This window comes from Acidovorax sp. GW821-FHT10E04, assembly GCF_059415185.1.
Genome location: NZ_JBWKMT010000003.1, coordinates 504,215 through 558,797, shown reverse-complemented (window position 1 = coordinate 558,797; position 54,583 = coordinate 504,215). Strand labels below are relative to the sequence as shown.

The 54,583-nt window shown below is 69.3% G+C and carries 53 protein-coding genes (2 of these 53 cut by a window edge); 26 read left to right on the top strand and 27 right to left on the bottom strand.

All coding sequences use genetic code 11. The features are described from left to right. Positions 1 to 1,203, top strand: the 3' portion of a protein-coding gene (locus tag AC07OC_RS11905) for a M81 family metallopeptidase (RefSeq protein ID WP_218339249.1). The gene continues 267 nt to the left of window position 1, outside the view; only the last 1,203 of its 1,470 coding nucleotides appear in the window; its start codon lies off the left edge, out of view; it ends in the stop codon at positions 1,201 to 1,203. 162 nt (positions 1,204 to 1,365) lie between these two features. On the opposite strand, the gene AC07OC_RS11900 is transcribed toward AC07OC_RS11905, so the two are convergent. Both AC07OC_RS11900 and AC07OC_RS11895 read right to left on the bottom strand, forming a co-directional pair. Beyond that, a complete protein-coding gene (locus tag AC07OC_RS11900; protein WP_218339491.1) occupies positions 1,366 to 2,919 on the bottom strand; it encodes an ABC transporter substrate-binding protein in 1,554 nt (517 codons plus the stop codon). A 216-nt stretch (positions 2,920 to 3,135) separates the two neighbouring features. Next, positions 3,136 to 4,047, bottom strand: coding sequence for a helix-turn-helix transcriptional regulator (locus tag AC07OC_RS11895; protein ID WP_218339250.1), 912 nt, complete (start codon positions 4,045 to 4,047; stop codon positions 3,136 to 3,138). Between the two features lie 75 nt (positions 4,048 to 4,122). On the opposite strand from AC07OC_RS11895, the gene AC07OC_RS11890 reads away from it, so the two are divergent. Continuing rightward, entirely contained in the window at positions 4,123 to 5,580 is a 1,458-nt protein-coding gene (locus tag AC07OC_RS11890; protein ID WP_218339251.1) for an amidase family protein, read from the top strand. 11 nt (positions 5,581 to 5,591) lie between these two features. On the opposite strand, the gene AC07OC_RS11885 is transcribed toward AC07OC_RS11890, so the two are convergent. After that, on the bottom strand, positions 5,592 to 6,110 hold the full coding sequence (locus AC07OC_RS11885) for a BON domain-containing protein (RefSeq protein WP_218296458.1): 519 nt from the start codon (positions 6,108 to 6,110) through the stop codon (positions 5,592 to 5,594). 37 nt (positions 6,111 to 6,147) lie between these two features. Continuing rightward, on the bottom strand, positions 6,148 to 6,630 hold the full coding sequence (locus AC07OC_RS11880) for a GNAT family N-acetyltransferase (protein WP_218296457.1): 483 nt from the start codon (positions 6,628 to 6,630) through the stop codon (positions 6,148 to 6,150). Positions 6,631 to 6,835: 205 nt separating this feature from the next. Between AC07OC_RS11880 and AC07OC_RS11875 the strand changes: the two genes are divergently transcribed. The 5 genes from AC07OC_RS11875 to AC07OC_RS11855 all read left to right on the top strand — a co-directional run bounded on the left by AC07OC_RS11875 (position 6,836) and on the right by AC07OC_RS11855 (position 15,545). Then, entirely contained in the window at positions 6,836 to 7,936 is a 1,101-nt protein-coding gene (locus AC07OC_RS11875) for a ligase-associated DNA damage response exonuclease (protein ID WP_218339252.1), read from the top strand. Then, positions 7,933 to 9,642, top strand: a complete 1,710-nt coding sequence (locus AC07OC_RS11870) for an ATP-dependent DNA ligase (RefSeq protein WP_218339253.1) — start codon at positions 7,933 to 7,935, stop codon at positions 9,640 to 9,642. The genes AC07OC_RS11875 and AC07OC_RS11870 overlap by 4 nt, the downstream gene beginning before the upstream one ends. Then, a complete protein-coding gene (locus AC07OC_RS11865) occupies positions 9,639 to 12,353 on the top strand; it encodes a ligase-associated DNA damage response DEXH box helicase (RefSeq protein WP_494601246.1) in 2,715 nt (904 codons plus the stop codon). The genes AC07OC_RS11870 and AC07OC_RS11865 overlap by 4 nt, the downstream gene beginning before the upstream one ends. A gap of 18 nt (positions 12,354 to 12,371) precedes the next feature. Further along, entirely contained in the window at positions 12,372 to 13,106 is a 735-nt protein-coding gene (gene pdeM, locus AC07OC_RS11860) for a ligase-associated DNA damage response endonuclease PdeM (RefSeq protein ID WP_218296453.1), read from the top strand. Positions 13,107 to 13,307: 201 nt separating this feature from the next. Continuing rightward, complete coding sequence (locus AC07OC_RS11855) at positions 13,308 to 15,545, top strand: NADP-dependent isocitrate dehydrogenase (RefSeq protein ID WP_218339255.1); 2,238 nt, start codon at positions 13,308 to 13,310, stop codon at positions 15,543 to 15,545. A gap of 158 nt (positions 15,546 to 15,703) precedes the next feature. On the opposite strand, the gene AC07OC_RS11850 is transcribed toward AC07OC_RS11855, so the two are convergent. Beyond that, positions 15,704 to 17,089 carry a hypothetical protein gene (locus AC07OC_RS11850; protein ID WP_218339256.1) on the bottom strand — a complete coding sequence of 462 codons (1,386 nt, stop codon included), beginning with the start codon at positions 17,087 to 17,089 and terminating at the stop codon, positions 15,704 to 15,706. A 145-nt stretch (positions 17,090 to 17,234) separates the two neighbouring features. Between AC07OC_RS11850 and AC07OC_RS11845 the strand changes: the two genes are divergently transcribed. Together AC07OC_RS11845 and AC07OC_RS11840 are read left to right on the top strand one after the other, a co-directional pair. Then, complete coding sequence (locus tag AC07OC_RS11845; RefSeq protein ID WP_218339257.1) at positions 17,235 to 18,155, top strand: LysR family transcriptional regulator; 921 nt, start codon at positions 17,235 to 17,237, stop codon at positions 18,153 to 18,155. Between the two features lie 265 nt (positions 18,156 to 18,420). Next, positions 18,421 to 19,452, top strand: a complete 1,032-nt coding sequence (locus AC07OC_RS11840) for an SEL1-like repeat protein (protein WP_218339258.1) — start codon at positions 18,421 to 18,423, stop codon at positions 19,450 to 19,452. A gap of 177 nt (positions 19,453 to 19,629) precedes the next feature. Here AC07OC_RS11840 and ggt read toward each other — a convergent pair whose 3' ends face one another. Next, on the bottom strand, positions 19,630 to 21,507 hold the full coding sequence (gene ggt / locus AC07OC_RS11835; RefSeq protein WP_218339259.1) for a gamma-glutamyltransferase: 1,878 nt from the start codon (positions 21,505 to 21,507) through the stop codon (positions 19,630 to 19,632). 181 nt (positions 21,508 to 21,688) lie between these two features. Here ggt and AC07OC_RS11830 point away from each other — a divergent pair, with 181 nt between their 5' ends. Both AC07OC_RS11830 and AC07OC_RS11825 read left to right on the top strand, forming a co-directional pair. After that, positions 21,689 to 22,150, top strand: a complete 462-nt coding sequence (locus AC07OC_RS11830) for an Lrp/AsnC family transcriptional regulator (RefSeq protein WP_218296717.1) — start codon at positions 21,689 to 21,691, stop codon at positions 22,148 to 22,150. A 162-nt stretch (positions 22,151 to 22,312) separates the two neighbouring features. Continuing rightward, positions 22,313 to 22,963, top strand: coding sequence for a TetR/AcrR family transcriptional regulator (locus AC07OC_RS11825; RefSeq protein WP_218339260.1), 651 nt, complete (start codon positions 22,313 to 22,315; stop codon positions 22,961 to 22,963). Positions 22,964 to 22,991: 28 nt separating this feature from the next. Here the strand turns inward: AC07OC_RS11825 and AC07OC_RS11820 are convergent, their stop codons facing one another. Next, positions 22,992 to 23,420 (bottom strand): GNAT family N-acetyltransferase, encoded by a 429-nt coding sequence (locus tag AC07OC_RS11820; protein WP_218339261.1) that lies wholly within the window; start codon positions 23,418 to 23,420, stop codon positions 22,992 to 22,994. Between the two features lie 232 nt (positions 23,421 to 23,652). On the opposite strand from AC07OC_RS11820, the gene AC07OC_RS11815 reads away from it, so the two are divergent. The 7 genes from AC07OC_RS11815 (at position 23,653) to AC07OC_RS11785 (ending at position 30,705) form a co-directional block, all read left to right on the top strand. Then, positions 23,653 to 24,645, top strand: a complete 993-nt coding sequence (locus AC07OC_RS11815; RefSeq protein WP_218296445.1) for a tripartite tricarboxylate transporter substrate binding protein — start codon at positions 23,653 to 23,655, stop codon at positions 24,643 to 24,645. Between the two features lie 105 nt (positions 24,646 to 24,750). Continuing rightward, positions 24,751 to 25,914: a Gfo/Idh/MocA family protein gene (locus AC07OC_RS11810; RefSeq protein ID WP_494601244.1), complete on the top strand. Its 1,164-nt coding sequence runs from the start codon at positions 24,751 to 24,753 to the stop codon at positions 25,912 to 25,914. Between the two features lie 84 nt (positions 25,915 to 25,998). Further along, entirely contained in the window at positions 25,999 to 27,210 is a 1,212-nt protein-coding gene (locus AC07OC_RS11805; RefSeq protein ID WP_218339263.1) for a dihydrodipicolinate synthase family protein, read from the top strand. A gap of 5 nt (positions 27,211 to 27,215) precedes the next feature. Beyond that, positions 27,216 to 28,094 carry a sugar phosphate isomerase/epimerase family protein gene (locus AC07OC_RS11800; protein ID WP_218339264.1) on the top strand — a complete coding sequence of 293 codons (879 nt, stop codon included), beginning with the start codon at positions 27,216 to 27,218 and terminating at the stop codon, positions 28,092 to 28,094. Between the two features lie 259 nt (positions 28,095 to 28,353). Then, complete coding sequence (locus tag AC07OC_RS11795) at positions 28,354 to 28,650, top strand: iron uptake protein (RefSeq protein WP_218339265.1); 297 nt, start codon at positions 28,354 to 28,356, stop codon at positions 28,648 to 28,650. 35 nt (positions 28,651 to 28,685) lie between these two features. After that, a complete protein-coding gene (locus AC07OC_RS11790) occupies positions 28,686 to 30,374 on the top strand; it encodes a PepSY-associated TM helix domain-containing protein (protein WP_494601241.1) in 1,689 nt (562 codons plus the stop codon). Further along, entirely contained in the window at positions 30,367 to 30,705 is a 339-nt protein-coding gene (locus AC07OC_RS11785; protein ID WP_218339267.1) for a DUF3325 domain-containing protein, read from the top strand. The genes AC07OC_RS11790 and AC07OC_RS11785 overlap by 8 nt, the downstream gene beginning before the upstream one ends. A gap of 238 nt (positions 30,706 to 30,943) precedes the next feature. Here AC07OC_RS11785 and AC07OC_RS11780 read toward each other — a convergent pair whose 3' ends face one another. The 3 genes from AC07OC_RS11780 to AC07OC_RS11770 form a co-directional block, all read right to left on the bottom strand. Further along, positions 30,944 to 31,456, bottom strand: coding sequence for a DUF1993 domain-containing protein (locus tag AC07OC_RS11780; RefSeq protein ID WP_218296439.1), 513 nt, complete (start codon positions 31,454 to 31,456; stop codon positions 30,944 to 30,946). Positions 31,457 to 31,603: 147 nt separating this feature from the next. Then, positions 31,604 to 31,987: a VOC family protein gene (locus AC07OC_RS11775; RefSeq protein ID WP_255591003.1), complete on the bottom strand. Its 384-nt coding sequence runs from the start codon at positions 31,985 to 31,987 to the stop codon at positions 31,604 to 31,606. A gap of 116 nt (positions 31,988 to 32,103) precedes the next feature. Beyond that, positions 32,104 to 33,366: an MFS transporter gene (locus AC07OC_RS11770; RefSeq protein WP_218296437.1), complete on the bottom strand. Its 1,263-nt coding sequence runs from the start codon at positions 33,364 to 33,366 to the stop codon at positions 32,104 to 32,106. Between the two features lie 128 nt (positions 33,367 to 33,494). Between AC07OC_RS11770 and AC07OC_RS11765 the strand changes: the two genes are divergently transcribed. Further along, complete coding sequence (locus tag AC07OC_RS11765) at positions 33,495 to 34,316, top strand: AraC family transcriptional regulator (protein ID WP_218339269.1); 822 nt, start codon at positions 33,495 to 33,497, stop codon at positions 34,314 to 34,316. Between the two features lie 71 nt (positions 34,317 to 34,387). Here AC07OC_RS11765 and AC07OC_RS11760 read toward each other — a convergent pair whose 3' ends face one another. Then, complete coding sequence (locus AC07OC_RS11760; protein ID WP_218296435.1) at positions 34,388 to 34,795, bottom strand: tautomerase family protein; 408 nt, start codon at positions 34,793 to 34,795, stop codon at positions 34,388 to 34,390. 168 nt (positions 34,796 to 34,963) lie between these two features. On the opposite strand from AC07OC_RS11760, the gene AC07OC_RS11755 reads away from it, so the two are divergent. Then, a complete protein-coding gene (locus AC07OC_RS11755) occupies positions 34,964 to 35,908 on the top strand; it encodes a LysR substrate-binding domain-containing protein (protein ID WP_494601238.1) in 945 nt (314 codons plus the stop codon). Positions 35,909 to 35,920: 12 nt separating this feature from the next. Then, complete coding sequence (locus AC07OC_RS11750; protein WP_370627745.1) at positions 35,921 to 36,577, top strand: flavin reductase family protein; 657 nt, start codon at positions 35,921 to 35,923, stop codon at positions 36,575 to 36,577. A gap of 15 nt (positions 36,578 to 36,592) precedes the next feature. Here AC07OC_RS11750 and AC07OC_RS11745 read toward each other — a convergent pair whose 3' ends face one another. From AC07OC_RS11745 to mnmG, 15 genes are all read right to left on the bottom strand, one after another. Further along, the gene (locus tag AC07OC_RS11745) at positions 36,593 to 37,117 is read right to left on the bottom strand and encodes a DUF4952 domain-containing protein (protein ID WP_494601236.1); all 525 of its coding nucleotides are present in this window, start codon (positions 37,115 to 37,117) and stop codon (positions 36,593 to 36,595) included. A gap of 6 nt (positions 37,118 to 37,123) precedes the next feature. Then, on the bottom strand, positions 37,124 to 38,239 hold the full coding sequence (locus tag AC07OC_RS11740; protein WP_494601234.1) for an alpha/beta fold hydrolase: 1,116 nt from the start codon (positions 38,237 to 38,239) through the stop codon (positions 37,124 to 37,126). A 171-nt stretch (positions 38,240 to 38,410) separates the two neighbouring features. Further along, the gene (locus AC07OC_RS11735) at positions 38,411 to 39,373 is read right to left on the bottom strand and encodes a hypothetical protein (protein ID WP_218296431.1); all 963 of its coding nucleotides are present in this window, start codon (positions 39,371 to 39,373) and stop codon (positions 38,411 to 38,413) included. A gap of 204 nt (positions 39,374 to 39,577) precedes the next feature. Next, a complete protein-coding gene (lpoB, locus tag AC07OC_RS11730; RefSeq protein WP_218296430.1) occupies positions 39,578 to 40,192 on the bottom strand; it encodes a penicillin-binding protein activator LpoB in 615 nt (204 codons plus the stop codon). Positions 40,193 to 40,221: 29 nt separating this feature from the next. Continuing rightward, positions 40,222 to 40,635 carry a YcfL family putative periplasmic lipoprotein gene (locus AC07OC_RS11725; RefSeq protein WP_218296429.1) on the bottom strand — a complete coding sequence of 138 codons (414 nt, stop codon included), beginning with the start codon at positions 40,633 to 40,635 and terminating at the stop codon, positions 40,222 to 40,224. Positions 40,636 to 40,670: 35 nt separating this feature from the next. After that, entirely contained in the window at positions 40,671 to 42,206 is a 1,536-nt protein-coding gene (locus AC07OC_RS11720; protein WP_218296428.1) for a COG3014 family protein, read from the bottom strand. A 327-nt stretch (positions 42,207 to 42,533) separates the two neighbouring features. Further along, positions 42,534 to 43,277 carry a class I SAM-dependent methyltransferase gene (locus tag AC07OC_RS11715; protein ID WP_218296427.1) on the bottom strand — a complete coding sequence of 248 codons (744 nt, stop codon included), beginning with the start codon at positions 43,275 to 43,277 and terminating at the stop codon, positions 42,534 to 42,536. A gap of 10 nt (positions 43,278 to 43,287) precedes the next feature. After that, the gene (locus tag AC07OC_RS11710; protein WP_494601231.1) at positions 43,288 to 44,628 is read right to left on the bottom strand and encodes a hypothetical protein; all 1,341 of its coding nucleotides are present in this window, start codon (positions 44,626 to 44,628) and stop codon (positions 43,288 to 43,290) included. A gap of 212 nt (positions 44,629 to 44,840) precedes the next feature. Next, on the bottom strand, positions 44,841 to 45,764 hold the full coding sequence (locus AC07OC_RS11705; RefSeq protein ID WP_218296425.1) for a ParB/RepB/Spo0J family partition protein: 924 nt from the start codon (positions 45,762 to 45,764) through the stop codon (positions 44,841 to 44,843). A gap of 37 nt (positions 45,765 to 45,801) precedes the next feature. Continuing rightward, on the bottom strand, positions 45,802 to 46,098 hold the full coding sequence (locus tag AC07OC_RS11700; RefSeq protein WP_369640974.1) for a cupin domain-containing protein: 297 nt from the start codon (positions 46,096 to 46,098) through the stop codon (positions 45,802 to 45,804). Between the two features lie 70 nt (positions 46,099 to 46,168). After that, complete coding sequence (locus tag AC07OC_RS11695; RefSeq protein ID WP_494601228.1) at positions 46,169 to 46,711, bottom strand: RBBP9/YdeN family alpha/beta hydrolase; 543 nt, start codon at positions 46,709 to 46,711, stop codon at positions 46,169 to 46,171. Positions 46,712 to 46,745: 34 nt separating this feature from the next. After that, on the bottom strand, positions 46,746 to 47,558 hold the full coding sequence (locus AC07OC_RS11690) for a ParA family protein (protein WP_369640972.1): 813 nt from the start codon (positions 47,556 to 47,558) through the stop codon (positions 46,746 to 46,748). Positions 47,559 to 47,591: 33 nt separating this feature from the next. After that, on the bottom strand, positions 47,592 to 48,206 hold the full coding sequence (locus AC07OC_RS11685; RefSeq protein ID WP_218339279.1) for a LysE family transporter: 615 nt from the start codon (positions 48,204 to 48,206) through the stop codon (positions 47,592 to 47,594). A 139-nt stretch (positions 48,207 to 48,345) separates the two neighbouring features. Further along, the gene (gene rsmG, locus AC07OC_RS11680; RefSeq protein ID WP_218296715.1) at positions 48,346 to 49,026 is read right to left on the bottom strand and encodes a 16S rRNA (guanine(527)-N(7))-methyltransferase RsmG; all 681 of its coding nucleotides are present in this window, start codon (positions 49,024 to 49,026) and stop codon (positions 48,346 to 48,348) included. Between the two features lie 2 nt (positions 49,027 to 49,028). Continuing rightward, positions 49,029 to 51,005 carry a tRNA uridine-5-carboxymethylaminomethyl(34) synthesis enzyme MnmG gene (gene mnmG / locus AC07OC_RS11675; RefSeq protein WP_494601226.1) on the bottom strand — a complete coding sequence of 659 codons (1,977 nt, stop codon included), beginning with the start codon at positions 51,003 to 51,005 and terminating at the stop codon, positions 49,029 to 49,031. A gap of 152 nt (positions 51,006 to 51,157) precedes the next feature. Between mnmG and AC07OC_RS11670 the strand changes: the two genes are divergently transcribed. The 4 genes from AC07OC_RS11670 to AC07OC_RS11655 all read left to right on the top strand — a co-directional run bounded on the left by AC07OC_RS11670 (position 51,158) and on the right by AC07OC_RS11655 (position 53,499). Then, complete coding sequence (locus AC07OC_RS11670) at positions 51,158 to 51,784, top strand: Crp/Fnr family transcriptional regulator (protein ID WP_492806760.1); 627 nt, start codon at positions 51,158 to 51,160, stop codon at positions 51,782 to 51,784. Positions 51,785 to 51,927: 143 nt separating this feature from the next. Continuing rightward, positions 51,928 to 52,557 (top strand): anthrone oxygenase family protein, encoded by a 630-nt coding sequence (locus tag AC07OC_RS11665; RefSeq protein ID WP_494601224.1) that lies wholly within the window; start codon positions 51,928 to 51,930, stop codon positions 52,555 to 52,557. Then, positions 52,533 to 53,141 carry an NADPH-dependent FMN reductase gene (locus AC07OC_RS11660; protein WP_494601222.1) on the top strand — a complete coding sequence of 203 codons (609 nt, stop codon included), beginning with the start codon at positions 52,533 to 52,535 and terminating at the stop codon, positions 53,139 to 53,141. The genes AC07OC_RS11665 and AC07OC_RS11660 overlap by 25 nt, the downstream gene beginning before the upstream one ends. A gap of 79 nt (positions 53,142 to 53,220) precedes the next feature. Beyond that, positions 53,221 to 53,499 carry a YkgJ family cysteine cluster protein gene (locus AC07OC_RS11655; protein ID WP_218296417.1) on the top strand — a complete coding sequence of 93 codons (279 nt, stop codon included), beginning with the start codon at positions 53,221 to 53,223 and terminating at the stop codon, positions 53,497 to 53,499. A 30-nt stretch (positions 53,500 to 53,529) separates the two neighbouring features. On the opposite strand, the gene AC07OC_RS11650 is transcribed toward AC07OC_RS11655, so the two are convergent. Continuing rightward, entirely contained in the window at positions 53,530 to 53,898 is a 369-nt protein-coding gene (locus tag AC07OC_RS11650; protein WP_494601220.1) for a VOC family protein, read from the bottom strand. A gap of 355 nt (positions 53,899 to 54,253) precedes the next feature. Here AC07OC_RS11650 and AC07OC_RS11645 point away from each other — a divergent pair, with 355 nt between their 5' ends. Next, positions 54,254 to 54,583, top strand: partial view of an RNA polymerase sigma-70 factor gene (locus AC07OC_RS11645; RefSeq protein ID WP_492806756.1) — the 5' end (the start) only. It continues 582 nt past the right edge of the window; only the first 330 of its 912 coding nucleotides appear in the window; its start codon is at positions 54,254 to 54,256; its stop codon lies off the right edge, out of view.

Below are 54,583 nucleotides of genomic sequence, written 5' to 3'. Positions count from 1 at the left end.
GGCTGCGACGCCATCCTGCTCGACCTGCACGGCGCCATGGTGGCCGAGAACAGCCCCGACGGCGAAGGCGACCTGCTCGCGCGCGTGCGCGCAGCGGCGCCCGGCGTGCCCATCGGCGTGGCGCTGGACCTGCACGGCAACATCACGCCCAAGATGGTCGCCAACGCGGATGTGATGGTCGGCTTCAAGACCTACCCGCACATCGACATGTACGAGACCGGCGAGCACGCGGGCCGCCTGCTGCTGGCCATGCTGCAGGGCCAGGCGCGCTACAGCGTGCGCTGGCACCAGTTGCCCATGATGGGCCACACCCTGCGCAGCACCACGCTGCAGGGCGCCATGTTGCGTGCGGTGGACGCCGCCCGCGCTGCCGAGGCCGACGGCGTGCCGGCCGTGTCGGTGTTCGCGGGGTTCTCGCTGGCCGACATCGAGGCGCCGTTCATGAGCGTGGTGGTCACCGGCCTTGCCGATGCACCCGAAGCAGCCCAGGCCGTGGTCGACCGCATCGCGGCCACCATCTGGCAGGAGCGCACCGAGTTCGTCTACGACAGCGAGCCCCTGGCCGACTCCCTACAGCGCGCCCAGGCACTCACCGCGGGCGCCAGCCGCCCGGTGCTGCTGCTGGACCACAGCGACAACTGCATGTCCGGCGGCACCTGCGATTCCATGGACGTGCTGCAGGCCGCCCTGGCCGAGGGCCTGGACGACATCGCCGTGGGCCCGCTGTGCGACCCCGAGGCCGTGGCCGAACTCGTGGCGGCCGGTGTGGGCGCGCAGTGCACCGTGCGCCTGGGCAACAAGGTGCCGCTCACGCAACTGGGGGTGTCCAAGGAGCCCGTGGCGCTCAGCGGCACGGTGCGCGCCATCAGCGACGGCGAGTACACCGTGACCGGGCCCATCTACACCGGGCAACGCTGCGCCATGGGCCGCACCGTGCTGTTCGACACCGGCAGCGCCCTCATCGTGGTGACCGAGAAGACGCACGAGCCCTGGGACCTGGGGGTGTTCTCGTGCGTGGGGGTGGACCCCACGGCGCACCGCTTCGTGCTGCTCAAGTCGCGCATGTACTGCCGCCCGGTGTTCGTGCCGCTGTCGCATGCGCTGGTCGAATGCGACAGCCCCACGGGCGTGACCAGTTCCAACTACGCGCTGTTCCCGTTCAGGAACGTGCGCCGGCCGGTGTTCCCGCTCGACGCTGTCTGACCTTCCATTGCGCAGGAGCCCCCAGAACCCGCATCACCAGCAAGCGCAAGCCGACGCCAGTGCCCCCGCGCAAGGGCCGCCCCGCCGCGCTGGGGGCGTCCCCCTTCCCAAATCGAGCAGCGATTTGAGAGAAAGAGGGATGACGCGAAGCGACTCAGGGGGTTAGTTCACCTTGATCAGACGCCAGTCGATGCGGTTGTCGGGGCGTTGCACCAGCTCGACATTTTTCTTCATCGCCCAGGCCAGCATCTGGTTGTGCAGGGGGATGTTGGCCACGGTGTCGTTCTGCAGCTGCAGGCCTTCGGTCAGCAGGCGGTTGCGCACGGGCTGGTCGGTCTCGGTCTTCACGCGGTCCACGATGTAGTCCATGCGTTCGTTGCTGTAGCGGCCCAGGTTGTAGTTGCCATCGCCGCCCGTGGTCTTGGTGCGGGTGAGCGATTGCAGGGTGTACAGCGCGTCGAAGGTCGGCACGCCCCAGCTGAGCAGGGTGATGCTGGCCTCGTGCCGCTGGGCCATGGGGTAGTAGGTGATGGAGGGCATCGTGCGCAGCTTGGCCCTGACGCCCACGCGCGCCCACATCGAGGTGATGGCCTGGCACAGGTTCTCGTCCTGGATGATGGAGTTGTTGCTGCAGGCGAAATCGACCTCGAAGCCGTCCTTGTAGCCCGCATCGGCCAGCAGCGCCCTGGCCGCGTTGGTGTCGTAGGGCAGGCGCTTGTCCACCGCCTCCGTCCAGCCGTTGACCAGGGGCGAGACGATGGCGCCCGTGGGCTTGGACATGCCGCGCATGGTCACGCGCTGCAGCGTGGCCACGTCGATGGCCTGGTACAGCGCCTTGCGCACGCGCAGGTCCTTGAGCGGGTTCTTGCCCTTGACGCTGCTGCCCGGCAGCTCGTCGCGGAACTGGTCCAGGGCCAGGTAGATGGTGCGGTTCTCGACCATCTCCATCACCTTGATGTTCGGGTTGGCCCTGAGGCGCTCCAGGTCCTGCAGGCTGGTGTCGCGCACCATGTCGACCTCGCCCGAGAGCAGGGCCGCGACGCGCGTGGCCTCGGACTTGATGGGTGTGTAGACGATCTCGGTGACGTTGCCCTCGGTCTTGCCGGCGTTCCACCACTGCGGGTTGGCGGCAAAGACCAGCTTCTGGTCGGGCACCCATTCCTTGAGCACGAAGGGCCCGGTGCCCATGGCATTGCGGTGAGAGAAGGTCTCGTCCTTGGACTTGATGTCCTTGGGCTCCACGGCATTGTTCTTCTCTGCCCAGGCCTTGCTCATCACGCGCAGCTCGGTCAGCTGGTTGAGCAGCACCGGGTTGGGGTTCTTCAGGAAGATGTCGATGGTCTCGCCGTCGACCTTGGCGATGCGCTCCATGCCCTGGGTGTAGATGGCGTAGGTGGAGGTCTTGCTCATCGCGCGCTGCAGCGAATACACCACGTCGTCGGCCGTCATGGGCGATCCGTCGCTGAACTTCACGCCCTGGCGCAGCTTCACGCGCAACTGCGTGGGGCTGACCTGCTGCCACGAGGTGGCCAGGAGCGGCTCGACCTTGAGCGTGCGGCTGTTGAACATCACCAGCGACTCGTACACCGCCGCATGGATGCCATTGCCCAGGGCACTGTTCTGCGAGTGGATGTCCATGGACTGGATGTCGGTGGACCCGGCCCAGCGGAACGTCTTGGCGTGCGCGCCCGGCATCGCGGCCACCCACGCCGCCATGGCCAGCGCGGGCACGAGCCAGCGGCGGCCTGGCCTTGCGGTGCCGGCCCCGCGGGGCGCGGCGGGCTGCGGGTGCGCAGGGTGCCGCGCTACTGCGGCAACGCGGGACACAACAGTGCGCGGAGACAGGTGAGGAAGGAAGCTCTGGAACCTACGGGGCATATGTTTTCCTTTGCAGGGATGGAAGCCGCAATATGCCGCAGCGGACCGCCAAACCTATTGCGCGTTTTCCACGACATCCACCCCTCTGCGCACGGTCCCCGGGGCGCAGAGGGAGCCCCGGGCGTCCAGGCGACCGGCCAGCTGCCGGTACTGGCTGGGGCTGACGCCACAGGCACGCTGCCAGCCATGCACGAAGTGCGCGGAGTCGGAGAACCCCGCGGCATGCGCGATGCCCGTCAGGCTGGCCGTGCCGCCAAGCAGGGCCTGCTGCGCGTGCTCGATGCGGGCGGCCTGGCGCAGCGTGGCAAAGCCCAGGCCGTGCCGGGCCAGATCGCGCTGCAGCTGGCGCGCGCTGCGACCCAGGCGGCGGGCGGCGTCGGGCAGGGCCAGGGCAGGCTCCTCGCGCCACCAGGCCAGCAGGTCCAGCACCTCGTTCGCGCACCCCAGCCGCCGCGCCAGGGACTGCAGCGTGCGCAGCGCATCCGCCGGGCTGCCGCTGGTGCCGCCGCGCGCCAGCACGCTCACGCACGAGGCGGCAATGCTCGCGCGGATGTCCGCACTTCGCTGCGCCGCGGCACGCAGGGCGCGGTCCGGCAGCATGGGGGATTCCCGCCGCAGCGCGCCCTGGCCATCGAGCTGCGTGTTGACGCCCAGGGGCGCCATCCGGTTGTAGGCGTTCCAGCGGTCCACGAACGCAGAGGGCCCACGGCCCACGGCGGCCGAGGGCGCCAGGAGCGCCTGCACCGGGTTCAGGTCCAGCGCACACAGCAGCGCAAGGCGCGCCTCCCGCCGGGCCTCTTGCCCGCGCGCCTGCGGGCCGCCGCGCAGCACCTGCGCCACATATGCCTGGTGGGTGACGAAGCCCTGCACCTGCGTGCGCACGGCCCGCGCCAGCAGCGCGTGGGGGCGTTCGTCGATATCGCCCAGGCAGGCGGGCAGCAGGTGGTAGCAAAAAAGCGCGGCCATGGCGCTTTTATACAAGCTGGCGCGGCCCGGCCCAGGGACGATGGCCCTCTCCTTCATTCCCTGTGCAAACACACCATGCAACGACGAGATCTTCTGGGCCTGATGGGCCTGACCGCACTGGGCGCCCCCCTGCGCCCCGCTTTCGCCCGCGGCGCCACCCACGGCCTGCTGGCGCTCGATGCCACGGCCCAGGCAGCGCTGGTGCGGGCGGGCCATCTGCAACCCGCGCAGCTGGTGCAGGCCAGCCTGGCGCGCGTGGCGGACGTCAACCCCAGGCTGCAGGCGCTGGTGGAACTCTGCCCCGACCGGGCCCGCGGCCAGTGGCAGGGGCCGCCCTCCCCCGGGCCCTTCTGGGGCGTGCCGTTTGCCTACAAGGACGCGGTCGACCTGCAAGGCACGCACCGGCGCAGCGGCTCGCGCCTGCAGGCGGACGCGGCACTTTCCAGCGCCTCGTCGCCGCTGGTGGCGCGCTGCGAAGCCAGCGGGCTGATCGCCATCGGCAAGACGGCAACGCCCGAGTTCCAGCTCAGCGCCACCACCGAACCCCTGCTTGGCGGCCCGGTCCGCAATCCCTGGAACCCGCTGCACTCCCCGGGTGGTTCCTCGGGCGGCGCCGCGGCGGCCGTGGCCGCGGGCATGCTGCCCATGGCGCACGCGACGGATGGCGGTGGCTCGATCCGCATCCCCGCCTCGTGCTGCGGGCTGTTCGGGCTCAAGCCCAGCCGCTCGCGCATGCAGGGCTCCGGCCCGCGCGATGCCGGTGTCGACCACGCGGTGAGCCGCACGGTGCGCGACAGCGCCACGCTGTTCTGGTGGAACCAGCGCGGCGATGGCGCCGCGCCGCTGCCGCCCATGCCCGCGGTGCACGGGCCCTCGGCCCGGCGCCTGCGCATTGGCTTCGCGCCGCAGAACCTCTTTGGCGAGATGCCGGACCCCGCGGTGCTGCAGGAAGTCACCCGCGTCGCGCGGCTGTGCGAACGGCTTGGGCACCAGGTGCAGCCCTTTGCGCACGGCATCGACGGCGAGCGGTTCTTCGATGCCTTCATGGTGGCCTGGAGCGGCGGCGCCGAGCGGGCGCTGCAGCAGGCCGAGGGCACGGGCCGCCCGCCCGACACGCTGCTGGAGCCCTGGACCCTGCACCTGGCACGGCACGCGCGCGCGCTCCCCGCCGGCGCGGCGGCACGCGCCGGCGCGCACTTTGCCGCCGTGGGCGCGCAGGTGAATGCCTGGTTCGACGCCGTGGATGTCGTGCTCAGCCCGGTGGCCGCCAGCGAGCCGCCACCGCTGGGGTGGCTTGCCCCCACCGTGCCCGGCGCCACGCTGTGGGCCCGGCTGATGCGCTATGCGTCGTACACGCCGCTGCACAACGTGGCGGGCACGCCGGCGATGTCGGTCCCGCTGGGGCTGAGCGCGCGCGGCCTGCCCATCGGCAGCCATTTCGCGGCGCGGGTCGGCGACGAGCAGACGCTGTTCGCACTGGCCTATGAACTGGAACAGGCCGACCCCTGGTCGCACCGGGTCCCACCGCTGTGAATGAAGCCCCGTCAGGGGCGCGCGGGCGCGAGCGGGTAGCGCGCCCCCGCGCGCGCCGTGCCCACCTGCAGCAGGTTGATGACACCCATCACGTCATCCACCAGCCCCACGGCTTTCTCCAGCGCCTGCGACTGCGCCTCGGACTGCACGCAGCCCATCAGCGTGACCAGCCGCCGCTCGCCCAGCACCCAGACGCTGGTGTCGTCAAAGCGCCCCTCCTCGCGGATATAGCGCTGCACGCGCGGGATGAGCTCCGCGTCGTACAGGTAGGAGTTGGGCAGCCGGCAGCGCCCCACGCGGTGGCAGCTGCCGCCATGCTGCGAGCGCGTGTGCGCCAGCTCGCGCACCTCGGCGTCGGTGTAGAGCGGGCCCTCGGGCACGGGGCATTGCGGGATGGCGCTGGTGACCTGGACGAAGGGGTCGTTGAAGGCATTGGTGCGGGGGGCTGGGCTGCCGTCCTGCGCAACGGCCAGGGCAGCCACCCCCAACCACAGCAGGAAGAACTGGAAGAACACACAAACACGGCGCATGCATTGCTCCTTGGTGGACGGCAGGCACCCACGCTGCCTACAACGCGATCTGGTATCGCGCAAATTCCCTGCGGCCTTTCAGCACACAGTCGTACAGGGTAAAACCAAAGCCCTCATAGAGTGCGCGCAGCGGCTGCCGATCGGCCACGCAGTCCAGCCGCAGGTAACGCACACCCAGGCTGCGGGCGTGCTCGCGCCCGAACGCCAGCAGCGCGGCAGACACCCCCTGCCCCGCCCATGCCCGCCGCACGGCCAGCTTGTGCAGGAACGCGGAGGTGCCTGGTTCCGCATCCGGCCAGAAAGTGGGGTCTTCGCGCTGCCAGCGCACCACGCCCGCCACGTCATCGCCCACCCTGGCCACCAGGAAGTGGCCGGTATCCACATCCTGCTGCACACGTTCCTCGCTGAAATCGGACACGGCCCACAGCGGCATCTGGCGGTCTACCAGCCACTGCGCGGCCTCGCGCAGCACCGCCGCGATGGCGGCGGCGTCTGACGGGCGGGCGATTTCTGTGTGCATACGAAAGCGGTATTGGCCTGCAGACAGGGGAGGTCCACGCAGGATGATGGGATGGCGCAACGAACTATCCGCCTGCACAGCAGGCAGATTGCGGTTTACTCATTTTTTGATAGCTATTGGCGCTTGATGGATAAGCGCTGGAAGTCATTTTTATCTAAATTCTAGGGACAAAACCTCTTTCTGCAATCCCCAGCCCGCCCCCCGGATGGGGCGTGCCCCCTACGATGCCCTGACCGTGCCCCCCAGCGACCTCATCGTCCACCGCCCCGAAGGCCTGTACTGCCCGGCCGGGGATTTCTACATCGACCCCTGGCGGCCGGTCAGCCGGGCCGTGATCACGCATGCGCATTCGGACCATGCGCGCATGGGCTCGGCCCACTACCTGGCGCACCAGGACAGCGAAGGCACGCTGCGCAACCGACTCGGGGCCGATATCGACCTGCAGACGCTGGCCTACGGCAACACCATCGACCACCACGGCGTGCGCCTGTCGCTGCACCCGGCGGGGCATGTGCTGGGATCGGCCCAGGTGCGGGTCGAGCATGGCGGCCAGGTGTGGGTGGCCTCGGGCGACTACAAGCTCGAGGACGACGGCACCTGCCCGCCCTTCGAGCCGGTGCGCTGCCACACCTTCATCACCGAGTCGACCTTTGGCCTGCCCATCTACCGCTGGCCGGCGCAGCCGGCGCTGTTCGCGGACATCAACGCCTGGTGGGCCGCGAATGCGGCGGCGGGCAAGGCCAGCGTGCTGTATGCGTATGCCTTCGGCAAGGCGCAGCGGCTGCTGCACGGGGTGGATGCGGGCATCGGCCCCATCATCGAGCACGGCGCGGTAGAGCCGCTCAACGCCGTGTACCGCGCGGCGGGCGTGGCGCTGCCGCCCACCCTGCGCGTGACGGACCCGGGCGCCACCAAGGCCGAGCTGCGCCGCGCGCTGGTGCTGGCACCGCCCTCGGCGGCGGGCACGCCCTGGCTCAAGCGCTTTGGCGAGCATTCCGATGCCTTTGCCAGCGGCTGGATGCTGGTGCGCGGCGCGCGCCGGCGCCGTGGCGTGGACCGGGGCTTCGTGATGAGCGACCACGCGGACTGGCCCAGCCTGCAGAAGGCCATAGCCGCCACGGGGGCCGAGCGCATCATCGTGACCCATGGCAGCACCGAGGTCATGGTGCGCTGGCTGTGCGAGCAGGGACTGGATGCGCAGGTGTTCAAGACCGAGTACGGCGCCGACGACAACGAGGACGACGCAGGGGCTGCAGCGCCGCCACCGCAGGCCGATGCACCGGCGCCGGAGGCCGCGGCACCATGAAGGCCTTTGCCACACTGTTCCAGGCTCTGGACTCCACCACCGGGCAGTCGGCCAAGCTGGCCGCGCTGGTGGCCTACCTGCGCGCGGCACCAGCGGCCGATGCGGCCTGGGCCACCTACTTCCTCGCGGGCGGCAAGCCGCGCCAGATGGTGCCCACCAAGCGCCTGAAGGCCCTGGCGCAGGAGGCCGCCGGCCTGCCCGAATGGCTGTTCGAGGAAAGCTACCAGGCCGTGGGCGACCTGGCCGAAACCCTGGCCCTGCTGCTGCCCCCGCCGGTGCAGCCGGTGGACCTGCCGCTGGCCGAGTGGATGGCCCAGCTGCTGCCCCTGCGCGCCCTGCCGCCCGAGGAAGCCGACGCCCGCCTGCGCGCGCAGTGGGACAGGCTGGCGCCGGAGCAGCGCTTCGTGTACTTCAAGCTCATCACCGGCAACTTCCGCGTGGGGGTGTCGCGCCTGCAGGTCACGCAGGCACTCGCCACGGTGAGCGCGCTGGACCCCAAGCGCATCGCGCACCGGCTCATGGGCTACACACAGATCGGCCGGCAGCCGCAGGCGGGCGACTACAGCGCGCTGGTGGCCCCCGTGGACGAGGGTGAAGACGGCGCCGCCAGCACGGGCAGCGACACGGCCATGGCAGGCCAGCCCTACCCCTTCTTCCTGGCCCACCCGTTCAGCCAGCCCGTGGCCGAGATGCCTGCGCTGCTGGGCGCGCCCGGTGACTGGCTGGTGGAGTGGAAGTGGGACGGCATCCGCGCGCAGATCGTGCGCCGGCGCGGCGCGGTGTGGGTCTGGTCGCGCGGCGAGGAGCTGGTGACCGACCGCTTTCCCGAACTGGCCGATGCCGCGATGGCGGCACTGCCCGACGGCACGGTGGTCGATGGCGAAATCCTCGTATGGCTGCCCGGCGAGCCCCAGCCGCGCCCCTTTGCCGACCTGCAAAAGCGCCTCGGCCGCAAGACACTGACGCCCAAGCTGCTGCGCGAACTGCCCGTGGTGCTGGTGACCTATGACCTGCTCGAACATGCGGGCCAGGACCTGCGCCAGCAGCCCCAGCAGGCCCGCCGCGCACTGCTGGAGACAGTGCTGCAGCCACCCGACGCCATCGCAGAGCCCGCAGCCCCACCCGCACTGCGCTTGAGCGCCCTGCTGCACGGCGCCGACTGGCCGGACCTCGCGCGCCAGCGCGAAGCCGCACGCGGCATGGGCACCGAGGGCTTCATGCTCAAGCACCGGCAGGCGCACTACGGCGTGGGGCGCACCAAGGATGTGGGCGTGTGGTGGAAGTGGAAGATCGACCCCATGAGCGTGGACGCGGTGCTCATCTACGCCCAGCGCGGCCACGGCCGGCGCGCGAGCCTGTACACCGACTACACCTTTGCGGTGTGGACGGGCCCGCAGGATGACCCCGAGCGGCAACTGGTACCGTTTGCCAAGGCGTACTCGGGCCTCACGGACGCGGAGATTGCGCAGGTGGACGCCATCGTGCGCAAGACCACGCGCGAGAGTTTTGGGCCCGTGCGCAGCGTGGAGGCCACCATGGTGTTCGAGCTGGGCTTTGAAGGCATCGCGAAGAGCCCGCGCCACAAGAGCGGCATTGCGGTGCGCTTTCCGCGCATGCTGCGCTGGCGCCAGGACAAGACCGTGGCCGAGGCCGACACCCTGCAGACGCTGGCGGCATTGCTTCCGGGCCAGGACACCGGCGCATGAGCACGGCGCGCCGTCCGCGCAAGCCGCTGCCCACCGTGGCCGCGAGCGCGGCCGCAGGCTGGATGGCCACGCGCGGCTGGCAGCCCTTCGGCTTCCAGCAGGAGGTGTGGCGCGCCATGGGCGAGGGCCGCTCGGGCCTGCTGCACGCCACCACCGGCGCGGGCAAGACCTATGCCGTGTGGCTGGGTGCGCTGCAGCACCTGGCGCTGGCAGGCGCGCCCGTGGCACCCACGGCGGACGCCAGTGCGCGCACGGCCCTGCGCACACGCCGCGCGGCGGCGCCGCCGCTCACGGTGCTGTGGATCACGCCCATGCGCGCCCTGGCCGCAGACACGCTGCGCGCACTGCAGGCCCCGCTGCCGGACCTGGCGCCAGACTGGACCAGCGGCCTGCGCACCGGCGACACCGCCAGCGGCGAGCGCGCCGCGCAGGACCGCCGCCTGCCCACGCTGCTGGTCACGACGCCCGAGAGCGTGTCGCTGCTGCTGGCGCGGGCCGATGCCCACGAGCGCCTGCGCCATGTGCAGCTGGTGGTGGTGGATGAATGGCACGAGCTGGTGGGCAACAAGCGCGGCGTGCAGGCCCAGCTGGCACTGGCGCGCCTGTCGGGCTGGAACCCGGCGTTGCAGGTGTGGGGCATGTCCGCCACGTTGGGCAACCTGCCGGAGGCACTGGACACACTGCTGCCAAGGCCCGCGCGGGGAGCCCCTGCAGCACCGCCCGCCGTGCTGGTGCAGGGCCGCATCGACAAGGCGCTGAAAGTGGAGGTGATGCTGCCGGCCAAGGTGGACCGCTTTGCCTGGGCCGGCCACATGGGGCTGGCGCTGCTGCCGCAGGTAGTGGAGTCCATCGAGTCGTGTGCATCGTCTCTTGTTTTCACGAATACACGCTCGCAGGCCGAGCGCTGGTACCAGGCCTTGCTGGAGGCGCGGCCCGACTGGGCAGGCACCATCGCACTGCACCACGGATCACTGAGTCAGGACGTGCGGGCATGGGTGGAGAACGGACTGAAAACCGGCACGCTCAAAGCGGTGGTGTGCACCTCCAGCCTGGACCTGGGCGTGGACTTTTTGCCCGTGGAGCAGGTGCTGCAGATCGGCTCGGCCAAGGGCGTGGGGCGGCTGGTGCAGCGCGCGGGCCGCTCGGGCCACGCGCCGGGGCGCACCTCCAGCATCACCCTGGTGCCCACCCACAGCCTGGAGCTGGTGGAGGCCGCTGCCGCGCGCCACGCGCTCGCGCTGGGCCGCATCGAAGACCGGCACACGCCGCGCGCGCCGCTTGATGTGCTGGTGCAGCACCTGGTCACCGTGGCGCTGGGCGGCGGGTTTGTGCCTGACGAGCTGCTGGCCGAGGTGCGCCGTGCCCCGGCGTATGCCCAGCTTGCCGACAACGACTGGTTGTGGGCACTGCAGTTTGTGCGGCAGGGCGGGGCCTCGCTGGCCATCTACCCTGACTTTCAGCGCGCCGTGCCGGACGAAGAAGGCATCTGGCGTGTGCCTGATGCGCGGCTGGCACGCCGGCACCGTAGCAACATCGGCACCATCGTGAGCGATGCCAGCATGCAGGTGCAGTTTGTCAGCGGCGGCCGGCTGGGCTCGGTGGAAGAGAGTTTCATCGCCCGGCTGCGCAAGGGCGACGTTTTCATGTTCGCCGGGCGCCTGCTGGAGCTGGTGCGCACGCAGCAGATGACCGCCTACGTTCGTCTGGCGCCCAAAGGCAGCGCCGCACTGCCGCGCTGGAACGGCGGGCGCATGCCGCTGTCGAACACGCTCGCCGACGCCATGCTGGAGATGCTGGAGCAAGCCGAGCGCGGCGTGTACTCGTCGCCCGAGATGCAATGCGCTCAGCCCCTGCTGGCGCTGCAGCATGCGTGGTCGGCCCTGCCCACCCCCAGCCGCCTGGTGGCCGAAACGCTCAAGACCCGCGAAGGCTGGCACCTGTACCTGTACCCGCTCGCAGGCCGTCTGGTGCACCTGGGCCTGGCCGGCCTGCTGGCGTGGCGCGCATCCGAGCAGGTGCCCAACACCTTCTCGATCGCGGTGAACGACTATGGGCTGGAGCTGCTCTCTGCCAAGCCGATCGACTGGGCCACGCTGCTGCCGCGCCTGATCGGCGAGGGCACGCCCACCCGCATTGGCGGCGGGCTGGAGGATGAAGTGCTGGCCAGCCTGAACGCGACCGAGATGGCACGCCGGCGCTTTCGCGAGATCGCACGCATCGCCGGCCTCATCTTCCAGAGCCACCCGGGCGAGCAGCGCAGCAGCCGCCAGCTGCAGGCATCGTCCTCGCTGTACTACGACGTGTTCGCCCAGTACGACCCGGACAACTTGCTGCTGGCCCAGGCCCGCGCCGAGCTGCTGGCCAACGAGCTGGACATGGAGCGCCTGGCCCGCACCCTGCGCGGCATGCAGGCGCAGACCCTGTCCGTCCATGCCCTCACGCGCCCCACCCCATTCGCCCTGCCGCTGATGGTGGAGCGCTTTCGCGAGCGCCTGAGCACCGAAACGCTGGCCGACCGCCTGGCGCGCATGGTGCAGGCGCTGGAGAAGGCCGCCGACGACACCACCGGCACCCACCACGCCGACCATCCCGTGGCCCCGGCCGACATGGCCTGGGACGTGCCCGACGGGGCCACCGCGTCGCCCCGGCGCGCGCGCCGAGGCGATGCCGGCGACACGCCCCGCCGACCGAGAAGGCGCCATGGATTCTGAGCACCTCGACGACCGACCTTGCCCGTGAACGCAGACCCTTCTTTCGCCCCTTCACCCACCGCACCTCCCCCAGGCGCCCAGGCCATCACCCTGCCCTGCGGCACTGCCCTGTGGCTGCTGCCCCAGCGGGCCGTGTGGTGGCCCGCCGCGCGCACGGCCTTCGTGGCCGACGTGCACTTCGGCAAGGCCGCCACCTTCCGCCGCGCGGGCCAGCCCGTGCCGCATGGCACCACGGCCGACAACCTGGCCCGGCTCGACGCGGTGCTGGCGGCCACGGGCGCCGGACACCTGGTCTTCCTGGGCGATTTTCTGCACGCGCGCAGCGGCGCCGGCGCGCCGCTGTGGAACCAGTTGCTGCCCTGGCGCGAGCGCCACGCCCGCATCCGCATGACCCTGGTGCGCGGCAACCACGACCTGCATGCGGGCGACCCACCCGCGCCGCTGGGCGTCGATGTGGCCGATGAGCCCTGGCGGCCCGTGGAGGGGGCCGGGGTGCTGGCCTGCCACCATCCGCAGGCGGGGCCGGGCGATACGGTGCTGGCAGGGCATTGGCACCCGGTGGCCACCTTGCAGGGCCCTGCGCGGGACACGGTCCGCCTGCCGTGCTTCGCGTGGCAGCCGGGGCTTCTGGTGCTGCCCGCGTTCGGGGCTTTCACGGGCATGTCCAGCCAGCCGGTGCCCCCGTCCGCGCGGCGGTTCGCGGTGGCTGGAGACCGGGTCCGCGAAGTGCCGCGCCGGCCGGCCAGCGCCTGAGCCCGCGTTTCAGGGGCGCTTCGGCCGGGCCCGCCATGAAAAAAAAGGCTTTACCCGTCGGTAAATTTTGCATTATGGGATTCGATTGCAAAAACAGGGGGCACGGAACGCCGCAAGGAAGGAGAATCAGAGAGCATCCGCGTTTGGCCCCGCTGCGACCCGGCCGGGGACATTTACATACTCTGTTTCGTGAGACAAGCCATGACGACCCAGCAACCGACCATCATCTACACCCTGACCGACGAAGCACCCCGTCTGGCCACGGCTTCCTTCCTGCCCATCATCCGCACCTTTGCGGCGCCTGCGGGCATCAACGTGACCGAGAGCGACATCTCCGTGGCCGCGCGCGTGCTGGGCGAGTTCCCCGAATCGCTGACCGCCGAACAGAAGGTGCCCAACACCCTGGCAGAGCTGGGCAAGAAGACCCTGCAGGCCGATGCCAACATCATCAAGCTGCCCAACATCAGCGCCTCGGTGGGCCAGTTGCAGGCCTGCATCAAGGAGCTGCAGGGCAAGGGCTATGCGATCCCTGACTACCCGGAAGATCCCAAGACCGAAGAAGAAAAGGCGATCCGCGCGCGGTATGCCCGCTGCATCGGCTCGGCCGTGAACCCCGTGCTGCGCGAAGGCAACTCCGACCGCCGCGCCCCCAAGGCCGTGAAGGAATACGCGCGCAAGAACCCGCACAGCATGGCCGACTGGAGCCAGGCCTCGCGTTCGCATGTGTCGCACATGCACGCCGGCGACTTCTACCATGGCGAAAAGTCCATGACGCTGGACCGCGCCCGCGACGTGAAGATGGAGCTGATCACCAAGAGCGGCAAGACCGTGGTGCTCAAACCCAAGGTCTCGCTGCTGGACCGCGAGATCATCGACAGCATGTTCATGAGCAAGAAGGCGCTCGTCGAGTTCTACGAAAAGGAAATCGAAGACGCGCGCAAGACCGGCGTGATGTTCTCGCTGCACGTGAAGGCCACGATGATGAAGGTGTCCCACCCCATCGTGTTCGGCCACTGCGTGAAGATCTTCTACAAGGACGCGTTCGCCAAGCACGGCAAGCTGTTCGAAGAGCTGGGCGTGAACGTGAACAACGGCATGGCCAACCTGTACGAAAAGGTCGCCACGCTGCCCACGGCCCAGCGCGAAGAAGTCCTGAAAGACCTGCATGCCTGCCACGAAGGCCGTCCCGAGCTGGCCATGGTCGATTCGGCCAAGGGCATTACCAATTTCCACTCGCCCAACGACATCATCGTGGACGCGTCCATGCCCGCGATGATTCGCAACGGCGGCAAGATGTGGGGCGCCGACGGCCGCCTGAAAGACGTGAAGGCCGTGATGCCCGAATCGACCTTTGCCCGCATCTACCAGGAGATCATCAACTTCTGCAAATGGCACGGCGCGTTCGACCCCAAGACCATGGGCACGGTGCCCAACGTGGGCCTGATGGCCCAGCAGGCCGAAGAGTACGGCTCGCACGACAAGACGTTTGAGATCACCGAAGACGGCGTGGCCAACATCACCGATCTGGCCACCGGCGAAGTGCTGCTCTCCCAGAACGTGGAAGCCGGCGACATCTGGCGCATGTGCCAGGTCAAGGACGCCGCGATCCGCGACTGGGTCAAGCTGGCCGTGAACCGCGCCCGCAACTCCGGCATGCCCGTGGTGTTCTGGCTCGACTCGTACCGCCCGCACGAGGCGCAGCTGATCACCAAGGTCAAGATGTACCTGCACGAGCACAACACGGCGGGCCTGGACATCCAGATCATGAGCCAGGTGCGTGCGATGCGCTACACGCTGGAGCGCGTGATCCGTGGCCAGGACACCATCAGCGCCACCGGCAACATCCTGCGCGACTACCTGACCGATCTGTTCCCCATCATGGAACTGGGCACCTCGGCCAAGATGCTGTCCATCGTGCCCCTGATGGCCGGTGGCGGCATGTATGAAACCGGCGCGGGCGGCTCGGCCCCCAAGCATGTGCAGCAGCTGGTGGAAGAAAACCACCTGCGCTGGGATTCGCTGGGCGAGTTCCTGGCGCTGGCCGTGTCGCTGGAAGACCTGGGCCTGAAGACCGGCAACGCCAAGGCCAAGGTGCTGGCCAGGACGCTGGACGCCGCCACGGGCAAGCTCCTGGACAACAACAAGAACCCTTCGCCCAAGACCGGCCAGCTCGACAACCGCGGCAGCCAGTTCTACCTGGCCCTGTACTGGGCGCAGGAACTGGCCGCGCAGACCGACGATGCCGACCTGGCCAAGCTGTTCGCGCCGCTGGCCAAGCAACTGGCCGCCGACGAACAGACCATCGTGGCCGAGCTGGCTGCGGTGCAGGGTGCGCCCGCCGACATCGGCGGCTACTACCTGCCCGACACCGCCAAGCTGGACGCCGTGATGCGCCCCAGCAAGACGCTGAACGCGGCGCTGAAGACCGTGGCTGCGTAAACAACCAGCCAAGCCGCCCGCCCCCTAAAAAGGCCCCGCCCGTCGGGGCCTTTTTTCATTGCCCGACCGCACCAGGATGACAAGGCGGCCCGCAGCGGAGCCACCGTTCATGTCGCAGGCGGTGGAGACAAGTAAGTGGCGTGGCTACCGCCCCAGGATCAGGGCCGGTCGCGGTCGGCCACGCGGGTGTTCAGCGCCGCGGGCAGGTAAGCAGGCAGGAACGCACAGCCCTTGCCGAACTGCGCCTCGAAGGCCGGGCACTGCGCAGCGATGCCCTCGGGCGTGGGCTTCACGCCCTCGTCCACCCAGCGCAGCAGGGCGGTCATCAGCGCCGGGTAGGTGGGATCGCTCAGGTAGCTGTGGGTATTGTGCTGGGTGAAGGTCTGCACCAGGCGCGCCGCGCTGCCGCCCTGCTCCATGGTGGCCTTGAAAGCCGCATCCAGCTCGACAAAGGCCGTGGGGTCCTCCACGCCTTTCACGGTGAGCACGGGCACGGGAATGCGGCCACCGAGGTCCGTGTCCTGCGCAAACCGCGCCACGGCGGCCGGGTCCGCGCGGTAGCGCAGCACGGCGGCGTTCAGGGCCGCATCGTCGGGAGAGCCCTTGTACTGCACGCCCCGGTTGCCAAACGGGCTCGCGCCACCGGTGCGGTGCTGCACCACGTCGCGGTAGTGGAACGTGGCCCAGTTCATGTGGCCCTGGATGGAGCTGGCGGGGATGCGGATCACATCCACGATGGTCTTGACCTTGCGCTGCTGCTCGGGCGTGCGCTCTGCAGCGGGCCGGTTCAGCGCCAGGCATTCGTTCACGCGCGCCGCCAGATCCGCCTGCGTCATGGCCGCATCGCGCGGCAGGCCGATGTTGAGCGGGTACGCCGCCTCGGTGGGGCGGGGGTGGTTGTTGCACAGGTACTGGTAGACCACGCGCAGATCGGTGCGGAAGTCGTACGAGCGGGTGCCGCCCGCGAGCACGCCGCTGGTCAGCAGCACGGCATCGTAGGGGCGCTGGCCGCCGGCCGTGGCCTGGAACATCTCGGCCCCCTTGGCCGCCACGCTGGCGCCCCACGACTGGCCGTGCAGGATGGTGCGCTGCGGCCGGGCCACCTGCTGCACGAAGATCTTGCGCAGGCGCTCGGTATCTTCCGCCGCCGCGCGCACCTCCACGCCGCCCTGGCGGAAGGTGCTGCCCGCCCAGGCGTAGCCCGCACGGACCATGATGGACCAGCGCTCCAGGTCCTCCACCGCGCGCTCCATCCTGGGCGCGCCCAGCGCCGGGCCGCCGTGGGCGTGCAGCACCAGGTGGCCGTTCCACTGCTGCGGCATGGCGATGAGGTAGTAAGCCCCTGCGGAATCCTGGCCCGACAGGCAGCGGGCAATGGGCGCCAGGTCCTTGGGGCAGGGCGTGGCGGCGGGCGCGGCCTCCGCCACCGCCTGGGGTTGGGTGGCAACCGGCGCGCAGCCAGCCAAAAAGACGGCGGCTGCCAGGGCGGCCGGTACGGCCACGGTCCGGCGCGGCCAGGCGCGAAGCGGCGGCAAAGCAGTCATGGGAAGGTCTCCGTTGAAATAATGGCGGCGGTGGGTAGCAGCTGCGCATCGTAGAAACGGGTCTCCGATACGTCAAATAGGCAAATCTCCAATCTCCGATACGATTTGCATATGAACTCGCTCCCTGAGCCATTGCACTGCTGACATGGACATCCGCCAGCTCCGCTACTTTCTCGCCGTGGCAGAAGCCGGGCACATGACCCGCGCCGCCGAGCAGCTGGGCATGGCCCAGCCACCGCTGAGCCAGCAGATCAAGGCGCTCGAAAGCACCGTGGGCATGGCCCTGTTCAAACGCCACGCCAAGGGCGTGGCACTGACCGAAGCGGGCCGCGCGCTGCAGGCCGACGCCACGCGCCTGGTGCACGACTTCGATGCGCTGCAAGGCCGCATGCAGTTGCTGGCCGAGGGCAAGACCGGGCGCTTGGCCATCGCCTTCACCAGCTCGGCGGCCGCGCACGAGTTCACGCCATTCGCCCTGCGCGAGTGCCGCGCGCGGCACCCCGGTCTGGTGCTGGAGATCGGCGAGAACAACGCCGCCGAGATCACCGAGGCCGTGGCCGGGGGCCGCCTGCATTGCGGCCTGCTGCGCGTGCCGGTGGCCCGCCCCGAGGGCCTGGCGTTCGACACCCTGCAGCACGAGCCCGCCATGGTGGCCCTGCCCATCGACCACCCGCTGGCGCTGCGCCAGCGGCGCGGCAAGCCGCTGGCCATCCGCATCGCGGACCTGGAGGGCGAGCCCATGATCCTGGTGCGCCGTCCGGGTGCCCCGGGCCTGTACGCCAACCTGCTGGCCCTGTGCGACGAGGAAGGCGTGCGCCCCCGGGTGGTGGCGGAAGTTGCGCGCATGCTGACCAACCTGAACCTCGTGGCGGCGGGCACCGGCATCTCGGTGGTGCCGTCGTCGATGGTGGGCGTGCACCGCCACGCGATCGCGTACCGCCCGCTGGTGGACGGCGGGCGGCTGGACGTGCCGCTCACCCTGGTGTACCGCTCGGCGGACAACATGGGGCCCACGGCTACCTTCACCGCGCTGCTCAACACGCTGGCGCGTCAGGGCACGCCCTGACGCCGGGGGACCGGTTGGCCATGGCGATCTCGCGCTGTGGCGCCCACGTGTAACTGGCAGCAACAAACCCCACACGGCCGATGCGTGCGGGCACACTGGCGCCGCCGCCGGTGCCGCGCGCCGTCCCCGCCGTGCCCTGCCGCGCACCCCGGTGGCAAGTGGGCGGCGCCGAACGGCGGGCCCCTGCTTGTCCGCATCCGCGTTTTTCTGGCCGCCCCCGGGCCCATCGCCCCATTTACTTTTTATGCCACGTCTGCCCCCCTCCTTGTCCTCCCTCGTGTCCGCCGCCTGCCTGGGTGCGCTGCTGTGCGCCGCAGGGCCCGCCGCGGCGGGCCCGAAAGAGGGAGTCCGCGCCTATGAGCGCGGGGAATACGCCACAGCTCTGAAGGAATTGCGTCCCGCCGCGCAGGCCGGCCATGCAGACGCCCAGTACCACCTCGGCCGCATGTACGACGCAGGCCGCGGCGTGGCGCTGAACGAAGCCACGGCGGTGGGCTGGTACCTCAAGGCCGCCCAGCAGGGCCACACGGATGCGATGTACGAGCTGGGCGTGTCCTACGACGAGGGGCTGGGCGTGCCGCAGGACCGGGTGCAGGCCGCCCAGTGGTACCGCAAGGCGGCGGACCTCGGCCACGCCCAGGCGCAATACAACCTGGCGGTGTCCTATGACAAGGCCGAGGGGGTGCCGCAGGACTTCCGCAAGGCGGTGGAGTGGTACCGCAAGGCGGCGGCCCAGGGCCACCTCGATGCGCAGTACAACCTGGGCATTTCGTACGACAAGGGCGAGGGGGTCGACAAAGACCCCCGGCAGGCCGTGCAGTGGTACCGCAAGGCCGCCGAGAAGGACCATCCCGAATCGCAGTTCCAGCTCGGCATGGCGTTCTACCACGGTGACGGGGTGGCCAAGGACCTGGCGCAGGCCGTGCACTGGTACCGGCGCGCGGCGGAGAACGACCTTGCATCCGCGCAGTACCACCTGGGGCTCGCCTACGACGCGGGCGAGGGCATCGCCCAGGACAAGAAGGAGGCCGTGCACTGGTACCGCCAGGCGGCCGGGCAGGACCATGCCAAGGCCCAGTTCAATCTGGCCGTGTCCTATGACGAAGGCGACGGCGTGGCACGGGACAAGAAGCAGGCCGTGCACTGGTACCAGCAGGCGGCCGGGCAGGGACATGCCAAGGCCCAGCGAAACCTGTCGTTGATGTACGCCCGCGGAGAAGGCGTGCCGCGCAACCCGGCCCTGGCGCGCGAATGGGCGCGCAAGGCGGCCGAGCCGCGCGACGGCACACCGGATTGATGCCCTGGCACGCGGTGCCGCCTGGAGCAGCGGCACCGGAGCAGCCCCAGGGTATGGCGGCGGCAGTTGCTATATTTTGAATAGCGAAAACCCACCATCCATCCTGCGCCAGGGGGATTTTCCCAAGGGACACCGCACTGCGGTGCCGCCGTGGCGGCTCAGGCCGCCACGGTGTCCTCAGTTGTTGCCCTGGGCCATGCCCTCACGGCGCGGGTCCGCGCCGCCCGCATACGTGCCCGCGCCGGGGTTGCGCGCCAGCAGGCCCGCATTGCCGTTGGACCGCAGGCCATTGAACACCGCACCATGCAGGCCGCTCGTGAAGGTGTCGGTCTGCGCCACGGTGTGGCCCCGCGCCTTGAGGCCGTCGCGGATGGCGGCCGTGTCGATGACCGAGCCCTTTTCGATGGACGTGGTCGCGTTGGTCTGCGCGCCGAAGTTGGGCAGGTTGATCGCCTGCTGCACGTTCAGCCCCCAGTCCGTCATGCCCAGGATGCTCTTGGCGGTGTACTGGATGATGGCGCTGCCGCCGGGCGAGCCGATGGCGCCTTCCAGGTCTCCGGTGGCCGCGTTGAAGATGATCGTGGGTGCCATCGAGCTGCGCGGGCGCTTGCCGGGCTGAACGCTGTTGGCGATGGGCAAGCCTGCAGCGTCGGTGGCGGTGAACGAGAAGTCGGTGAGCTGGTTGTTCAGCAAAAAGCCCCGCACCATCTGCAGGCTGCCGAAGCCGTTCTCGATGGTGGTCGTCATGGACACCGCGTTGCCCGCGTTGTCGATGATGGACAGGTGGGTGGTCGATGGCAGGGCCAGCGAGTTGTCCTGCCCCTTGGCGCCGCTCACGCCCGGCGGTGTGCCCGCCACGGGGGTGCCGATGCTCTTGCTCAGGCTGATGAGCTTGGCGCGCTCGCGCAGGTAGTCGGCGTTGACCAGGCCGGCCTGCGGCACGTTCACGAAGTCAGGGTCGGCCACATACAGCGCGCGGTCGGCATAGGCCAGGCGGTAGGCCTCGGACACCACGTGCACCGCATCCAGCGTGTTGGGCTTCATGGCCGCCAGGTCGAAGCCCTGCAGCAGGCCCAGCGTCTGCAGCACGGCGATGCCGCCCGAGCTGGGCGCGGGCATGCCGCACACGCGGTACTGGGTGCGGTAGACGCCGCAGACGGGCTCGCGCACCTTGTGGGTGTAGCTGCTCAGATCGTCCAGCGACAGCTTGCCGGGGTTGGTGGGGTGGCTCGCCACCTTGGCCACGATGTCCTTGGCGATGTCGCCCTGGTAGAACGCGTTGGCGCCGCCCGCGGCAATGGCCCTGAGCGTGGCGGCCAGTTCGGGGTTCTTGAGCAGCGTGCCGGCCGCCTTGGCCGTGCCGTCGGCATTGAGGAAGTAGCTGGCGCCGGGCTCGCCCTGCGCCTTGATGCGCGCGGCCGAGCCGGCGATGGACACGCTCATGCGCTGCGAGATCGCAAAGCCGTTTTCACTGAGCTGGATCGCGGGCTCGAACAGGTCCTTCCAGGGCAGCTTGCCGTGCACCTTGTGCGCGGCTTCGAGCATGCGCAGCACGCCGGGCGTGCCCACCGAGAGGCCGCCATCCACCGCCGCCAGAAACGCCAGCGGCTTGCCGTCCGCGCCGATGAAGAGATTGGGCGTGGCCGCCTTGGGCGCGGTTTCGCGGCCGTCATAGGCGAGCAGCTTGTTGGCCCCCTTGTCGAAGTGCAGCATGAACGCGCCCCCGCCGATGCCCGACGACTGCGGCTCCACCAGGTTCAGCACCATCTGCACGGCGATCGCCGCGTCCAGCGCCGTGCCGCCCTTGGCCAGGATGTCGACCCCGGCCTTGGTGGCCAGCGGGTTGGCGGTGGACACCATGTCCTTGTTGGCGTAGCTGATGGCCTTGGGCGTGTAGCCCGAGGGCGGCTCCGGCGGCACGTACTGCTCGACGGGCTCGGGGTTGGCCACCGGCGTGCCGGGGCCGTCATTGCCGCCGCAGGCGGCCAGCAGGGCCAGCGCGGCGATGCCCAGGCCCCAGCGGGTGGGTTGGCGTCGAAAGACAGAAGCCGTCATGGTGAAAGGTCCTTGGAAAGGGAGGGTGGTGAAACCGCCGCCCTGTGGGGCACGGCGGACGGCCCGAGCGCCGGGAACGCCCATCAAGTATGTGACGACTTGATGAAAATCATTTTGCTTTTATGCCCCATTTCACGCCAAATACGAGAAACAGATTTCCTTATTTGCCGTGAAACAGAATCTGGATTCCATCGACCGCCAATTGCTTGCCCTGCTGCAGCACGACGCCGAGACGCCGCTGGCCGAGCTGGCCGATGCCGTGCACCTGTCCAACACGCCCTGCTGGCGGCGCATCCAGTGGCTGCGCGAGAAGGGGTTCATCACACGCCACGTGGCGCTGGTGGACCCGCGCAAGGTCAATGTGGGCGTGACCGTGTTCGTGGCCATCAAGACCAACCAGCACCACCAGCAGTGGTTCGAGACCCTGCGCGACGTGGTGATGGGCATTCCCGAGATCGTGGAGTTCTACCGCATGAGCGGCGACGTGGACTACCTGCTGCGCGTGGTGGTGCCCGACATCCGCGCCTACGATGCGGTCTACAGGCGGCTGACGCAGGCCGTGGCGCTGTCGGACGTGAGCTCGAGCTTCGCGATGGAAGAAATCAAGTTCACCACCGCGCTGCCGCTGGACTACGCGCAATGACGCACTGCCGGGCAGGGGCAGCATTGCGCCCGGCCGGCAGGCCGGCTGCGCGGCACAATCCAGTCCGCGCCACCTGATGCCGCCACACCCGCATCGCCGCCCCTGGCCCCCTGAATCCAGCATGCACTGGATTTTGTTAACCAAATAGTGAACTATTCGGGCATGACCAAAGACACCGAGACCCCCGCCAAGGAGCGCCAGCGGGATGCCGACCGCTCCCAGGGCGTGATCTTCAGCGCCGCGCGCGACGAGTTCGCCGAACACGGCCTGGGCGGCGCGCGCATGGACCGCATCGCCGAGCGGGCGGGCCTGAACAAGCGGCTGATCTACTACTACTTCGAGGACAAGGAAAAGCTCTTCCAGGCCGTGCTGGAGCAGGCCTACCTGCACATCCGCGAGGAAGAGCGCAAGCTCAACCTGCTGGACCTCCCGCCCGCGACCGCCATCCGGCGGCTGGTGGAGTTCACCTGGACCTACTACCTGGAGAACCCCCAGTTCCTCACGCTGCTCAACAGCGCCAACCTGCACAGGGCGCGCCATCTGCAGGAGTCGCAGCGCGCGCGCGAGATGAACTCGCCGTTGATCGCCACGCTGGGCGAGGTGCTGGAGCGTGGGCGGCGCGAGGGCAGCTTCCGCGGCGGGGTGGATCCGCTGCAGCTGTACGTGTCCATCGCCGGGCTGTCGTACTTCTACCTGTCGAACAACCACACGCTGTCGGCGATCTTCGGGCGCGACCTCATGGCCCCGAAGGCGCGCAGCGAGCGGCTTTCGCACATGTGCGATGTGATCCTCGGGTACGTGCTGCTCGGCTGAGCCCGACGGCCCGGTCCCCAAGCTTCGTCTACAGCCCGCCTTCGCGGTCATGACCCGGGGGCGGCGGCCGCTTGAACATCACGGTGACCTGCGCCTGGGGCTCCCGGTAGCCACACGCTGAAAAGAAGTGCCTTGCCCCGCCCATCGCCTTCACGTAGATGGGCACGCCAGGGAACTCCAGCTCGATCCGCTGCATGAGCGCCCGTCCGATGCCCCTGCCCTGTACGGCGGGGTGGACCACCAGTTCACCCAGCATGGTAGAGAACGCCCCGTCGCTGAAGGCGGAGACGTAGCCGACCACCGCGCCGTCGTCCATCCGCGCATGGGCGACCAGGGGGTACGCGCGGCAGGAGCGAAGGAACAAGGCTTCGTCGTGCTCGCCCCAGCCCACCGCCGCCATCAGCGCAGAAAACTCCCGCCACGTCACGGTCTTGTCGGTCGAAATTTGATAGCCCATGGCCTGACTCTACGGGACCAGCCGGGCACCTCGCGGCACGCCTGGCCGCGCGGCGGTTGGCTCCTCCACGGCGACAGGCCCCGGGCCGCGCGCATCCCACGGATGCGGGTAAACCCCTAATTTCAACGTGCGGAACCGCGTTGACGTGCAGGGCGCGTTCCTGAAAAATGCACTCTATTCACCATTCAGTGAATTAAAGAGCAAGTCCAAGCCTGCCCACGGAGACAAATCCATGCCCATCACCCGCACCACCCGCCGCGCTGCGGCCACCGCCCTGGCGGCGGCCGCGCTCACCACCCTGTCCTTCGGCGCCCTGGCGCAAGGCGGCTACCCGACCAAGCCGATCCGCGTGATCGTGCCGTTTGCGGCGGGCAGCACCACCGACATCATTGCGCGCGCCATCGCCGACAAGATGGGCCAGAGCATGGGCCAGACGCTGGTGGTGGACAACCGCGGCGGCGCCAGCGGCACCATCGGCCAGCAGGCCGTGGCCACGGCCGCGCCGGACGGCTACACGGTGATGATCCATTCGTCGTCGCACACGGTGAGCCCCTCGACCTTCGCCAAGCTGCCGTTCGACACGGTGGGCGACTTCGCGGGCGTGACGCCGATCTCGTCGCTGCCCAACGCACTGGTGATCTCGCCCGCCAAGGGCATCAAGACGCTGCAGGACCTGGTGGCCACGGCCAAGGCCAAGCCCGGCACGGTGAACTTCGCCTCGGCCGGCCAGGGCAGCGCCACGCATTTGAACGCCGAGAAGTTCAAGCTGGCCGCCAAGATCGACGCGCAGAACATCCCCTTCAAGGGCTCGGCCGAGGCCGTGACCGAGGTGCTGTCGGGCCGCGTGGACTACTACTTCTCGCCCATCGCGCCCGTCATCGGCCAGATCAAGGACGGCCAGCTGCTGGCGCTGGCCGTGGGCTCGCCCAAGCGCGCCGCCGCCCTGCCCGACGTGCCCACCACGGCCGAGGCCGGCGTGCCCGGCTCGGAGTTCAACTTCTGGATCGGGATGATGGTGCCCGCCAAGACGCCGCGCGACATCGTCAACCGCCTGCACGACGAGGTGGTGAAGGCGCTGGCCACGCCCGAGGTGAAAGAACGTTTCCTGAAACTCGGCGCCGATGCCTGGACGCTCAAGCCCGAGCAGTTCGACGCCTACATCAAGGACGAGATCAAGAGCAACGCCACGCTGGTCAAGGCCGCCGGACTCTCGCCCACACAGTAATTCCCTTCGCGCCGCACCGCACCGCCAGCCCCTGCCGGGGGTGGCCAGGCCGCGCCTTTGCCCAATTTTTCTGCAACCTTTGAACTGAACGAAAGCACCACCGCCATGGCAACCCAACGACTCGGACTCATCATGCACGGCGTCACCGGCCGCATGGGCATGAACCAGCACTTGATCCGCTCCATCTGCGCCATCCGCGCGCAGGGCGGTGTGGTGCTCGGGAACGGCAGCCGCGTGATGCCCGATCCGATCCTCATCGGCCGCAATGCCGAGAAGATGGAGGCCCTGGCCAAGGCCCACGGCATCGCGCGCTGGGGCACGGACCTGGACGCCGCGCTCTCCAACCCGGAGGACACGGTGTTCTTCGACGCCGGCACCACGCAGATGCGCCCCACCCTGCTGGCCAAGGCGATCCGCGCGGGCAAGCACGTGTACTGCGAAAAGCCCATCGCCACCAACCTGAACGAAGCGGTGGAGATCGCGCGCCTGGCGTCGGGCTCGGGCCTCAAGCACGGTGCCGTGCAGGACAAGCTCTTTCTGCCCGGCCTGCGCAAGCTCGACATGCTGCGCCGCGCGGGCTTCTTCGGCCGCATGCTGAGCGTGCGCCTGGAGTTCGGCTACTGGGTGTTCGAGGGCGACCTGCAGCCCATCCAGCGCCCGAGCTGGAACTATCGCAGCGAAGACGGCGGCGGCATGATCCTGGACATGATGTGCCACTGGCGCTACGTGCTGGACAACCTGTTCGGCGAGGTGAAGTCGGTGTCTTGCATCGGCGCCACGCACATCCCCACGCGCTGGGACGAGGCCGGCCAACCGTACCAGGCCACGGCCGACGACGCGGCCTACGCCACCTGCGAACTCACGGGCCACAACGGCGAGCCGGTGATCGCGCAGCTCAACATGAGCTGGGCCACGCGCGTGCGGCGCGACGACCTGGTGACCTTCCACGTGGACGGCACCGACGGCTCGGCCGTCGCGGGCCTGTCGAGCTGCCGCGCGCAAAGCCGCGTGGCCACGCCGCGCCCGGTGTGGAACCCCGACGAGAAGCAGACCATGAACTTCTTCGACCAGTGGCAGGAGATTCCGGACTCGCAGGTCTACGACAACGGCTTCAAGATCCAGTGGGAGCACTTCATCCGCCACGTGGTGGAAGACGCGCCGTACCGCTGGACCCTGCCTGAAGGCGCCAAGGGCGTGCAGCTGGTCGAAGCCGCGCTGGAAAGCTGGAAGGAACGCCGCTGGGTCGATGTGGCCCCCCTGCAAGCTTAACCACCGATTACTGTTTTGATAGCTGCTAGCGCTTGCTGGATAAGCGCTAAAGGCCAATTTCATTCAAATTTCTGCGAGTACACCATGGCCTTCAGCCTCCCCCTGCCCACGGCCGATGGCCGCATCAGCCCCTACACCCTGCAAGGCCGCCCGCCGGTCGTGCCGCCCAAGGGCGCCGCGTTCAGCCGCATCGCCTACTCGGCCGCCCACGTGGTGGCCAACCCGCTGGCCGCGATCGACCCGTGGCTGCAGTGCGCAGTGGACTGGGATGCGACCATTGCCTACCGCCAGCGCCTGTGGTCGCTGGGCCTGGGCGTGGCCGAGGCCATGGACACCGCGCAGCGCGGCATGGGGCTGGACTGGCCGACGTCGCTGGAGCTGATCCGCCGCTCGCTGGACGCGGCGCGTGACTTCGGGCCGGGCGCGCTCGTGGCCTCGGGCTGCGGCACGGACCACCTGGTGCTGGAGGACGTGAAGTCGGTGGACGACGTGATCCGCGGCTACGAGGAGCAGATGGAGGCCATCGAGAAGCTCGGCGGCAAGCTCATCGTGATGGCCAGCCGGGCGCTGGCCCGCGTGGCCAAAAGCCCTGCCGACTACGAACGCGTGTACGACCGCCTCCTCTCGCAGGCGAAGCAGCCCGTGGTGCTGCATTGGCTGGGCGACATGTTCGACCCGGCGCTCGCAGGCTACTGGGGCTCGCGCGACGTGGATGCGGCCATGGACACGGCGCTGGCGGTGATCGCCGCCCACCCGGACAAGGTGGACGGCATCAAGATATCGCTGCTCGACAAAGACAAGGAAGTCGCCATGCGCCGCCGCCTGCCCACCACGGGTGGCACCGACGGCCAGGGGGTGCGCATGTACACCGGCGACGATTTCAACTACGCGGAACTCATCGCCGGCGACGGCGCGGGCGGCACGCCGCGCCAGGGCCAGAGCGATGCGCTGCTGGGCATCTTCGACGCCATCGCACCGGCCGCGAGCGCGGCACTCGCAGCGCTGGCCGCGGGCGACACGGCACGCTTCCATGCCATCCTGGGGCCCACGGTGCCGCTGTCGCGCCACATCTTCGCGGCGCCCACTCGCTTCTACAAGACGGGCGTGGTCTTCATGGCCTGGCTCAACGGCCACCAGTGCCACTTCACCATGGTGGGCGGGCAGCAGAGCACGCGCTCGCTGGTGCACTTCGCCGAGCTCTTCCGGCTGGCCGACCAGGCCGACCTGCTGGAGCAGCCCGAACTGGCCGTGCAGCGCATGGGCCACCTGCTGGCATTGCACGGCGTGAGTGCCTGACCGCCATGCGTGATTTCACCCAAGACCACCGCTGGCTCTCCATCAATACGGCCACTGTGCGCAAGCAGCAGGGGGCCGAGGTGCCGCTGGCGCGCATCATCGACCAGTGCGCCGCACGCGGCATCCGCGCCATCAGCCCCTGGCGCGACCAAGTGGCCGCGGCGGGGCTGGACGCCACCGCGCGCCAGCTGCGCGCCCATGGCATGGAACTGTCGGGCTACTGCCGCGGGGGTTTCTTCCCGGCGGCTGACACGGCGGGCCTGCGCGCCGCGCTCGACGACAACCGCCGCGCCATCGACGAGGCCAAGGCGCTCGACGCCGCCTGCCTGGTGCTGGTGGTGGGCGCCCTGCCCGGTGCGCTCGATGGCACGCCGCACTACACCGACATCGCCCGCGCGCGCGGCGAGGTGGTCGACGGCATCGCCGCGTCGCTGGAATACGCGCGCCAGGTGGGCATGCCGCTGGCCATCGAGCCGCTGCACCCCATGCAGGCGGCCGACCGCGCCTGCATCAACACGCTGGAGCACGCGCTCGACATCTGCGATGCGCTGGACCCCAGCCGCAGTGGCAGCCTGGGCGTGGCGCTGGACGTGTACCACGTGTGGTGGGACCCCAAGCTGCAGCAGCAGATTGCGCGCGCCGGCAAGGAGCGTCTGCTGGCCTACCATGTCTGCGACTGGCGCCTGCCCACGCGCGACCTGCTCAGCGACCGGGGGATGATGGGCGACGGCGTGATCGAGCTCAAGAAGATCCGCCAATGGGTCGAGGCGGCAGGCTTTGCGGGCTATGCCGAGGTGGAGATCTTCTCGGCACTGGACTGGTGGCAGCGCACGGGCGAGGACACGCTGGACACCTGCATCGCGCGGCACCGCAGCGTGGTCTGAGCCCCAGGGCGGCTCCGCGCCCTGCGGACCCCGGCGCCACCGGTGCGCGTGGACCCGTGGACAGCATCGTCCGGGCCCGCGCCACGGCGGGCCGTCACCCGGGGCCCTCGCCTGCCACGGGCCGTGCGAGGGCGCAGCCTGCGACGCGCGGGGCGGGCCGGCCGTTGCCCATCACCCTGGCAGCAATGGGGAAATGGTGCAAAGGGCTGCATAATTACGAATCAATCTCATCACCAATCCCGTTCGCATCCGTTTCGCCATGGCCACCAGCGCAGTTTCCCGCTTGCACATCGTTTCGCGCATCGCCGCGGGCGTCCTGGGCGGCTATGCCTTCACATGGGGCTTCATCGCGCTGGGCATCGGCCTTCTGTTCGCGGCGCAGATGGAGTTCCACGATGCGGAGGCCCTGGGCTACATCGTCGGCTTCATCGTCTTTCTGGTGGCCTTTCTGTGGGCGTTTTCGGCGGCAAGCTTGAAGCGCGTGTGGCTGGTGCTGGCCGGCGGCGGGGCGCTGATGACCGGCGCCGCCTGGCTGGTGCAGCGCGCCATCCTGTAAACCGCGCGCACGAACCCAAGAGGTAGATACCCATCATGTTCCAGAACTTCCGGCTCACCATGGCCTGGCTGCACACCTGGTTCGGCCTGGTGCTGGGCTTCGTGCTGATGGTCGTTTTCTTCTTCGGCTCGCTGTCGGTGTTCGACCGCGAGATCGACCGGTGGGCCATTCCCCAGACCCGCTTCGAGCCGCAGCCCATGCCCTCGTTCGACAAGATCCTGCAGCCGGCCTTCCAGGACATGAGGCCCAGCGCGGAAAACATCGAGGCCGCCAGGGACCGCGTGAACGGGCCTGTGGCGCAAAGCTTCCCCGTCATCAAGACCTGGGGCGCGTACACCACCCACCGCGACCCGGTGCTGGGCCTGTTCGCGGGCTATGAGCTGCCCAATGCCAAGGACCCCGACGACAACACCATCTGGGGCAACCGCACGATCGATCCGCGCTCGGGCGCCTCGCTGCCCGACGACCACCTCAAGATCGGCAGCCAGTTCTTCTACCCGCTGCACTACAGCCTGAACTTCAAATGGAAGGACCTGGGCACCTGGATCGTGGGCTTCGCCGCGCTGATGATGCTGGTGGCGCTGGTCAGCGGCGTGGTGATGCACCGCAAGATCTTCCGCGAGCTGTTCACCTTCCGCCCCCGAAAGCACACGCAGCGCAGCGCGCTCGACCTGCACAACCTCACGGGCGTGGTGGCCCTGCCGTTCCACTTCATCTTCGCGTTCTCGGGGCTGGTGATCTTTGGCGGCATCTACTTCCCCATCACCCACACGCAGCTGCACCCGCTGCACGAGCTGCACGAAAAACACGAGGCCGCAGAAACCGGCCTGCCGCACGAGCGCGCGGGCACCGCCGGCACCCTGGCGTCGGTGGACGCGATGGTGGCGCAGGCCCAGCGCCGCTGGGCCGCGCAGGGCATGGCGGGCGACGTGGGCTTTCTGACCGTGCAGCACGTGGGCGACGCCAATGCATACGTGAGCGTGTACCGCGCGGGCACCGACCGCATCGCGCTCGTGGGCAACGGCATCCACTTCAAGGCCAGCACCGGCGAGGTGCTGCGCGAAGACCCGCCGCTGACCCCGGTGGCCAGCGTCAACACCTTCCTCACCGGGCTGCACCTGCAGCATTTCCGGCACTGGCTGCTGCGCTGGCTGTATGTGCTGGGCGGCCTCTCGGGCTGCGTGTGCATCGCCACGGGCTTCATCTTCTTCGTGGAAAAACGCAAGCGCCAGCACGCCAGGCAGGGCGTGACCGGAGCGCGCTGGGTGGACGCGTTCGCGGTCTCCACCGTGACGGGCATGCTGATCGCCGCGCTGTCCATGCTGATCGGAAACCGCCTGCTGCCCACCGACCTGCCCGCGCGCGGGGACTGGGAGCAATATGTCTTCTGGGGCGCCTGGGCACTGGCCTTCGTGCACGGCATCTGGCGCACCGCGCCCGTGGCCAGCGCGCGCATGGCCCCCGCCTGGGCCGAGCAGTGCTGGGCCATCGCCGTGCTGGGCGTGGCGGCCGTGCTGCTCAACTGGGTGACCACGGGCGACCACCTGCTGCGCACCCTTGGCAACGGCTACTGGCCCGTGGCCGGCGTGGACCTGGCCATCCTGGCGAGCAGCGCCATCGCCGTGCTGGCCGCGCGCAAGCTCAAGCACCGCGCCCAGGGCCAGCTGGGCGCCCCTGCCGTGGACGGCGGCGCGGCCTCCTCGCTGGAGACCGCCCGTGCCTGACGCCTTGCTGCTGGTGGCGGCCCTGGCCGCCAACGTGGTCGGCCTCGGCTGGCTGGCCCTGTCGATGGATGCGCACTGGGAGCAGGTGCGCGGCACCGAGCCCCTGCGGCGCAGCACCGTGCGCACACTGCGCTGGATGGGCGCCGCCGGCCTGCTCGTGGCCCTGGCCCTGTGCCTGGCCGTGGACCACGCATCCATGGCGTCGCTGGTGTGGTTCATGGCGCTCGCGGGTGCCGCGCTCACCATCGCGTTCACACTGTCGTGGCGGCCCCGCGTGCTGGGCGTGCTGATCGCCTGGGTGCGGCGCAGCGGCGCTGGCGTGGTCCGATAAAACCGCCGCACGCAGTTCATGCGGGCCCAGGCTGGGTGGTGCGATGTTTGCGCCCCGGCTTCGACAGGCTCAACCCGAACGGCTTGTGGAATACCGGGGAGGCGACGCTCCCCGAACCCGATTCCGCCACACCCTCAACCACTGGCGCGCCCCCACGCCAGTGCACCCGTGGAACCGGCTTCCCCGGGCCACCGGGTGCTTCCCCCTCGGGGGAAGCCGCGCAGCGGCTCAGGGGGCATCAAATCTTGCCCATGTAGTCCCGCTTGCCCAGCTCCACGCCGTTGTGGCGGGCCAGCGCGTAGGCCGTGGTCACGTGGAAGAAGAACTGCGGCAGGCCGTAGTGCAGCAGGTACTGCTCGCCCGGAAACTGCCGCTCGCGCGCGGTGCCGGGCTGGATGGTGATGGTGCGCGTGGCGGCATCGGCAAACGCCTCCACGGGCAGGCCTTCCACGAACGCCAGCACGGTGTCGATGCGCTCGTTCAGGTCGGCAAAGCCGGGGCGGTCCGCATCCGGATACGAAGGCACCTCCGCCCCCGCCAGCCGCGCCGCCACACCCTTGGCGAAGTCGCAGGCGATCAGCACCTGGCGCGCCATGGGAAACATGTCGGGGAACAGCCGGGCCTGCAGCAGGGCGTCGGGGTCGAGCTTGCGCGCCGTGGCGTGCGCCTCGGTCTTGGCCAGGATGTCTTTGAGCGAGCCCAGCATCTGGCGGAGAACGGGAACGCTGGCGTTGTAGAGGGGAGATGTCATGGCGGGATTCTTGTCTTGGGATGAAGCACAGGGAAGGAAGGGTCGGCGCCCGGCGGCCTTTTTTTGCCCGCCGGGACCGGAGCGCATTGCAGCACATCGGCGCACTCCGTGCTGGCGCCCCGCCTTTTGGGCTCGTGCCCGGCAGTGTCAGGCCAGGTGCTGGCGCAGCTGGATCACATTGCCCTCGGGGTCGTGGCCATCGCAGGCCCGAAAGCCCCGGGCCTCCCATTCCCTGGCCGCGGGCGCGAGCTGCCCGCCCAGCGCCACGGCCCGCAGCCGGGCCTGGGCCAGGTCCGGCACCGCGAAAAAGAGCTTGATGGGGGTCTCCTCGCGCACCACGGGCGGCTGCGTGATGGCGATGGCCCGGGCGATCCGCTGCGGGATGGCGTGGACCACGATCTGCACCGCGCCAGACTCCAGCACGATATGGTCGCTTTCGGCGTGGACCACGTTCAGGCCGCAGAGCCCTTCATAGAACGCGGCGAGCCGCTGCATGTCCTTGGCGAAGACGACGGCGCCGGACGAAGGCATGGTGGACACGGTGAATCTCCCGCAATGGACGGATGGATCGATGAGGGGCAGCCGCCGCCATTCTCACCGAGATTCACGCGGCCACGGGGTCCGGCAGCAGGCCGCCCGGCCCGCGTTCAGGCCGCCACCGGCGCCACCGTCCTGCGCACCCGGCGTACGTTGAAGGCGCTGGCGATCAGCACGCCCTGCACCACGGCCAGCCCCAGCAGCACGGCGGTGAAGCGGCCCTGGTCGAGCAGCACGCCGAACAGCAGCGGCGACAGCGCCTGGCCGATATCGAGGCCCGAATACACGATGCCGTAGACGCGGCCCGTGGAGCCTTCGGGCGTGGAGCGCTTGACCAGCAGGTCGCGCGAGGGGCCGGCGATGCCGGCGCAAAAACCCATCACCCCGAACAGCACGGGCACCAGGGCGCCGGGCGGGTGCGCCAGGGCCAGCGCCACGGCCACGCAGGCCGCCAGGCCGAAACCGATGCCCACGATGCGCTCGCAGCGGCTGGGGTCGGCCGCCAGGAAGCCGCCCAGCACCATGCCGCCCGCGCTGGCCACCATGTAGACCGTGAGGCACATCGCGGCCAGCGCCACGGGCACGGCATGCAGCTGGCGCGCGGCCTCGGGGGCAAAGGCCTGCACCACGTTCAGCGCCACGGCGTAGAAGAAGAAGAACGCAAAGCACATCCACACGGCGGGGATGCGCAGGAACGCGAAGTTGCCTCCCTGCCCGGCCGCGCCGGTGGCGGCGGACCTGGCCGCAGCGGTGGGCGCGGGCATGGGCGGCAGCGCCAGGTGGCGGCGGCTGACCAGCAGCACCAGCAGCACCGAGAACGCCAGCACGCCCGCGCACACCAGCGCCACGCGCCACGATGTCGCGATGGCGATGGGCACCAGCATGGCGGGCGCGAGCGCCCAGCCCAGGCTGCCGGTGATGCCGTGCACGCTGTAGGCGTGGCCCAGGCGCGGCGCGCTCACGCGGCGGTTGAGCAGCGTGTAGTCCACCGGGTGGAACACGCCGTTGCCGATGCCCGCGAGCACCGAGAACGCCGCGAGCATGGCGTAGCTGGTGCTGGCCGCGAAGCCGAAGGCCGCCAGGCCCAGCAGCGCCAGGCCGCCGAACAGGATGGGCCGGGGCCCGAAGCGGTCCACCACGAAGCCCGAGCCCGCCTGCACCGCGCACGAGACCACGAAGAAGATGGTCATCAGGAAACCCAGCTCGGTGTAGCCGACCTGGAACGCGTCCTTGAGCCACGGGAACAGCGGCGCCAGCAGGAGCTGGCTGTAGTGGCTGATGAGGTGGGCGATGCCGACCAGCCCGATGACGCTGGCATCGGCGCGCAGCGGGGTGGAGGCAGGCGGAAGGCCGTGGACATTTGCGGTGGTCATGGCGGCATCGTAGTATTGGCCCCGGGTTTCTGGAATGCGACGGAACGACAGCTTTCGGCGAATTTGCGCCAAACCGTTGATCCGGGGCACGCCGGCCACGCCCCCTTTTCTGCTTTTTTCGACCCCCCATGGCCCGTACCAGCCAAGCCGCTCCCCTGGGCGACACCGACCCGTTCACCCCCACGCCCGCCAGCCCCGTGCGGGTGCGGGCGCGCGATATGCCGGCCGATACGCACTTCGAGCCGCACCGCCACGCCTGGGGCCAGCTGGCCTACTGCGCCAGCGGGGTGGTCCAGGTGAGCGTGCACGCACCGGGCACCGCCACCGCGTACATCGTGCCACCCTCGCGCGCGGTGTGGATCGCCCCCGGCGCGCTGCACGCCGTGGCGGTGCTGGAGGCGGCCGCCTTCCGCACGCTCTACATCGACCCCGGCGTGGTGCCGGCTGGCGGGGCGAACTGCCGCGTGATGGCCGTGACGCCCCTGCTGCGCGAGCTGGTGTCGGCGCTGGACCCCGTGGGCGGCCCGCACCCCGGCCCCGCGCGCGAGGCCGCGCTGACCGCGCTGGTGCTCGATGAGATCGGCCAGGCCGAAAGCCTGGCCCTGGGCGTGCCGCTGCCCGGCCCCCACAGCGACAAGCGCCTGCGCGCGCTGTGCCAGGCCGTGCTGCACGAGCCCGGCCGCTACGCCACGCTGCGGCACTGGGCGGCCGACAGCGGCGCCAGCGAGCGCACGCTGGCCCGCCTGTTCCGCGCGCAGTTCGGCATGGGCTTCGCACAGTGGCGCCGCCAGGCCGTGCTGGCCCATGCCCTGCCCCGCCTGGCGCGCGGCGAGCCCGTGGGCCAGGTGGCGGCGGCCAGCGGCTACGCGAGCGAAAGCGCGTTCTCCGCGATGTTCAAGGCGGCGATGGGGCAGCCGCCCAGCGGGTTCATTGGCAAAAACATGGCCTAGCGCACGGCCGGAAAGCGCCAACAGCTATCAAATTTGCAGCAAACGGATGTCGCTGGATGGGACCACGCCCCTCAGCCCGGCGCGACCCGCTGCTGCACCAGGTCCATCGCAAAGCGGCCGTGGCCCACGGACCAGTCGGAATAGTCGTTCTCGTGCAGGAAGATGAACACATCGGCCGGCGCCACGCCCGCCAGGGTGTGCAGGTTGTGCGCGATGGCGGCGTACAGCGCGCGCTTCATCGCATCGCTGCGCCCGCGCCGCAGCGTGATCTCGAGCACCACCACGCGGTCGGAGCGGGCCACGCCGTTGAAGGTGCGGCTGCAGGCGAACTCCCCGGGCGCGTAGCCGGCCACCAGGTTGAACAGCTCGTCCGGCGGCATGCCGATACTGTCCACCAGCGCCTGGTGGACGCCTTGCACGATGGCCGTGCGCGTGGCGGCGGGGGTGTCTTGCGGAACATGGGTGCGGATGAAAGGCATGGCGGTGTTCTCGTATGTTCCCTGAAGTCAATTAAATAGGCAGAAGCGGGCAGCGCAGCCTTCAGGCGATCCGGGCATTGCCGCTGATAGCATGGGCCATTGTTGCTATCGTTCTGCCGCCTGCAAAGCGATGATTTCTCCGCAGCCTTGTGCACTAAACTCACAAAGATGAGCCCCCGCCTGCCCCCACTGGGCGCCCTGCGCGCCTTCGAGGCCGCCGCCCGCCTGGGCCGCATGACCGCGGCGGCCGACGAACTGTCGGTCACGCCCGGCGCCATCAGCCGGCAGGTGCGCCAGCTCGAGCAGCACCTGGGCGTGCCCCTGTTCGACGGCAGCAAGGCCCGCCCCACGCTCACCCCGGCGGCGCGCGTGCTGCAGCCCGTGCTGACCACCGCGTTCGCGCACATCGCCGAGGCCGTGCGCGAGATCGGCGACGGCAGCCGAGGCCCGCTGGACGTGGCCTGCTTCAGCACCTTCACCGTGAAATGGCTGATCCCCCGGCTGTTCGACTTCCAGGCGCGGCACCCGGGCATCGAGGTGCGCCTGCGCACCACCGCCACCGCCACCGCCACCGCCGACGCAGGCGCCGGGGCCGCCCCCGCGCGCTGCGACGTGTCCATCACCGCCGAGGAGCCCGGCGCGGCGCGGGACACCCCGGCCTGTACGCGGCTGTTCCCCGAACACCTGGGCCCGGTGCTGAGCCCCGCGCTGGCCGGGCGCGTGGCCCTGCGCCAGCCCGCCGACATGGCCGCTCCCGCCCTGCAGCCCCTGATGCTCCACACGCGCACGCGGCGCAACGCCTGGGCCATGTGGGCGGCCGCCACGGGAGCGCCGGTGCCTGCCGCCCCACCCGCGGGCCCCGAGTTCGAACACTATTACTTCACCCTGGAGGCCGCCGTGCGCGGCCTGGGCGTGGCGGTGGCCCCCTGGCACCTCGTGCTGGACGACGTGCGGGCCGGCCGGCTGGTGGCGCCGCTGGGCTTCGCGGCCTCGGGCTACGACTACGTGCTGCGCCGCCGCGCCGGCGCCCACCCCCGGATCGATGTGTTCTGCGCCTGGCTGCAGGCGCAGGCCGAGGCCACCGCAATGCCCCCGGGCCCGCAGGCGCCCTGAGATCGCCCTACGATGGGCATTCCTTGCCTTCGCCGCCCCGCCGCCATGCCCGACTCCGCCATCCACAGCTACCAACCCCGCCAGGGCCACGGCCTGCCGCACGACCCGTTCAATGCCATCGTCGGCCCCCGCCCCATCGGCTGGATCTCCACGCAGAGCGCGGCCGGAGCCACCAACCTCGCGCCCTACAGCTTCTTCAACGCGTTCAACTACGTGCCCCCCATCGTGGGCTTCGCGAGCATCGGCTTCAAGGACACGGTGCGCAACGTGCAGGAGACCGGCGAGTTCGTGTGGAACCTGGCCACGCGCGACCTGGCCGAGGCCATGAACCAGAGCTGCGCCAACGCGCCGCCCGAGGTCAGCGAGTTCACGCTCGCCGGCCTCACGCCCCGACCGTCCACGCAGGTGCGCCCACCCCGCGTGGCCGAAAGCCCCGTCACCTTCGAATGCCGCAGCACGCAGATCCTGCAGCTGCAGGGCGCAGACGGCGTGCAGGTGCCCACCTGGCTGGTGCTGGGCGAGGTGGTGGCCGTGCACATCGACCAGCGGCTGCTCAAGGACGGCGTGTACGACACCGCCAACGCCGGCCACATCCTGCGCGCGGGGGGCCCGGCCGACTACTTCACGGTGGGGCCGGAGCAGTTGTTCAAGATGTACCGGCCACGGTAGGCCGCGCCCCCTGCGCTACGGCGGCTCCAGCGGCAGGACCACGCTCACCTCGAACCACGGGATGGCGCCCCAGCCGCCGCGGCGCGTGACCAGCGTTTCGCCCGAGTGCATGGACACGCGGTAGGCCAAGCCCTGCGGCCCCGGCAGGCTGCCCGCGCCCTCGCGCCCCCGGTGGCGGCTGCGGGGCTCCCAGCCACAGCACACGAAGTGCAGCCGCGCCATGCCGGTGTGGCGTGCCAGGTAGCGCTCCACGGCCGCCGCCTGCGCGCCCGGTACCCGATAGGTCGCGGTCAGCGCGCGCAGCTGGTGCAGATGGCCCTCGGCACAGCCGGTCCATTCAAGCCCCGGCGGCTTGCGCCGCTGCGCGGCCAGGAAGTCAGCGCACGAGGCCGTCTGGCCGAACGCGGCGGGCGCGAGGAGGAGGAGGAAGAGAAGGCTCAGACACGGCACCGCGACGGGCGCGCAGCCCCGGCGCCACCACCACTCCATGCGCCGCGCCCCTGGCTGGCATGCAGGCGGCGGCAGGTGGCGCTGCGCCATGGCCTGTTACCGCGACAAGGGCGCGCACAGGCCTGCGGCCGGGTCCCGCGCCCATTGCTCTGCCCAGGCCCACACCTGCTGCACGCCATCCGCCCCGGCGGCGCGGCGCTGCAGGCCATGGTCCGCGTCGGGCAGGCTGCGCGCGCAATAGGGCTCGGTGCGCAAGGCGGCGAGTTCGGCAAACCGTTCGTATGCGGCGGGGGGCACCAGGGCATCCTCGCCGCCCCACACCTGCACCACGGGCCAGGGGCTTTGCACCAGCGGCAGGGTCAGCGGCCAGCTCCACAGGTCGCGCCAGTAACCCAGGCTGCGGCCCTGCGCCATGGCGGTGTCGGGCCGGCTCCCGGCCACCACGCGGGCCAGTTCCTCCCAGTCTTCCTGCGCACCCAGGCGCTGCGCCTGCAGCCTGCCGGCCTCCTGCGGGTCCAGCCCGCTGGCCGACAGCAGCACCAGGCCCGCCAGCTGCGGCACCTCGGGGGCGAGGGCGGGCAAGAGTTCGGCCCCTTCGGAGATGCCCACCAGCAGCTGCGGCAGCGCGGGCGCGCCGTCGCGCGCGCGCTGCCGCGCATCCGCGACCAGGGCCGCACGCGCGTGGGCCAGCCAGGTGGAGAGGCGGTCCTGCTGCACAAATTCGCGCGCGCAGTCGCCGGGGGCCGTGCGCGCCTGCGGGTCCACGCCGGGCTTGTGCAGCACCAGCACCTGCGCGTGCAGCAGGCCGGCGAAATAGCGGTCTGCAATCGGGCCCATGCCCGCGCAGCCGGAGCCGGGGATGACGATCACGCGGTAGCGCAGCGGTGCCGTGCGCTCGCTGCGCGCGAGGGCCTGGAGCGTCGCGCCATCGGCGCCCGGCAGGGGCCGCGGTGCAAACGGCTCCGACGGCGGCGGGGCCTGGGTCGGCGCCGCCGGGGCCTGCGGGGGCGCCTGGGGCGCGTCCGCGGACGCTTCGGGCCCGTACACATTCACCAGCGATCCGGACACGGCCGCCGCATAGAACGGCGGTGGCGACGCGGCGCAGCCGCCGAGCACCACGGCCCCGGCCGTGGCCACGAAAAAGGCCAGCGCAGGGCTGGCCAGGGACCGCCCAGGTGCGGCACAAGAAAAAAAGCGTTGGACGTTGAGCACAGCCGAAGTCTGGCACGACTGCGGCGACCCGGAACGCTGCGCCTGCCACTGGCGCGCCGCCAGGCGCCTGAGGCCGCAAGATGCTAGCAAATCAATAGCATATCGCGCTTATCCATCAACCGGAACGGGGCAATCCAGTCAAAACCGGCACGCCCCGGCCCAGGGATGCCCTTACTTCAGGATGAGGACCTGCTCGGGCTGCTGGGGCTGCGGCACGGGCATGGGCTGGCCGCCCTGCTGGTACACCGGCGGCGGGCGCACGCCGCGCGCCAGGTGGGCGTCGGTGTAGCCCAGCTGCATGGCCATCTGCTGGTACACGTCCTGCGCGAGCGACAGCGAGGTCTCGCGGATCACCTTGGCGCGGTTGGGCGGGGCGATGTCGCCACGGATCGACAGGATCTTGGTGTCGTTGCCTTCGCCCTGGGCGGAGAACGCGGCCTTGATCTCGTAGGTCTTGGTGTTGATGAGCGAGAAGTCGGCCAGAAGCTGCAGGCCGTACTGGCGCGTGGCGCTGGTGGTGCCCTGCAGGGGCGAGAGCGCATCGGTGAAGTCGATGCTGGAGACCACGCCGAACAGCACGTAGTCGGCGCCGTTGAACTCGCCCTTCTTGATCCGGCTGATCACGTCGTTGACCTGGGGCTGCACCTGGGGCGTGGCCATCTTGCCACCCTGCACCTGGTTGAGCACCTGCTCGGCCTTGGAGGGCTGGGGCTTGCCCGCGTCGAAGCCCTTGCCCTGGATCAGACGGAAGTAGGTGCCCTGCAGGATGGCACCCTTGATGTCGTTGGTGTAGCCGCCGAGCTCGCGCTGCTCGATGTAGCTGTAGCGGCCGGCCACGTAGGTGCCGCTGGCCTGCTCGGACGCCTGCATGTGGTGGCTGCCCGAGTGCGAGCCGCCCCCGCCGTAGGGCCCGGCGCTGTAGCCGCCGCTGTGGCTGCCGCCCGCGCTCATCTGGCTGCTGCGCTGGTAGGTGCCGGCCAGGAAATATTCGGACACGCGCTGGGCGTAGGCCAGGTCCGTCACGGCGATCTTGGGCGCGGCGCCCGGCTGCTGCGCCTGGGCGGCGGTGCCCCACGCCATGGTGGTGGCGGCGATCACGGCCAGGGCCGTGTGGAGGGTGATTCTGCGTTGCATGGTGTGCTCCTTGTGAGCTGACGGAAATTCATGAATGGGTCGAGCGATGCGGGCCGGAGCACCTTCATCCTTCGAAACTGGCGCGGCCCAGGCCAGCAGCCGCCGTGCAAGGGCCGCCCCACCGCACTGGCGGCGTCCCCCTTCCCGCGCGCAGCGCGAGAGAAAGGGGGAAGCGGCGCAGCCGCTCAGGGGGTTGCCTACTTCTTATCGCTTGCTTGTCTTGCGGATCTCTTTTTCATCCTGCCACTCGATCGTGCCTTCCTGCACATCGAACAGCTTGAGCGTGAACTTGTAGTACACGTCCTTGGTCGCGTTGTTCTGCTTGACGATGCTGGTGAGCTCGCCTTCCATGCTGTACTTGGCGGCCGTCATCTGGCCGACCTTGGCGGTGGTGCCCTGCTTGTACAGGCCGCTCTGGTTCTGGCGCTGCAGCTCGTCCACACCGGCCTGCATCTCGTTGATGGAGCGCACGAAGCGCACCTTGCCCGACTTGACCAGCGCCGTCTGGATCGAGTTCATCACGTTGGTGGTGTCGATGTACTCGCTGGTCTTGTTCTTCACGGTGGAGATCGTCACCGTGGGGCGGCCCTGGAAGATGCCGGTTTCGAGCAGGCCGCCGGTCATCTTCTCGGCGATCATCTGCAGGTCGGTGGAGCCGAACTCGTTGGTCACCAGCTCGACGGCCTTGGCGTCGCCGTAGTTGACCTGGCGGTCAAAACGCACGGTGGGCGAGGACAGGTTCTGGCAGGCCGAGAGGGCCAGGGTGCTGGCCGCGAAGGCCAGGATGAGCGTGGTGCGCTGAATGGTGTTGCGTTGCATGTTGTTTTCTCCGGTCGGCACTGTGGTGTTCAGCGCGGTTCTACGTTCATTTCCAGGCGCAGGTCGACGGCGGCGCTGGTCGGCGCCACGCTCTTGACGGTTTGCTGGCCCAGGCCGAGCACGCTCATCTGCTTCCACGATTCGCCGTCGCCCACCTGGTTGCCCACGTTGTCCAGCCACTTGAAGCGATAGAACACGGTGCGGTCGGTGCGGCCCATGTTGGCCATGTCGGCCTGCACGACGAGGATGTCGTTCTTGCGCACGATGCGCATCTCGCGCACGGCGATGCTGTTGGCCTCGCCGCGCAGCGCCACCTTGGAGGCCACGGCCAGCGGCGTGGCCGGGTCGTGCAGCTGGGCGCGGGCCGCGGTGGCCAGGGTCAGGGTGAGGGCCGCGCACGCGATGGCGGGTGCGGCGGCGGCAAGGGCAAAACGGGTTCTCATGCCAGAGGCTCCTTGGAAATGGGACATGTGCGGTTTCAGTTCTTGGCGGCGGGCGCGGGCGTGGCCGAGGTGGACTTGACCACCGACTTGGGCACCGAGCGCGTCCGGCTGGTGGTGGTGGTGGTCGTGCGCACGGTGGTGGCAGGCTCTGCCGCGGCGGGCTGCGGCGCGGCGGCCACGGTGGGCAGCTGGCCCAGCATGGCCACATCGCCGGTCAGCACGCTGTTGTCGTACATGCGCAGGGGCACCAGGGCGTACTGGCCGTCGATCTTGATGGGCTGGGGCAGCTGGCGGCCGTTCACGCTCACCACGTGCTCGCCCGGTGGCAGGTAGCCACGGGCCACGTACACGCGGCCGGGCAGCATGCGCCACATGCGGTCGTCCGCCTGCTCGGTGGCCACCGAGGCCGCCGCGCCGATGATGCCGCCGATCAGGCCGCCACGCTTTTGCAGTTCGTTCTGCAGCACGCCCTTGGCCACGGCGCGGGTGAAGCCGCGCAGCACCATGCCGGGCATTTCGTCCTTGAGCGCACGGCGCGCCATCACGTTCACGTCCACCACCTTTTCGAGCTTGAGGTCGGTGCCCGCGGCGGAGATGGTGGTCAGCAGCGCGTCCTTGGACGGCTCGATCACGGGGTAGGAAATACTGGCCGTGACCATGCCCCGGCCCGTGGGCACCGGAAGCGTGAAGGCCTTGGGCTTGCGCGCGGGGGCGTCACCGGCTTCCACGATGAAGAGCACGTCGGTCATGCGCTGGCGGCGTTTCCAGGTGAAGCCGGTGCGGGTGTCCAGGCCGCGCAGGCCTTCTTCGAGCACGCCGGTTTCGGGCTTGAGCTCGATGGCCTTGCGGTAGCCGGGCGCGGCCAGGCCGGGCTCGTTGAGCATTTCGTACAGGAAGCCGGCGAGGTAGTGCGAAAGGGCGTTCTGGTAGCCGTTCTTGAGGGCCAGCACCTCGGGGTCGTTGAGCGTCTCGACGGGGTAGCCGTTGAGTTCCTTGCCCCCCGAGGTGGCGCCCTTGGACTTGGCTTCTTCTTCCGCCGCCAGGGTTTCCTTGGCACGGAACTCGGCAATGATGGCCTCGCGCTCGTGGGTGCGCTTGATGTCCACGCGGGCGTTCTCGAAGTCGCCCACGGCCATGCGGTTGAGCGCCAGGCGCGTGGTCACCCACACCTTTTCATAGTCCTGGCCTTCATAGACCTTCAGGCGTTCGCTGATCAGCGCGGCGCCCACGGTGCCCATGAGCTTGCTGGGGTTGGTCTTGGCGGTTTCTTCCCATTCCTTGACCTTGATGTCGGCCAGCAGGAAGGCGTTGGTGCTGTCGGGGTAGCGGCGGTCCATGCGCAGCAGCTCGCCGCGTTCCATGTTGAACAGGAGCGCGGTCTTTTCTTCCTCGGTCTTGGCGGTGCTCTCGAGCTGGGCGATGGCCGCGGGAATGCCGCCGCTGCGCCCGGCGTTCTGCATGTCGGTCGCCAGCTTGTCATGGCTCTGCATGGTGGCGCAGCCCGTGAGGGCGGCGCTCAGGGCCAGCACCCACAGAAGGCGCGGGCGGAAACGGGATGGGTGGGCGGTCATGGATGCTCCTTGCAGATCGGTCGGTTGCGCACCAGAAAACCCCGGCACTGCCCACGCGCAAGGCCGCGCCACGCCAGGCGCGCACCGGTCAGGGAGGTGCGCCGCGACGGCGGAAAGCGCCTGCAGGATGGGAGATCCGGACAAGGAAGGTGCTGGCTGCGCGTGCGCCCCCTCCCGGCGCTTTCACGTGCTGCTGGCAGCCCCCTCTGGCTGTGAGTTTCTTGGTAGTTTTGTATGGGGTTGTAGCCAGGGACGCAATGTAGCAAAAGCTTGTATCTTTTCTGTAACCGCGCCGAACGGCTCAAATCGCCATGGAACAGTGGCATCTCATGCCTCCACGCGGTTGAGCGGCATGCGGTAGAGCCACACCACGCGGCCCCCCGGCGCGCGCAGCTGCACGCTGGGCAGCACGCCGGGGATCGCGAATTCCAGGCTCACCAGCCACGCGCCGGGCGCCAGCTCGGCCTGGGCCTTGGCGGCGGCGCGGGCCATGCTCTCGGGCCGCTGGAACAGGTACACCATGCGGTAGGGGCTCCAGTCCTCGGCCCACATGTCGGCGCGCCGCACGCGGGCCCAGGGGCACCGCAGGGCGCACAGCAGGCGCAGGGGCCAGCTCCATTCGATGCCCTCCAGCTGCGCGGCCGGGTAGGCGTGGCGCAGTGCCTTCAGGCCATCGCCCACGCCGCTGCCCGCGTCCAGCACCCGCGCCCCCAGCGGCAGCGGGGCCTGCGAGGCCAGGGACTGCAGCGCATGGTGGGGCGTGGGAAACAGCGGCGCATCGCGCCAGGCGTTGAGCGGGTAGACCAGCAGCAGCAACGCCAGCGGCACCAGCCACGCCCAGGTGGGCAGGCTGGCCGCGCCCAGCAGCGCCAGCGACAGCGGAAAGCCCGCCGCGATCAGCCCGCGCCGCCACCAGCTGCCGCCCAGCACGCTGGCCGCCGTCCCGATCAGGCAGGCGGCCAGCAAGGCCGCCACCGGTGGGACCGCGCGCTGCAGGGCCACAAAAATGAGCCACGCGCACGCCCACGCCAGCAACGCGGGCAGGGGCCAGGGCATGCGCAGGGCCAGCATGGGTTCGTGCTCAGCGGCCAAAAATGCCGCGCAGCAGGTTGACGGGGTTGACCACGTTGCCCGCATCCGTGCCACCCTCGCCCGCTGGCTGCTGGCCTGCCGGCGCGCCGCCCATGCCGCTGGAATAGGCGCCGCCCGAGGGTGCGCCGGGTGCCGTGCCCATGCTGCCGCCGCGCCGCCCCTGCATCTCTTCGCCCAGCATGGCCATGGTGTGCGACTTGACGCGCACGCGCACGGCCCACTCGGGCTCCCAGGCTGCCTTGGGGTCGACCGGGCGCGGGGGGTGCACGATGTGGCTTTCGCCGCCGTAGGCCATCATGCGCAGCATGGGCGTGGCATCGCGCCCGCCGCCCGCGAAGATGCCCTGCGGGATGGCGCACTGCGTGGTTTCGGGCGAGAGCAGCACACGCTCCTTGAGCCAGCGGTCGATGGTGGCGGGCGACAGGTAGTCGAACAGGCCCATGCCCGTGTCGGGCGTTTCGGCGCTGGACCACATCACGAGGTCGTCCCCGTTCTGCGACATGGCGTGCAGGTAGTAGGCGCGCGCATTGCGCACGGGCTGCCAGCTGGTGCCCATGCTGTCCTGCGGCTTGCCGGTGGTGCGCAGGTCGATGGCGGGCATCAGGTCCTGCGCGGCACCGAGCGTGAACTTCATGGATGCGGGCACGCCATCGCCGCGCACCTGGTGTTCGCCCACCAGGGAGCTGCCCGCCGACAGGCTCACCTGGTTGCGTTCGTTGGGGTACAGCGCATAGGAGGGGCCCACGCGCGGCCCCCGGTCGGGCACGGCGCGGCCGGCGAAGGCCTGGGCATAGTCGGACGGCTTGGTGCGCGCCAGGTCGATCACGCGCGGCTGGCCCGCGCGCACCGCGCTCCCGCAGCCCCAGTACAGCAGGATGCGGCCCTTGGGCTGGTGCTGCTGGTATTCCTGGGGCACCTCACCCGGCTCGGTCTGGGTGGGCTGTGCGCGCGGGGGGACCAGCGGCAGGGATTCGCCCATGCGCATGCCCGCCGGAATGGCCTGGCTGGCCTCGACGCCGGGGCGCAGGGTGTTGTGCAAGGCGATGTCGATGACACGCGGCGGCATGATGGACATGGCGCGGGCGTTGCCGTAGGCCGTGTTGCCACCGCCCGCCCTGCCCTGCGCGCCGCCGCCCATGAGGCCGCCGAGCATGCCGCCCCCGCCGGGCAGGCTGTCCATCTCGGGCATGCCCGCCATGGTGCCGGTGGACACGTCCATCCACAGCTGGACCTTGGGGGGTTTGGTGTTTTGGGCCTGGGCGCCCAGGCTGGCGATGCACAGGCCAACGGCCAGGCAGGCGGGGGTCAGGACGAAGCGCAAAGGGGTCATGGGGGTCTGCTCCAGGAGATGCATGGATCACCCGGCAAACCATCGTGGGCCGCAGGGCGGCTGTATCGCCGCCCTGTGAAGAGGCCTTGCGGTCAACCCGGGTGTGTTGAACGCAGCGCAGTGTAGGCCCCGCACAGACGCATTTTGCCTGCGCAAGTTACGTGTGGAAACCGCTTGTGTGCGCTATTTCACACATCCCCGGCACAAGAAGGCTAGGCCTGACCCCGCAGGCGGTCGATCAGCCCGTTCAAGGCCTCCAGCGAGCCGAACTGGATCGCCAGCTCGCCCATGTCCTCCACCCGGCCGTGGCGCTTGACGCGTTTTTTCACGCGCACCTCGACCTCGGCCATGAGCAGGTCCGAGAGTTCTTCCTCCACGCGCTTCAAGTCGCGCGACTTTTCCTTCTGGGGCTTTTGCGGCACCAGGCTGAACTCGGCGCCGATCTTCTTGACCAGCGCCTCGGCCTCGCGCACCGACAGTTTCTTGGCCGCGATCTGGTTGCCCGCCGTGATCTGCGCGGCGCGGTCCAGCGACAGCAGGGCGCGCGCATGGCCCATGTCGATGTCGCCCGCCATCAGCATGGTCTGCACGGGCTCGGCCAGGTTCAACAGGCGCAGCAGGTTGCTGGCGGCGCTGCGCGAGCGGCCCACGGCCTGCGCGGCCAGCTCGTGCGTGAGGCCGAATTCCTTGACCAGGCGCTGCAGCCCGTGGGCTTCTTCCAGCGGGTTGAGGTCCTCGCGCTGGATGTTCTCGATGAGCGCCATGGCGGCCGCCGACTCGTCGGGCACGTCGCGCACCAGCACCGGCACCTCGGCCAGGCCCGCCAGGCGCGAGGCCCGAAAGCGCCGCTCGCCCGCGATGATTTCGTACTTGCCCGCGTGCTCCCCGCCCGTGAGGCGCCGCACCAGGATGGGCTGCATGATGCCCTGGGCCTTGATGGATTCGGCCAGCTCATACAGCGCCCCTTCGTCCATGCGCGTGCGGGGCTGGTACACGCCGGGCACCAGTTCAGACAGCGGCAGGCTGCTGGGCAGCCCGGCTTCAGCCGCCTGGGCCTGTTCCACTTTTTCTTCGACCTTGGGGCCCAGCAGGGCTTCGAGGCCGCGTCCCAGGCCCTTGGGTTTTTTGGTGACCATGAAATGCTTCTCGCGAAAAGGAATGGGGAAAGAGTCTTCAGCGGTCGATGATGACCAGCGTGCCATGGCTGCCGGGCGCGACGGCGTGGGGCACACCTGCTGGCACGATGAACACCTCGCCCGCGTTCACCTCGGTGACCTGCCCCTGCAGGGCGAGGCGCATGCAGCCGTCGAGCACCAGCAGCGCTTCGTCAAAGTCGTGCGACTCGTCGGGGTAGGCGGCGTCGTCCATGCGCAGCACCTTGACGTTGGCGCCGGCGGCCTGGCCCACGACGATGGAGTTCCAGGCGCGGGGCAGTTGGTCGGCGATGGCGGGCAGGTTGATTTTGGTCATGGATCGGATCACTGAGAAATTCGGTAGCTGACGGCTACACGGCGCACCACGCGCCACAAGGCCCAGCGGCTCATGCCGGGTTGGCCAGCTGCAGCAGCCAGCCATGCCCCTCATCCCAATCGCCCAGGCCCGATTCGGCATTGATGTGGCCGCGCTCGCCGTAGTCGATGAAGTGCGCGCCCCAGGCCTGCGCCAAACCTTCGGCGCGCTCCAGGCTGCAATACGGATCGTTGCGGCTGCCCACCAGCACGGCCGGGAACGGCAGGGGTTTGCGTGCAATGGGCGCCCAGCCGTGGATCTGCGCGGCCAGGTCGGGGCGTTCCACATCGCCCGGCGCCACCAGCAGCGCGCCCACCACGCGGTGCGCGTTGGCCGAATGCGCAGCCCACCACGCGGTAAGGATGCAGCCCAGGCTGTGCGCCACCAGCACCACGGGGCCATCGGCATCGACCACGGTGTCCTCCAGCCGCGCCGACCAGTCGCCGCGCAGCGGGCGCATCCAGTCGTGCTGCTCCACGCGGTGGTAGCCGTGGCGGGCCTCCCACAGGCTTTGCCAGTGGCCGGGGCCCGAGTTCTGCCAGCCGGGCAGCAGCAGGATGTTGGAAGCCTTCATTACTATCAATTCAATAGCTATCAGCGCTTGTCTATCAAGCGCTGGGGGCCATTTTTGCCATGGAAGATGCTGCCGCCGGCATGGTGTGCACGCGCTCGACCATCTCCTGCGCAAACTCCACAAAGGCCTGGCTGCCCTTGGCGGCCGGGTCGAACACCACACCGGGCAGTCCGTAGCTGGGCGCCTCGGCCAGGCGCACGTTGCGCGGGATCACGCTGTTGAACACCTTGTCGCCGAAATGGCCCTTGAGCTGGTCGCTCACCTGCTGCTGCAGGGTGATGCGCGGGTCGAACATCACCCGCAGCAGGCCGATGATCTGCAGGTCGGCATTGAGGTTGGCGTGCACCTGCTTGATGGTGTTGACCAGGTCGGTCAGGCCTTCGAGCGCGAAGTATTCGCACTGCATGGGCACGATCACGCCGTGGGCGCTGCACAGGCCGTTGAGCGTGAGCATGGACAGCGACGGCGGGCAGTCGATGAGCACGAAGTCGTAGTCGCCATCGGCCTCTGCCAACGCGGCCTTCAGGCGCTTTTCGCGGTGTTCCAGCGCCACCAGTTCCACCTCGGCGCCCGCCAGCTCGCGGTTGGCGCCCAGCACCCAGTAGCCACATTTTTCCGACAGCACGGCGGCCTCTTTGACCGAGGCGGATTCGAGCAGCACGTCGTACACCGTGAGGTCCAGGCTGCGCTTGTCCACGCCCGAGCCCATGGTGGCATTGCCCTGCGGGTCCAGGTCCACCATCAGCACGCGCTGGCCGATCTTGGCCAGCCCGGCAGCAAGGTTCACGGTGGTGGTGGTCTTGCCAACACCACCCTTCTGATTGGCAACGCAGAAAATTTTGGCCATGTGGGTGTTGCAGTCCGTGTTGTTGTCGTTGTTTTATTTGGAGATGGCCAGCTTGATGCCAAAGCCGATCAAAAAGACGCCCGCCACTTTTTCCAGCACGCGGCCGATGCGCGGGTTGGCGCGCATGCGCGCGGCCAGGTGGTGCGTGAGCAGCACGGCGACCAGCCCGTAGAGGAACGTCAGCACCGCCACGGTAGCCGCCATCACGCCGAAGGTCAGAAAACCCTGGTGGCGCGCGGGATCGACGAACAGCGGGAAGAACGCCATGTAGAACACGATGGCCTTGGGGTTGAGCAGGGTGATGAGCCCCGCCTGCTTGAAATAGTGGCGCGGCTGGATGTTGAGGATGGGTTGCGCCCCCGGCTTGGCCGTGAGCATCTTGAAGCCCAGCCAGGCCAGGTAGGCGGCCCCCAGCCACTGCACCGCATGGAACGCCGTCGGGTACGTGGCCAGCAAGGCCGCCACCCCGGCCACCGCCGCCCACATCAGCACCTGGTCGCCCGCGATCACGCCCATGGTGGCGGCCATGCCGCCGCGCACGCCGCCCTTGCTGGTGGAGGTGATGAGCGCCAGATTCCCGGGGCCCGGAATGAGCAGGAACAACACGATGGCGGCGACAAAGGCGCCGTAGTCTGCGATGCCGAACATGATCTCTCCCGGTGTGCTGGATCTGGAGGGGGTGCCGCGACATGCGGCGCACCCACGATGAGCAGCCGAGTTTAAGCGACCACCCCGCCCTGCTCCCTCATCCGCATGCCAGCGGCTGGCAAACCCGTCCCAAAAAACCTCAGGCGGGCTTCAACCAGATGATGCAGCGCTCGGCCTCCAGGCCCGGGACAGTCAGTGGTTCCACGTGAAACACCGACGCACCCGCGGGCAGGGCTGCGATCTCGTCCTCTGGGTGCTTGCCCTTCATGGCCAGCCACACGCCGTGGGGCGCGGCCAGCGCACCCTGCGACCAGGTCACGAAGTCGGGCAGCGAAGCAAACGCACGGCAGCTGATGATGTCGAACGGCGTCGTCAATGTCTCCACGCGCGCATGCACCCCATGCAGGTTGCGCAGCTTCAAGGACACCGCCGCTTGCTGGATGAATGCCGCCTTCTTGCCCACCGTGTCCACGCAGCTCACATCCACCGCCGGGCAGCAGATGGCGAACACCACACCGGGCAGCCCGCCGCCCGAGCCGACATCCAGCAGGCGCACCGAGCCCGCTGCCAGGCCCTGTTGCTCCAGGGTGGCGACCTGCCGGCGCAGCGGTGCCACCGCCGCCAGGCTGTCGAGCAAATGGTGCGTCATCATCTCCTGCGGGTCGCGCACCGAGGTCAGGTTGTAGACCTTGTTCCACTTCTGCAGCAGGGCCAAAAACTCCATCAGCTGGCTGACCTGGTCATCGCCCAGGCCCAGGCCCAGAGCATCTGCACCCGCCTGCAACTGGCTGCGCAATGCGTCGTTGTGGGGTACGGTCATCGTCATGCCGCGACTTCGCCTTCAGCCTTGGACGGGGCGACGGCAAATTCCTTGAAGCCACCCTTCTTCAGATGCACCATCAACAGCGAGATCGCCGCCGGCGTGATGCCCGTGATGCGCGATGCGTGGCCCAGGGTCTCGGGCCGGTGGCGGCTGAGCACCTGGCGCGCCTCGATGCTCAGGGCCGTGACCTGCATGTAGTCCAGGTCGGGCGGCAGGCGCAGTTTCTCGAAGTGCGCGGCGCGTTCCACCTCGCCCTTCTGGCGGTCGATGTAGCCCGAATACTTGGCCGCAATCTCCACCTGCTCCATCACGGGCTCGCTCAAGGGCCCCAGCGTTTCACGTGAAACCTCGCTGGAGGCGTACTTGCCGCCGTCCATGGACACCAGGCTGGCGTAGTTCACATCCGGGCGGCGCAGCAGCTCGAACAGGTTGTATTCGTGCTCGATGCTCTTGCCCAGCACGCGCTCCGACTCGGCCGCGGGCAGGTTGCGCGGGTTCACCCAGGTGGCTTTCAGACGCTCTGTTTCACGTGAAACCGCATCGCGCTTGCGGCTGAAGGCATCCCAGCGCGCGTCGTCCACCAGGCCCATGCGGCGCCCTGCTTCGGTCAGGCGCATGTCGGCGTTGTCCTCGCGCAGCTGCAGGCGGAACTCGGCCCGGCTGGTGAACATGCGGTAGGGCTCTGTCACCCCCTTGGTGATGAGGTCGTCCACCAGCACGCCCAGGTAGGCCTCGTCGCGGCCGGGCAGCCAGGCGGCTTCGCCCCGGCACTGCAGCGCGGCATTGATGCCGGCGAACAGGCCCTGCGCCGCCGCCTCTTCGTAGCCCGTGGTGCCGTTGATCTGCCCGGCGAAGAACAGGCCCTGGATCTGCCGCGTCTCGAAGCTGCTCTTGAGCGAGCGCGGGTCGAAGTAGTCGTATTCGATGGCGTAGCCAGGGCGCAGGATGTGCGCGTTCTCCAGCCCTGGCATGCTGCGCACCAGGTCGTACTGGATGTCGAACGGCAGGCTGGTGCTGATGCCGTTGGGGTAGTACTCGTGCGTGGTCAGGCCTTCGGGTTCCAGGAAGATCTGGTGGCTGTCCTTGTCGGCAAAGCGGTTGATCTTGTCCTCCACGCTCGGGCAGTAGCGCGGGCCCACGCCCTCGATCTTGCCGGTGAACATGGGGCTGCGGTCAAAGCCGCTGCGGATGATCTCGTGCGTGCGCTCGTTGGTGTGGGTGATCCAGCAGGGCACTTGCTGGGGATGCATCTGCGCGTTGCCCATGAAGCTGAACACGGGCACGGTGCCCTCGTTCACGCCACCGGGCATGCCGTCGCCGGGCTGCTCGGTGCACTTCGAAAAGTCAATGCTGCGCCCGTCGATGCGCGGTGGCGTACCGGTCTTCAGGCGCCCCTGGGGCAGCTCCAGCTCCTTGAGGCGCGCCGACAGCGACACCGCAGGCGGGTCCCCGGCCCGGCCGGCCGCGTAGTTGTTCAGCCCCACATGGATCTTGCCGTCCAGGAACGTCCCGGCCGTGAGCACCACCGTACGGCTGCGAAAGCGGATGCCCACCTGCGTGACGGCGCCCACCACCCGGTCGCCCTCCACCATCAGATCGTCCACCGCCTGCTGGAACAGCCACAGATTGGGCTGGTTCTCCAGCATGCGGCGGATGGCGGCCTTGTACAGAATACGGTCCGCCTGGGCGCGCGTGGCACGCACGGCGGGGCCCTTGCTGCTGTTGAGAATGCGGAACTGGATGCCGCCCTCGTCCGTGGCCAGCGCCATGGCGCCGCCCAGCGCGTCCACCTCCTTCACCAGGTGGCCCTTGCCGATGCCGCCGATGCTGGGGTTGCAGCTCATCTGCCCCAGCGTCTCGATGTTGTGCGTGAGCAGCAGCGTCTTGCTGCCCATGCGCGCGGCGGCCAGCGCGGCCTCGGTGCCCGCATGGCCACCGCCGACAACGATCACATCAAATTCCTGGGGATACAACATGGGGGACACTCCGGGGCCTGGCGGGCCCGATAATCAAAACACCCGGTAGCACAGGGGCACCCTACCCAAGGCGCCGCACACCGGCCCTGCTGGTGGTGGGCGCGCCCGGCGCCCCAGCAGGCAACCCGCGATTTTCCCACTTTGCGCAGGCCGTGTCTGTTTCCAACCCCCTCACCCTCTTCCTGACCGAGTTGCTTGGCGCCCCGCCCCCGGCCGTGGAAGCCTGGTGGGCCCGCGCCGAACGGCGCGTGCTGGAGCGTGGCCAGCCATTGCTGCGGGCAGGCGAATACTGGCGGCACCTGTGGTGGGTGGAGCGCGGCGCCCTGCGGCTGTTTTACCTGGACCGCGACGGAGCAGAGTCCAACAAGAACTTCTTTCTGGACGGCGCCCTGTGCTGGCCCATCACCCCCACACTGCGCCAGCAGCCGGTGATGTTTCACGTGGAACCATTGGAAGACAGCGTGGTGTGGGCGCTGCCCTTGCCCACCGATTCCAGTCGCCCCCTGCCCGGCGCGGGCTGGGCACCGTGGGCCGCGCTGGAGCACCGGGTGCTCTGCGCCCTGCTCGACGGCAAGATGCAGCGCGAGCAGGAATTTCTGCAGCTCAGCGCCCGCCAGCGCTACGCCCGTTTGCTGGAGCAGCATCCGCAATGGGCCGAGCGCATCGCCCTCAAGCACCTGGCGTCGTACCTGGGCGTGACCGATGTCTCGCTGTCGCGCCTGCGCAGCGAGATGGGGCTTAGAGCGGCTAACAAAACTCAGCGTAGCGGCCCTGGCTAGGCGTTCCGTCGCAGGCAGTACAAGCGGTACGACAAGACGGAACAACGACGCCAGGGGAGTTTTGTGAGCCGCTCTTATCAAAGGATAAGGCACTGGGGGCGGCTTACCGGCAGAGTGCGGGCACCACCCCCACCAGCCCGCCCATGACCACCGCCCAGCACCCCAGCAACGCACCGCCCCCGCTCTCCCTCATCCCCCACGCCCTCGCCGTGGTGTGGCTCGGCCTCATGGCCGGGTTCTTCGGCACCTACAGCGCCAACATCAACCTGGCCCTGCTGCAGATGGACGGCGCCATCTACGCCACCGTGCAATCGGCTTTCAATCGCAACGTGCGGCACGCGCTGTTCTTTGTGCTGTTCTTTGGCCCGCCGCTGTGGTGCGCGCTGGCCCTGGCCACGGCCTGGCGTGAACACCGCGCGCCATGGTGGCGCCTGCTGGCCGGGGTGGGCGTGGTCTACCTGCTGGGCATCGTGTTCTTCACCCAGCAGGTCAACCTGCCGCTCAACCACACCACCGAAGCCTGGAACCCCCAGGCCCTGCCCGCCGGCTGGGCCCAGGTGCGCGACCGGTGGAACGCCGCCAACCTGTGGCGCGCGCTGCTCAGCCTGGGTTGTTTCATGGCGGCGCTGGGGTCGCTGGTGGGGCGGCTTGCGGGTCGCCGCACGCAGCCGCGCTGGTGCAGCGCCACGCACCGGCCTCCCGGCTTGCAGGAATCCTGCCACGCGCCTGTGCTCCAATCGCAGGCACCATGCCCCACACACCTTCCCTCCTGATCTTCGCCGGCAGCACGCGCCAGCAGTCCTTCAACCGCAAGCTGGCCCACGCCACCGCCGCCATCGCACGCGACGCGGGCGCCACGGTCACGCTGCTGGAGCTGTCGGACTTCGACATCCCGCTGTACAACGCCGACCTCGAAGCCCAGGGCACACCGGCCGACGTGATCCGGCTCAAGGAGATCCTGTGGCAGCACCCCGCCTGGGTCATCTGCTCGCCCGAGTACAACGGCAGCTACACCGCCCTGCTCAAGAACACCATCGACTGGGCCTCCAGCCCGGTCAAGGGCCACCCGGACTGGCAAGACGGCGGCAAGAGTTTTCGCGGCAAGGTCGTGGGCATGCTCAGCGCCTCGCCCGGCGCCCTGGGCGGCCTGCGCTCGCAAAGCCACCTGGCGCCCCTGCTCATCAACGCCGAATGCTGGCTGGCACCCAAGGCGTTTGCGCTGGGCTCGGCCGGCAGCGCATTCGACGACGGCGGCGCTCTCATCCAGCAAGCCCACCGCGACCGCGTGCGCGCCGTGGTCGACCAGGTGCTGTGGGCATCCAGCTGCCTGCACGGCGATGCTGCCGCTGGCCAGTGAACGCCAAAATTTGAATCAAATTGGCCTCTAGCGCTTTATTCATAAGCGCTAGCAGCTATATAAATAATAGCATCCACCCATGAACTGCCGCCCCGGCTGCGGCGCCTGCTGCACCGCCCCCTCCATCAGCTCGCCCATCCCGGGCATGCCCCAGGGCAAACCGGCGGGGGTGCGGTGCATTCAGCTGGGGGACGGTGCGCGCTGCCTCATTTTTGGGCAACCCGAGCGGCCGGCGGTGTGCGGGGGGCTGATGCCGTCGGCCGAGATGTGTGGCACCAGCACGGAGCAGGCCATGGGTTTCCTGGCGCGGCTGGAGCGGCTGACGGAGCCCGGGAGCGTGGGCGAACCGGCGGGGTGACCGGCGGTCCTCCCGATGGGTCCGCGCCCGCTACTTCATCGAGTGCAGCCCGACCTTGTTGCCCTCGGTGTCCATGAAGTGGGCAAAGAAGCCGAAGTCGTTGCCAATCTCCGTCTTCGGCACCACCACCGCCCCGCCCGCCGGCTCCACGCGCGCCAGCATGGGGGCCAGGTCCTCGCCGCCATTGAGGTACACCATCGTCCCGTTCTGCGAGGGTACGCTGCCCTCCGCCTGCACGAGGGCACCGCCCACGGCGGAGGGGTCGGAGGACAACATCCCCATTTTGGTCGGGCCCATTTCCATGGGCGCGATGGTGATGCCCAGCACCGTCTCGTAGAAAGTCCTGGCGCGGGTGAAGTCGGTCACGGGGATCTCGAACCAGTTCAATGCATGGGCCATGCTGCGCTCCTTGGGTTGCGGGATGAAAACCCGCACTGTGAACCATCGCGCAGCCCGGCGCAATGACGGCCCGGCCAGGCCGCCGCAGGCCTTTCCGCGGGCCGTCCCTTCCCTGTCACGGGCTCCGCGCGAGGGTTGCCTGCGCACGCCCGGTTGCGTACAACACGGTCATTCCTCCCAGCCTTCGGCTCTGCTCAAAAATGCCTCCAGCGCTTTACCGACAAGCGCCAATAGCTATCAAAATAAAAGCAACCAGGGCCGCCCTGTCACACCACCGCTGCCTCCAACGTCTGTGCAGGACCACGGAACAGTCTTCCCACACGCTCCTGCCTGCCGCACGCCACCCGACACCGCCATGACCACGAACCCCGCACCCACCGCCACCGACCCCTTCACCACCCTGCGCCCCCGCCTGTTCGGCATTGCCTACCGCATGCTGGGCGTGCGCGCCGATGCCGAGGACGTACTGCAGGACGCCTGGCTGCGCTGGAGCCGCCAGGATGTGGCCGTGCTGCAATCGGCCGAGGCCTGGCTGGTGACGGTGGTCACGCGGCTGGCCATCGACCGGCTGCGCGCGCTGAAGGCCGAGCGCGAGGCCTACGTGGGCTGGTGGCTCCCCGAGCCGCTGGTGGAGCTGCACCACGGCGACGCACCGCACCACCACGACACCCCCGAGGCGGCCGCC

What these genes read in the sequence shown, in the direction of transcription:
- AC07OC_RS11900 (WP_218339491.1), bottom strand. Translation starts at nt 2,919, where the DNA reads ATGGCGGCGTGGGTGGCCGCGATGCCGGGCGCGCACGCCAAGACGTTC.
- AC07OC_RS11895 (WP_218339250.1), bottom strand. Translation starts at nt 4,047, where the DNA reads ATGGCCGCGCTTTTTTGCTACCACCTGCTGCCCGCCTGCCTGGGCGAT.
- AC07OC_RS11890 (WP_218339251.1), top strand. Translation starts at nt 4,123, where the DNA reads ATGCAACGACGAGATCTTCTGGGCCTGATGGGCCTGACCGCACTGGGC.
- AC07OC_RS11885 (WP_218296458.1), bottom strand. Translation starts at nt 6,110, where the DNA reads ATGCGCCGTGTTTGTGTGTTCTTCCAGTTCTTCCTGCTGTGGTTGGGG.
- AC07OC_RS11880 (WP_218296457.1), bottom strand. Translation starts at nt 6,630, where the DNA reads ATGCACACAGAAATCGCCCGCCCGTCAGACGCCGCCGCCATCGCGGCG.
- AC07OC_RS11875 (WP_218339252.1), top strand. Translation starts at nt 6,836, where the DNA reads ATGGGGCGTGCCCCCTACGATGCCCTGACCGTGCCCCCCAGCGACCTC.
- AC07OC_RS11870 (WP_218339253.1), top strand. Translation starts at nt 7,933, where the DNA reads ATGAAGGCCTTTGCCACACTGTTCCAGGCTCTGGACTCCACCACCGGG.
- AC07OC_RS11865 (WP_494601246.1), top strand. Translation starts at nt 9,639, where the DNA reads ATGAGCACGGCGCGCCGTCCGCGCAAGCCGCTGCCCACCGTGGCCGCG.
- AC07OC_RS11855 (WP_218339255.1), top strand. Translation starts at nt 13,308, where the DNA reads ATGACGACCCAGCAACCGACCATCATCTACACCCTGACCGACGAAGCA.
- AC07OC_RS11850 (WP_218339256.1), bottom strand. Translation starts at nt 17,089, where the DNA reads ATGACTGCTTTGCCGCCGCTTCGCGCCTGGCCGCGCCGGACCGTGGCC.
- AC07OC_RS11845 (WP_218339257.1), top strand. Translation starts at nt 17,235, where the DNA reads ATGGACATCCGCCAGCTCCGCTACTTTCTCGCCGTGGCAGAAGCCGGG.
- ggt (WP_218339259.1), bottom strand. Translation starts at nt 21,507, where the DNA reads ATGACGGCTTCTGTCTTTCGACGCCAACCCACCCGCTGGGGCCTGGGC.
- AC07OC_RS11825 (WP_218339260.1), top strand. Translation starts at nt 22,313, where the DNA reads ATGACCAAAGACACCGAGACCCCCGCCAAGGAGCGCCAGCGGGATGCC.
- AC07OC_RS11820 (WP_218339261.1), bottom strand. Translation starts at nt 23,420, where the DNA reads ATGGGCTATCAAATTTCGACCGACAAGACCGTGACGTGGCGGGAGTTT.
- AC07OC_RS11815 (WP_218296445.1), top strand. Translation starts at nt 23,653, where the DNA reads ATGCCCATCACCCGCACCACCCGCCGCGCTGCGGCCACCGCCCTGGCG.
- AC07OC_RS11810 (WP_494601244.1), top strand. Translation starts at nt 24,751, where the DNA reads ATGGCAACCCAACGACTCGGACTCATCATGCACGGCGTCACCGGCCGC.
- AC07OC_RS11805 (WP_218339263.1), top strand. Translation starts at nt 25,999, where the DNA reads ATGGCCTTCAGCCTCCCCCTGCCCACGGCCGATGGCCGCATCAGCCCC.
- AC07OC_RS11800 (WP_218339264.1), top strand. Translation starts at nt 27,216, where the DNA reads ATGCGTGATTTCACCCAAGACCACCGCTGGCTCTCCATCAATACGGCC.
- AC07OC_RS11795 (WP_218339265.1), top strand. Translation starts at nt 28,354, where the DNA reads ATGGCCACCAGCGCAGTTTCCCGCTTGCACATCGTTTCGCGCATCGCC.
- AC07OC_RS11790 (WP_494601241.1), top strand. Translation starts at nt 28,686, where the DNA reads ATGTTCCAGAACTTCCGGCTCACCATGGCCTGGCTGCACACCTGGTTC.
- AC07OC_RS11780 (WP_218296439.1), bottom strand. Translation starts at nt 31,456, where the DNA reads ATGACATCTCCCCTCTACAACGCCAGCGTTCCCGTTCTCCGCCAGATG.
- AC07OC_RS11775 (WP_255591003.1), bottom strand. Translation starts at nt 31,987, where the DNA reads ATGCCTTCGTCCGGCGCCGTCGTCTTCGCCAAGGACATGCAGCGGCTC.
- AC07OC_RS11770 (WP_218296437.1), bottom strand. Translation starts at nt 33,366, where the DNA reads ATGACCACCGCAAATGTCCACGGCCTTCCGCCTGCCTCCACCCCGCTG.
- AC07OC_RS11765 (WP_218339269.1), top strand. Translation starts at nt 33,495, where the DNA reads ATGGCCCGTACCAGCCAAGCCGCTCCCCTGGGCGACACCGACCCGTTC.
- AC07OC_RS11760 (WP_218296435.1), bottom strand. Translation starts at nt 34,795, where the DNA reads ATGCCTTTCATCCGCACCCATGTTCCGCAAGACACCCCCGCCGCCACG.
- AC07OC_RS11755 (WP_494601238.1), top strand. Translation starts at nt 34,964, where the DNA reads ATGAGCCCCCGCCTGCCCCCACTGGGCGCCCTGCGCGCCTTCGAGGCC.
- AC07OC_RS11750 (WP_370627745.1), top strand. Translation starts at nt 35,921, where the DNA reads ATGGGCATTCCTTGCCTTCGCCGCCCCGCCGCCATGCCCGACTCCGCC.
- AC07OC_RS11745 (WP_494601236.1), bottom strand. Translation starts at nt 37,117, where the DNA reads ATGGCGCAGCGCCACCTGCCGCCGCCTGCATGCCAGCCAGGGGCGCGG.
- AC07OC_RS11735 (WP_218296431.1), bottom strand. Translation starts at nt 39,373, where the DNA reads ATGCAACGCAGAATCACCCTCCACACGGCCCTGGCCGTGATCGCCGCC.
- lpoB (WP_218296430.1), bottom strand. Translation starts at nt 40,192, where the DNA reads ATGCAACGCAACACCATTCAGCGCACCACGCTCATCCTGGCCTTCGCG.
- AC07OC_RS11725 (WP_218296429.1), bottom strand. Translation starts at nt 40,635, where the DNA reads ATGAGAACCCGTTTTGCCCTTGCCGCCGCCGCACCCGCCATCGCGTGC.
- AC07OC_RS11720 (WP_218296428.1), bottom strand. Translation starts at nt 42,206, where the DNA reads ATGACCGCCCACCCATCCCGTTTCCGCCCGCGCCTTCTGTGGGTGCTG.
- AC07OC_RS11715 (WP_218296427.1), bottom strand. Translation starts at nt 43,277, where the DNA reads ATGCTGGCCCTGCGCATGCCCTGGCCCCTGCCCGCGTTGCTGGCGTGG.
- AC07OC_RS11710 (WP_494601231.1), bottom strand. Translation starts at nt 44,628, where the DNA reads ATGACCCCTTTGCGCTTCGTCCTGACCCCCGCCTGCCTGGCCGTTGGC.
- AC07OC_RS11705 (WP_218296425.1), bottom strand. Translation starts at nt 45,764, where the DNA reads ATGGTCACCAAAAAACCCAAGGGCCTGGGACGCGGCCTCGAAGCCCTG.
- AC07OC_RS11700 (WP_369640974.1), bottom strand. Translation starts at nt 46,098, where the DNA reads ATGACCAAAATCAACCTGCCCGCCATCGCCGACCAACTGCCCCGCGCC.
- AC07OC_RS11695 (WP_494601228.1), bottom strand. Translation starts at nt 46,711, where the DNA reads ATGAAGGCTTCCAACATCCTGCTGCTGCCCGGCTGGCAGAACTCGGGC.
- AC07OC_RS11690 (WP_369640972.1), bottom strand. Translation starts at nt 47,558, where the DNA reads ATGGCCAAAATTTTCTGCGTTGCCAATCAGAAGGGTGGTGTTGGCAAG.
- AC07OC_RS11685 (WP_218339279.1), bottom strand. Translation starts at nt 48,206, where the DNA reads ATGTTCGGCATCGCAGACTACGGCGCCTTTGTCGCCGCCATCGTGTTG.
- rsmG (WP_218296715.1), bottom strand. Translation starts at nt 49,026, where the DNA reads ATGACCGTACCCCACAACGACGCATTGCGCAGCCAGTTGCAGGCGGGT.
- mnmG (WP_494601226.1), bottom strand. Translation starts at nt 51,005, where the DNA reads ATGTTGTATCCCCAGGAATTTGATGTGATCGTTGTCGGCGGTGGCCAT.
- AC07OC_RS11665 (WP_494601224.1), top strand. Translation starts at nt 51,928, where the DNA reads ATGACCACCGCCCAGCACCCCAGCAACGCACCGCCCCCGCTCTCCCTC.
- AC07OC_RS11660 (WP_494601222.1), top strand. Translation starts at nt 52,533, where the DNA reads ATGCCCCACACACCTTCCCTCCTGATCTTCGCCGGCAGCACGCGCCAG.
- AC07OC_RS11655 (WP_218296417.1), top strand. Translation starts at nt 53,221, where the DNA reads ATGAACTGCCGCCCCGGCTGCGGCGCCTGCTGCACCGCCCCCTCCATC.
- AC07OC_RS11650 (WP_494601220.1), bottom strand. Translation starts at nt 53,898, where the DNA reads ATGGCCCATGCATTGAACTGGTTCGAGATCCCCGTGACCGACTTCACC.